The organism is Streptomyces sp. SL06 (genome assembly GCF_058244745.1).
Genome location: NZ_JBSYOT010000002.1, coordinates 4,171,456 through 4,227,635 on the forward strand (window position 1 = coordinate 4,171,456; position 56,180 = coordinate 4,227,635).

48 protein-coding genes, 1 tRNA gene and 7 pseudogenes (2 of these 56 only partly in view) are annotated in these 56,180 nt (G+C 71.0%); 23 read left to right on the top strand and 33 right to left on the bottom strand.

Annotated features, from left to right (window positions below):
• A protein-coding gene (locus tag AC4IHM_RS19115; protein WP_490868226.1) for an ADP-ribosylglycohydrolase family protein crosses the window boundary here: on the top strand, positions 1-200 show its end. 916 nt of this gene lie to the left of the window's left edge; only the last 200 of its 1,116 coding nucleotides appear in the window; its start codon lies beyond the left edge, outside the window; its stop codon occupies positions 198-200.
• A 53-nt stretch (positions 201-253) separates the two neighbouring features.
• Positions 254-664, top strand: a complete 411-nt coding sequence (locus AC4IHM_RS19120; RefSeq protein WP_490868227.1) for a VOC family protein — start codon at positions 254-256, stop codon at positions 662-664.
• Here the strand turns inward: AC4IHM_RS19120 and AC4IHM_RS19125 are convergent.
• The 3 genes from AC4IHM_RS19125 to AC4IHM_RS19135 form a co-directional block, all read right to left on the bottom strand.
• Entirely contained in the window at positions 656-2,221 is a 1,566-nt protein-coding gene (locus AC4IHM_RS19125; RefSeq protein WP_490868228.1) for a sodium:solute symporter family protein, read from the bottom strand. The genes AC4IHM_RS19120 and AC4IHM_RS19125 overlap by 9 nt on opposite strands.
• Before the next feature lie 267 nt (positions 2,222-2,488).
• Positions 2,489-4,399: a DUF8823 domain-containing protein gene (locus AC4IHM_RS19130; protein ID WP_490868229.1), complete on the bottom strand. Its 1,911-nt coding sequence runs from the start codon at positions 4,397-4,399 to the stop codon at positions 2,489-2,491.
• 221 nt (positions 4,400-4,620) lie between these two features.
• Positions 4,621-7,212, bottom strand: a complete 2,592-nt coding sequence (locus tag AC4IHM_RS19135) for a D-alanyl-D-alanine carboxypeptidase (protein ID WP_490868230.1) — start codon at positions 7,210-7,212, stop codon at positions 4,621-4,623.
• A 190-nt stretch (positions 7,213-7,402) separates the two neighbouring features.
• Here AC4IHM_RS19135 and AC4IHM_RS19140 point away from each other — a divergent pair, with 190 nt between their 5' ends.
• The 3 genes and pseudogenes from AC4IHM_RS19140 to AC4IHM_RS19150 all read left to right on the top strand — a co-directional run bounded on the left by AC4IHM_RS19140 (position 7,403) and on the right by AC4IHM_RS19150 (position 9,705).
• The gene (locus AC4IHM_RS19140) at positions 7,403-8,161 is read left to right on the top strand and encodes a GOLPH3/VPS74 family protein (RefSeq protein ID WP_490868231.1); all 759 of its coding nucleotides are present in this window, start codon (positions 7,403-7,405) and stop codon (positions 8,159-8,161) included.
• A 317-nt stretch (positions 8,162-8,478) separates the two neighbouring features.
• Positions 8,479-9,337, top strand: a pseudogene (locus AC4IHM_RS19145) (helix-turn-helix domain-containing protein).
• A 176-nt stretch (positions 9,338-9,513) separates the two neighbouring features.
• Positions 9,514-9,705, top strand: coding sequence for a DUF397 domain-containing protein (locus tag AC4IHM_RS19150; RefSeq protein ID WP_490868232.1), 192 nt, complete (start codon positions 9,514-9,516; stop codon positions 9,703-9,705).
• A gap of 210 nt (positions 9,706-9,915) precedes the next feature.
• Here AC4IHM_RS19150 and AC4IHM_RS19155 read toward each other — a convergent pair whose 3' ends face one another.
• On the bottom strand, positions 9,916-10,446 hold the full coding sequence (locus tag AC4IHM_RS19155; protein WP_490868233.1) for a glutathione peroxidase: 531 nt from the start codon (positions 10,444-10,446) through the stop codon (positions 9,916-9,918).
• A gap of 42 nt (positions 10,447-10,488) precedes the next feature.
• A complete protein-coding gene (locus AC4IHM_RS19160; RefSeq protein ID WP_490868234.1) occupies positions 10,489-11,472 on the bottom strand; it encodes an ArsR/SmtB family transcription factor in 984 nt (327 codons plus the stop codon).
• A gap of 109 nt (positions 11,473-11,581) precedes the next feature.
• Here AC4IHM_RS19160 and AC4IHM_RS19165 point away from each other — a divergent pair, with 109 nt between their 5' ends.
• Positions 11,582-12,850, top strand: coding sequence for an MFS transporter (locus tag AC4IHM_RS19165; protein WP_490868235.1), 1,269 nt, complete (start codon positions 11,582-11,584; stop codon positions 12,848-12,850).
• A gap of 16 nt (positions 12,851-12,866) precedes the next feature.
• Here AC4IHM_RS19165 and AC4IHM_RS19170 read toward each other — a convergent pair whose 3' ends face one another.
• The 6 genes and pseudogenes from AC4IHM_RS19170 to AC4IHM_RS19195 form a co-directional block, all read right to left on the bottom strand.
• Complete coding sequence (locus AC4IHM_RS19170; protein WP_490870871.1) at positions 12,867-13,808, bottom strand: Vgb family protein; 942 nt, start codon at positions 13,806-13,808, stop codon at positions 12,867-12,869.
• Positions 13,803-14,471 (bottom strand): annotated as a pseudogene (locus tag AC4IHM_RS19175) (alpha/beta hydrolase fold domain-containing protein); the annotation flags it as partial. The gene AC4IHM_RS19170 and the pseudogene AC4IHM_RS19175, both read right to left, overlap by 6 nt.
• Before the next feature lie 433 nt (positions 14,472-14,904).
• Positions 14,905-16,077 carry a hypothetical protein gene (locus AC4IHM_RS19180; protein ID WP_490868236.1) on the bottom strand — a complete coding sequence of 391 codons (1,173 nt, stop codon included), beginning with the start codon at positions 16,075-16,077 and terminating at the stop codon, positions 14,905-14,907.
• 196 nt (positions 16,078-16,273) lie between these two features.
• Positions 16,274-16,675 carry a TIGR03618 family F420-dependent PPOX class oxidoreductase gene (locus AC4IHM_RS19185; RefSeq protein WP_490868237.1) on the bottom strand — a complete coding sequence of 134 codons (402 nt, stop codon included), beginning with the start codon at positions 16,673-16,675 and terminating at the stop codon, positions 16,274-16,276.
• Between the two features lie 60 nt (positions 16,676-16,735).
• Positions 16,736-17,893: an epoxide hydrolase family protein gene (locus AC4IHM_RS19190; protein ID WP_490868238.1), complete on the bottom strand. Its 1,158-nt coding sequence runs from the start codon at positions 17,891-17,893 to the stop codon at positions 16,736-16,738.
• A 75-nt stretch (positions 17,894-17,968) separates the two neighbouring features.
• Positions 17,969-18,544, bottom strand: a complete 576-nt coding sequence (locus AC4IHM_RS19195) for a PadR family transcriptional regulator (protein ID WP_490868239.1) — start codon at positions 18,542-18,544, stop codon at positions 17,969-17,971.
• Positions 18,545-18,679: 135 nt separating this feature from the next.
• Here AC4IHM_RS19195 and AC4IHM_RS19200 point away from each other — a divergent pair, with 135 nt between their 5' ends.
• Positions 18,680-18,985: a helix-turn-helix domain-containing protein gene (locus tag AC4IHM_RS19200; protein ID WP_490868240.1), complete on the top strand. Its 306-nt coding sequence runs from the start codon at positions 18,680-18,682 to the stop codon at positions 18,983-18,985.
• 994 nt (positions 18,986-19,979) lie between these two features.
• On the opposite strand, the gene AC4IHM_RS19205 is transcribed toward AC4IHM_RS19200, so the two are convergent.
• Positions 19,980-20,282, bottom strand: coding sequence for a hypothetical protein (locus tag AC4IHM_RS19205; protein WP_490868241.1), 303 nt, complete (start codon positions 20,280-20,282; stop codon positions 19,980-19,982).
• On the opposite strand from AC4IHM_RS19205, the gene AC4IHM_RS19210 reads away from it, so the two are divergent.
• A complete protein-coding gene (locus AC4IHM_RS19210; protein WP_490868242.1) occupies positions 20,274-21,281 on the top strand; it encodes an SNIPE associated domain-containing protein in 1,008 nt (335 codons plus the stop codon). The genes AC4IHM_RS19205 and AC4IHM_RS19210 overlap by 9 nt on opposite strands.
• 407 nt (positions 21,282-21,688) lie before the next feature.
• The gene (locus tag AC4IHM_RS19215; protein ID WP_490870872.1) at positions 21,689-22,582 is read left to right on the top strand and encodes a transposase; all 894 of its coding nucleotides are present in this window, start codon (positions 21,689-21,691) and stop codon (positions 22,580-22,582) included.
• Positions 22,583-22,588: 6 nt separating this feature from the next.
• Here the strand turns inward: AC4IHM_RS19215 and AC4IHM_RS19220 are convergent.
• Positions 22,589-22,978, bottom strand: a pseudogene (locus AC4IHM_RS19220) (transposase); the annotation flags it as partial.
• On the opposite strand from AC4IHM_RS19220, the pseudogene AC4IHM_RS19225 reads away from it, so the two are divergent.
• Both AC4IHM_RS19225 and AC4IHM_RS19230 read left to right on the top strand, forming a co-directional pair.
• A pseudogene (locus AC4IHM_RS19225) lies at positions 22,932-23,183 on the top strand (methyltransferase, FxLD system); the annotation flags it as partial. The pseudogenes AC4IHM_RS19220 and AC4IHM_RS19225 sit on opposite strands and share 47 nt — an antisense overlap.
• 87 nt (positions 23,184-23,270) lie before the next feature.
• Positions 23,271-24,334: pseudogene (locus AC4IHM_RS19230) on the top strand (hypothetical protein).
• Between the two features lie 6 nt (positions 24,335-24,340).
• On the opposite strand, the gene AC4IHM_RS19235 reads toward AC4IHM_RS19230, so the two are convergent.
• The 3 genes and pseudogenes from AC4IHM_RS19235 to AC4IHM_RS19245 form a co-directional block, all read right to left on the bottom strand.
• Positions 24,341-24,793 carry a hypothetical protein gene (locus AC4IHM_RS19235; protein WP_490868243.1) on the bottom strand — a complete coding sequence of 151 codons (453 nt, stop codon included), beginning with the start codon at positions 24,791-24,793 and terminating at the stop codon, positions 24,341-24,343.
• A gap of 76 nt (positions 24,794-24,869) precedes the next feature.
• Positions 24,870-25,090 (bottom strand): annotated as a pseudogene (locus tag AC4IHM_RS19240) (transposase); the annotation flags it as partial.
• Positions 25,091-25,395: 305 nt separating this feature from the next.
• Complete coding sequence (locus tag AC4IHM_RS19245; RefSeq protein ID WP_490868244.1) at positions 25,396-25,830, bottom strand: DUF6228 family protein; 435 nt, start codon at positions 25,828-25,830, stop codon at positions 25,396-25,398.
• A 98-nt stretch (positions 25,831-25,928) separates the two neighbouring features.
• Between AC4IHM_RS19245 and AC4IHM_RS19250 the strand changes: the two are divergent.
• A pseudogene (locus tag AC4IHM_RS19250) lies at positions 25,929-26,744 on the top strand (IS5 family transposase).
• An 8-nt stretch (positions 26,745-26,752) separates the two neighbouring features.
• On the opposite strand, the gene AC4IHM_RS19255 reads toward AC4IHM_RS19250, so the two are convergent.
• The 5 genes from AC4IHM_RS19255 to AC4IHM_RS19275 form a co-directional block, all read right to left on the bottom strand.
• Positions 26,753-28,714 carry a hypothetical protein gene (locus AC4IHM_RS19255; protein ID WP_490868245.1) on the bottom strand — a complete coding sequence of 654 codons (1,962 nt, stop codon included), beginning with the start codon at positions 28,712-28,714 and terminating at the stop codon, positions 26,753-26,755.
• Positions 28,704-29,105 (bottom strand): hypothetical protein, encoded by a 402-nt coding sequence (locus tag AC4IHM_RS19260; protein WP_490868246.1) that lies wholly within the window; start codon positions 29,103-29,105, stop codon positions 28,704-28,706. The genes AC4IHM_RS19255 and AC4IHM_RS19260 overlap by 11 nt, the downstream gene beginning before the upstream one ends.
• Before the next feature lie 643 nt (positions 29,106-29,748).
• Positions 29,749-29,901, bottom strand: a complete 153-nt coding sequence (locus tag AC4IHM_RS19265; RefSeq protein ID WP_490868247.1) for a hypothetical protein — start codon at positions 29,899-29,901, stop codon at positions 29,749-29,751.
• 219 nt (positions 29,902-30,120) lie between these two features.
• Positions 30,121-30,193 (bottom strand) — tRNA-Arg (locus tag AC4IHM_RS19270).
• A gap of 205 nt (positions 30,194-30,398) precedes the next feature.
• Positions 30,399-31,691, bottom strand: a complete 1,293-nt coding sequence (locus AC4IHM_RS19275; RefSeq protein ID WP_490868248.1) for a M6 family metalloprotease domain-containing protein — start codon at positions 31,689-31,691, stop codon at positions 30,399-30,401.
• Positions 31,692-32,002: 311 nt separating this feature from the next.
• Here AC4IHM_RS19275 and AC4IHM_RS19280 point away from each other — a divergent pair, with 311 nt between their 5' ends.
• Complete coding sequence (locus tag AC4IHM_RS19280) at positions 32,003-32,653, top strand: TetR/AcrR family transcriptional regulator (RefSeq protein WP_490868249.1); 651 nt, start codon at positions 32,003-32,005, stop codon at positions 32,651-32,653.
• A 337-nt stretch (positions 32,654-32,990) separates the two neighbouring features.
• On the top strand, positions 32,991-34,535 hold the full coding sequence (locus AC4IHM_RS19285; RefSeq protein ID WP_490868250.1) for an MFS transporter: 1,545 nt from the start codon (positions 32,991-32,993) through the stop codon (positions 34,533-34,535).
• A gap of 106 nt (positions 34,536-34,641) precedes the next feature.
• On the opposite strand, the gene AC4IHM_RS19290 is transcribed toward AC4IHM_RS19285, so the two are convergent.
• Positions 34,642-35,157 carry a MarR family winged helix-turn-helix transcriptional regulator gene (locus tag AC4IHM_RS19290; RefSeq protein ID WP_490868251.1) on the bottom strand — a complete coding sequence of 172 codons (516 nt, stop codon included), beginning with the start codon at positions 35,155-35,157 and terminating at the stop codon, positions 34,642-34,644.
• 106 nt (positions 35,158-35,263) lie between these two features.
• Here AC4IHM_RS19290 and AC4IHM_RS19295 point away from each other — a divergent pair, with 106 nt between their 5' ends.
• Positions 35,264-36,049, top strand: coding sequence for a dioxygenase family protein (locus AC4IHM_RS19295; RefSeq protein WP_490868252.1), 786 nt, complete (start codon positions 35,264-35,266; stop codon positions 36,047-36,049).
• 41 nt (positions 36,050-36,090) lie between these two features.
• Here AC4IHM_RS19295 and AC4IHM_RS19300 read toward each other — a convergent pair whose 3' ends face one another.
• Positions 36,091-36,609, bottom strand: coding sequence for a GNAT family N-acetyltransferase (locus AC4IHM_RS19300; RefSeq protein ID WP_490868253.1), 519 nt, complete (start codon positions 36,607-36,609; stop codon positions 36,091-36,093).
• A gap of 219 nt (positions 36,610-36,828) precedes the next feature.
• Between AC4IHM_RS19300 and AC4IHM_RS19305 the strand changes: the two genes are divergently transcribed.
• Both AC4IHM_RS19305 and AC4IHM_RS19310 read left to right on the top strand, forming a co-directional pair.
• The gene (locus AC4IHM_RS19305) at positions 36,829-37,827 is read left to right on the top strand and encodes a sigma-70 family RNA polymerase sigma factor (protein WP_490868254.1); all 999 of its coding nucleotides are present in this window, start codon (positions 36,829-36,831) and stop codon (positions 37,825-37,827) included.
• Positions 37,828-38,363: 536 nt separating this feature from the next.
• Positions 38,364-39,059: a TetR/AcrR family transcriptional regulator gene (locus AC4IHM_RS19310; RefSeq protein WP_490868255.1), complete on the top strand. Its 696-nt coding sequence runs from the start codon at positions 38,364-38,366 to the stop codon at positions 39,057-39,059.
• Between the two features lie 7 nt (positions 39,060-39,066).
• Here the strand turns inward: AC4IHM_RS19310 and AC4IHM_RS19315 are convergent, their stop codons facing one another.
• A complete protein-coding gene (locus tag AC4IHM_RS19315; protein ID WP_490868256.1) occupies positions 39,067-40,038 on the bottom strand; it encodes a helix-turn-helix transcriptional regulator in 972 nt (323 codons plus the stop codon).
• A gap of 62 nt (positions 40,039-40,100) precedes the next feature.
• Between AC4IHM_RS19315 and AC4IHM_RS19320 the strand changes: the two genes are divergently transcribed.
• From AC4IHM_RS19320 to AC4IHM_RS19335, 4 genes are all read left to right on the top strand, one after another.
• Entirely contained in the window at positions 40,101-41,654 is a 1,554-nt protein-coding gene (locus AC4IHM_RS19320) for an MFS transporter (RefSeq protein WP_490868257.1), read from the top strand.
• Between the two features lie 184 nt (positions 41,655-41,838).
• The gene (locus AC4IHM_RS19325; protein WP_490868258.1) at positions 41,839-42,600 is read left to right on the top strand and encodes a DeoR/GlpR family DNA-binding transcription regulator; all 762 of its coding nucleotides are present in this window, start codon (positions 41,839-41,841) and stop codon (positions 42,598-42,600) included.
• Positions 42,597-43,544: a 1-phosphofructokinase gene (gene pfkB, locus AC4IHM_RS19330; RefSeq protein ID WP_490868259.1), complete on the top strand. Its 948-nt coding sequence runs from the start codon at positions 42,597-42,599 to the stop codon at positions 43,542-43,544. Before AC4IHM_RS19325 ends, pfkB begins: the two co-directional genes overlap by 4 nt.
• Before the next feature lie 136 nt (positions 43,545-43,680).
• Positions 43,681-45,801: a PTS fructose transporter subunit IIABC gene (locus AC4IHM_RS19335; RefSeq protein ID WP_490868260.1), complete on the top strand. Its 2,121-nt coding sequence runs from the start codon at positions 43,681-43,683 to the stop codon at positions 45,799-45,801.
• Positions 45,802-45,957: 156 nt separating this feature from the next.
• Here the strand turns inward: AC4IHM_RS19335 and AC4IHM_RS19340 are convergent, their stop codons facing one another.
• The 3 genes from AC4IHM_RS19340 to AC4IHM_RS19350 form a co-directional block, all read right to left on the bottom strand.
• The gene (locus AC4IHM_RS19340) at positions 45,958-46,707 is read right to left on the bottom strand and encodes a DUF6227 family protein (RefSeq protein ID WP_490868261.1); all 750 of its coding nucleotides are present in this window, start codon (positions 46,705-46,707) and stop codon (positions 45,958-45,960) included.
• 217 nt (positions 46,708-46,924) lie between these two features.
• Positions 46,925-47,977, bottom strand: coding sequence for a P1 family peptidase (locus AC4IHM_RS19345; protein WP_490868262.1), 1,053 nt, complete (start codon positions 47,975-47,977; stop codon positions 46,925-46,927).
• Positions 47,978-48,114: 137 nt separating this feature from the next.
• Positions 48,115-49,344 carry a low temperature requirement protein A gene (locus AC4IHM_RS19350; RefSeq protein WP_490870873.1) on the bottom strand — a complete coding sequence of 410 codons (1,230 nt, stop codon included), beginning with the start codon at positions 49,342-49,344 and terminating at the stop codon, positions 48,115-48,117.
• Between the two features lie 119 nt (positions 49,345-49,463).
• On the opposite strand from AC4IHM_RS19350, the gene AC4IHM_RS19355 reads away from it, so the two are divergent.
• On the top strand, positions 49,464-49,640 hold the full coding sequence (locus tag AC4IHM_RS19355) for a hypothetical protein (RefSeq protein WP_490868263.1): 177 nt from the start codon (positions 49,464-49,466) through the stop codon (positions 49,638-49,640).
• Between the two features lie 37 nt (positions 49,641-49,677).
• Here AC4IHM_RS19355 and mscL read toward each other — a convergent pair whose 3' ends face one another.
• The 6 genes from mscL to AC4IHM_RS19385 all read right to left on the bottom strand — a co-directional run bounded on the left by mscL (position 49,678) and on the right by AC4IHM_RS19385 (position 55,586).
• Positions 49,678-50,148 (bottom strand): large conductance mechanosensitive channel protein MscL, encoded by a 471-nt coding sequence (gene mscL / locus AC4IHM_RS19360; RefSeq protein ID WP_490868264.1) that lies wholly within the window; start codon positions 50,146-50,148, stop codon positions 49,678-49,680.
• 111 nt (positions 50,149-50,259) lie between these two features.
• Positions 50,260-50,733, bottom strand: coding sequence for a hypothetical protein (locus tag AC4IHM_RS19365; RefSeq protein WP_490870874.1), 474 nt, complete (start codon positions 50,731-50,733; stop codon positions 50,260-50,262).
• A gap of 334 nt (positions 50,734-51,067) precedes the next feature.
• Complete coding sequence (locus AC4IHM_RS19370) at positions 51,068-51,910, bottom strand: S-methyl-5'-thioadenosine phosphorylase (RefSeq protein ID WP_490868265.1); 843 nt, start codon at positions 51,908-51,910, stop codon at positions 51,068-51,070.
• A 133-nt stretch (positions 51,911-52,043) separates the two neighbouring features.
• The gene (locus AC4IHM_RS19375; protein ID WP_490868266.1) at positions 52,044-52,370 is read right to left on the bottom strand and encodes an FmdB family zinc ribbon protein; all 327 of its coding nucleotides are present in this window, start codon (positions 52,368-52,370) and stop codon (positions 52,044-52,046) included.
• 68 nt (positions 52,371-52,438) lie between these two features.
• Positions 52,439-53,749 carry an MFS transporter gene (locus AC4IHM_RS19380; protein ID WP_490868267.1) on the bottom strand — a complete coding sequence of 437 codons (1,311 nt, stop codon included), beginning with the start codon at positions 53,747-53,749 and terminating at the stop codon, positions 52,439-52,441.
• A 247-nt stretch (positions 53,750-53,996) separates the two neighbouring features.
• On the bottom strand, positions 53,997-55,586 hold the full coding sequence (locus tag AC4IHM_RS19385; protein WP_490868268.1) for a potassium/proton antiporter: 1,590 nt from the start codon (positions 55,584-55,586) through the stop codon (positions 53,997-53,999).
• A gap of 227 nt (positions 55,587-55,813) precedes the next feature.
• Between AC4IHM_RS19385 and AC4IHM_RS19390 the strand changes: the two genes are divergently transcribed.
• A protein-coding gene (locus AC4IHM_RS19390) for a penicillin acylase family protein (protein WP_490868269.1) crosses the window boundary here: on the top strand, positions 55,814-56,180 show its start. 2,444 nt of this gene lie beyond the right edge of the window; the window shows 367 of its 2,811 coding nt (coding positions 1-367); the start codon lies at positions 55,814-55,816; its stop codon lies off the right edge, out of view.

Here is a 56,180-nt window from a genome sequence, read left to right on the forward strand (position 1 = left end):
CCGGGGCCCTGACGGGCGGCCTGCTCGGCGCCCTGCACGGCGAGACGGCCCTGCCGCCGGCCTGGCTGACCGAGCTGGAGGGCCGCCCGACGATGCTGGAACTGGCCGACGACTTCGCCATGGAGATGACCCAGGGCCCCGCGCTCCACGGCCCGGCGGGCTCCTCCCCGGCCTGGCTGACCCGCTACCCGAGGGCATAGGGGGCGCGGCGCGGGAGGCGACGGGGTCCGGGGGCGCGGCTAGTGTGACCGGTATGCACATCAGCATTCACACCACCGTCCTCCCGCACGACGACCCGGACGCGTCCCTCGCCTTCTACCGCGACGTGCTCGGCTTCGAGGTCCGCCAGGACGTGGGCAACGGCAGGATGCGCTGGATCACGGTCGGGCCCCCGGACCAGCCGGACACCTCGCTGCTCCTCGCGCCGCCCGCCGCCGACCCCGGCATCACCGACGCCGAGCGCCGCACCATCGCCGAGATGATGGCCAAGGGCACCTACGGCTGGCTCCTCCTGGCCACCAAGGACCTCGACGGCACCTTCGAGAAGCTGCGGGCCGGCGACGCCGAGATCGTCCAGGAGCCGACCGAGCAGCCGTACGGCGTGCGCGACTGCGCGTTCCGCGACCCCGCGGGCAACCAGATCCGCATCCAGCAGTCAGGCTGAGCCCACCGCGTCCTCCACCCCGCCCGCGGGCGCCGGGACCGCGGCCGCCGCGCCGCAGGCGTCGTCGTCCGTGTTGACCCGCTCGATGATCGCGAGCCGCTCCGGGGTGTCCTCCGGTTTCAGGAAACCGACCAGGACGTACAGGACCAGCGACACGGCCAGCGGGATGGAGACCTGGTACTCCAGCGGCACCCCGCCCGCCACGTGTCGGCTGATCGGGTAGTTGACCAGCCAGAAGGCGAGCAGGCCCAGCGCCCAGCTGGTGAGCGCGGCCGTCGGGCCCGAGCGGCGGAAGGGCCGCAGCAGACCGAGCATCATCGGGATCGCGATCGGCCCCATCAGACCGGCGACCCACTTGATGACGACGGTGATGATGTCCTTGAACGCCGGCGAGTCGACCTGCGTCGCCACCGCCATCGAGAGCCCGAGGAAGACCACCGTCGTCAGCCGCGCCGCCAGCAGCCCGGACCGCTGCCCCCAGGCCCGCGCCCGCGAGGACAGCACCGGCGCCACGTCACGGGTGAACACCGCCGCGATCGCGTTGGCGTCGGAGGAGCACATGGCCATGGTGTGCGAGAAGAAGCCGACGACGACCAGGCCCAGCAGCCCGTGCGGCAGCAACTGCTCGGTCAGCAGCGCGTAGGAGTCGGACCCGTCCGCCTTCTGCGACTCGACCAGCAGCGGCGACATCCACATCGGGAAGAACAGCACCACCGGCCACACCAGCCACAGCACCGCCGACAGCCGCGCCGACCGCGTGGCCTCACGGGCGTTGCTCGTGGCCATATAGCGCTGGGCCTGGTTGAGCATGCCGCCGTTGTACTCGAAGAGCTTGATGAACAGGAAGGCGAGCAGGAACACCGTCCCGTACGGGCCGACCAGCGGCTTGCCGTGGCCGTGGAGGGCGGGCTCGTCCCAGGCGCCGAGGAAGCCGCCGTGGTCGCCGAGTCGCATGGCCACGGCCACGAACATCGCGACCCCGGCGAGCAACTGGATGACGAACTGGCCCAGTTCGGTCAGCGCGTCCGCCCACAGGCCGCCGATCGTGCAGTAGATGCCGGTGATGACGCCGGTGATCAGGATGCCCTGGTTGAGGCTGATGCCGGTGAAGACCGCCAGGAGCGTGGCGATGGCCGCCCACTTCGCGGCCACGTCCACGATCTTCAGCAGCATGCCGGACCAGGCGAGGGCCTGCTGGGTGGGCAGGTTGTACCGGTTCTTCAGATACTCCAGCGGCGAGGCCACGTGCAGCCGCGAGCGCAGCCGGTTGATGCGCGGCGCGAACAGCCTGGAGCCGATGGCGATGCCGAGTGCGATGGGGAAGGACCAGGTCACGAAGGACGTGACGCCGTAGGTGTAGGCGATGCCCGCGTACCCGGTGAACATCACCGCGCTGTAGCCCGACATGTGGTGCGAGATGCCGGACAGCCACCAGGGCATCCGGCCCCCGGCCGTGAAGAAGTCGCCGACGTTCTCCACGCGCTTGTGCGACCAGACGCCGATCGCCACCATGACGGCGAAGTAGCCGATGAGCACGGACCAGTCGAGACCGTTCATGTGCCCCCCTTCCGGGGTCCGCCTTGTGAACTCCGCTCAACCGGTTGGCACTTCGCACGAGCGGGGTAGGGGCGAGGCAGGCCGCGAAGCGCCCGCTCATCGTGGTTGCGTCGACGTGGGCACGACAAGGAAGAGGGAAGTCAAGAGGGGGTAAAAAGGTTCGACTTGCTGACCTTGGTTCACCTACATGAACGGCAGTTCACCGGGGGAGGAAGGGGGAGGAAGAGGGAGGAAGGAGGAAGAAAGGGGGGAGCCGCCGCGCGCCGGCTACCTCAGCTCCTGCGGGCACGGCGTCCCGCGCTGCAGCCCGTACGGCGCCGCCAGCCGGTACGTACCCTCCACGGGGGCGACCAGCAGCGTCCACTTGTCGCCGTCGGCGGTCTCCTCCGCCTCCGTCACACAGCCGTGGACGTTGTCGTACGTCTTCGGTGTGCCCTCCGGGCTGTTCTTGGAGGTCTCCGTCTCCTGGGGCGGTTGCAGCTTGTTGCCCTCGGCGTCGACGAGGCTCAGCCACGGCGAGTACGGCACCCGGACCAGGATGCGGCCCGGCTGCTTCACGTCGATCGTCCACTCGCCCTGCTCGGCACGCTGGACGACCGCGTCGGGCTCCGCCAGCGGCGTCGGGTTGGTCACCTCGAAGAGCTGCCAGTTGGCGTCGCCCCAGATCTGCTTCAGATACGGCAGACCCCGCTGCACCAGCTCCCGCTCCCGCTCACCGCCGTCGCCGTCCGGCTCGCCCTTGGGCAGCACGACGAAGTGCACGGCCCAGCGGCGCAGCCACTCGTGGTAGTTCGCCGAGTTGAGCGTGTCGTCGTAGAAGAGGGGGTTGCGCTCCATGTCGGCCTGGCGGTTCCAGCCCCGGGCCAGGTTCACGTACGGCGCGAGCGCCGACGCCTCCCGGTGGGAGCGGGCGGGCACGACCTCCACCCGGCCCCGCTCGGCGCCGACCTCCTGGAGTTCGTTGACCAGCGGCGCCAGCTCGCGCGCCCAGGACGCGGCCGGCGTGGTGTGGATGACGTTGTCGGCCGACTTGAAGCCGATCCAGACCACGAAGCCGGCGATCGCGGCCACGAGCGCGTACCACTTGCGCGACCTCGGCACCGTGAACGGCAGCGCGGCCACCAGCGCCACCCCGGCGAAGAGCATCGCGAGGCGCGTGATGTTGGAGCCGATCTGCGAGCTGATCACCCACACCAGCAGCACGGACAGGCCGTAGACCGCCGACGTGATCCGCACGGTCCGCCAGGTGCGCGGCACGAAGACGTACACCAGGCCCGCGTACAGGATCGGCAGGGAGGCCGAGCCGAAGGACATCGGCTGGGTGCCGGAGAACGGGAACAGCCAGGCCGACAGTGCGACCACCACCGCCGGGGCCAGCCCGAGCGACCAGGCGCCCGGACGGCGCTTCTGGAGGAACAGGGCCACCGCCACCAGGCCCACGAACAGACCCGAGACCGGCGAGGCCATGGTGGACAGCGCGGCCAGCGGCGCCGCGCAGAGCCCCTTGGCCCAGCGCTCGTGCCGCCAGCGGTGGGGCCAGCAGAACACCGCGGCGACCGCGCCGAGACCGAACATCATGCCGAGGCCGAACGTCACCCGCCCCGACGCCGCGTTGCCCAGCAGCGCGAACAGGCCCGCGAGCGAGGCCCACAGCGGATTGCGGACCACCCGGCCGCGGATCAGGATCACCGTCAGCAGCCCGGCCGACACCGTGCCCGCGATCATCATCGTCGTCCGCACGCCGAGCACCGACATCAGATACGGCGAGACCACGCTGTACGACACCGGATGCATGCCGCCGTACCAGGCGAGGTTGTACGCCGAGTCCGGGTGCCGGCCGACGAACTCCGCCCACGCGTCCTGCGCGGCGAGGTCGCCGCCACTGTTCGCGAACGTGAAGAACCAGACGACGTGGAGGGCCCCGGCCAGGGCGGTCACGGACAGCACGGGGTGGCGCAGCATGCGCTCGCGCACGGCCAGGAGGACGGCGTTCACCGCGGACGGCGCCTTCCGCCCGGCACCCTCCGGCTCACGGCCGCCGTCCGCCGGATCCCGGCCGGCCCGCCCGCCGTCCGCGCTCTCCCCGTCGTCCCCGCGGGGCGCGGGCACGCGTGGCCGCGGACCGGCTCCCGTCCCCGGATCGGCGTCGTCGGCGCGTGTCGGCTCCGCAGTGGCCACCTGAAGGCACTCCCCGTGTCCCGTCTTCTGCTTCGGGCCGTGTCCCGTTCCCGCGACCGGCGACCTGCCCCGTTTCGTGACGCTAGCACGCAGGCCCGCGCCGGGGCCTTTCCCTTTCGCCGCCCGCCGCGGCCCCCGCGCCTCTCGGGCCGGCCGCCCGGGACGCGAACGCCCCCGCGGCCGGTGGTCGCGGGGGCGCGGGGCGGCGGTCCCGACCGGTGTCACCCCAGGCGGGTCAGCTTGGCCGTGAGGCCCGGCTCGACGAGTTCGTCCCGCAGGGCGACCGGCACCTTCACCGCGCCGCTGGTGCCGCCGTCGCCGACGGTGAGCGCGCCGACCTTGGTACCGGCCTTCGCCGTGTGCGGCACCTCGTCCGCCTCGAACGTCAGCTTCACGGTCAGCCCCGCCCAGCCGACGGCCTTGACGTCCTGCGTGGTGACGACCGGCGTACGGCCGCCGAGGCGGTCGTCGACGTACCCGACGACGCTGCCCTTCTTCAGGATCGTCGACGACTCCAGGGCGTCCTGCGCGGACCGGATCAGCCTGTCGCTGGACTCCAGCGCGGCGGCGAGGATGGTGTTGTCCGAGCCGCCCGCCGGCTGCCGCACCACGGCACCGACGATGGTCCTGGTCTCGCCGTCGACGTCCTTGGTCGCCGCGAAGACGAGGTTGCCGAGGGCGGAGGTGGTGGTGCCGGTCTTGATGCCGACGACGTTGTTGTGACCGACGAGGTGGTTCCAGTTGGAGTGGTTGACGCCCTTGTAGTCGTCGTACGACATCTTCTGGGCGACCTCGCGGAAGGCGACCGACTTCATTGCCGCCTTGGCCAGCTTGACCTGGTCCACGGCCGTGCTCACCGTCGTGTTGTTCAGACCGGACGGGTCGGTGTACGTCGTGTTGGCCATGCCGAGGTCCTCGGCGGCGGCGTTCATCTTCTCCACGAACGCCTTCTCGGACCCCGCGTCCCAGCGGGCCAGCAGCCGCGCCACGTTGTTCGCGGATGCGATCAGGATGGCGTCCAGGGCCTCCCGCTGGCTGATCGAGTCGCCCGCGGTCACCTTGACCGTCGACTCCTGGCCGGCGTCCGACTGGTCCTCCGCCGCCTGGTCGATCTTGATCTTCGGGCCGTCGGCGCCGCTCTTGAGGGGGTGGTCGCGCAGCACGACGTAGGCGGTCATGACCTTGGCGACACTCGCGATCGGCACGGGCTTCTGGTCGCCGGACGAACCGAACGAGCCGATGCCCTGCACGTCGAGCGCGGCCTGTCCGCCGGACGGCCACGGGATCTCGGGCTTGCCGCCCCCGAAGGTGAAGCTGTCCTGCGCCGTGAGGTCGAGTTCCGGCGCGGGCAGCGCGCGCATGGACTGCACGATGCCCAGGACGATCACCAGCAGGACGACCAGCGGCGTCCAGATCTTGACCCGGCGCACCGCCGTGCGCAGCGGGGTCTCCGGGGGAGGCGGGGTGTTGGTCAGCTCCGCCAGCAGGTCCAGCGGCGGCTTCGGCGGCAGCGGTTGCTGCCTGGTCAGCTCGGCCCCGGCCTGCGGCACTTCGGCGACGGCCCCGGTACGCAACGCCTGCGGCGCCCCGGGGGGCGGCGGCGGAGCCTGCGGCGGCTTGCGTGTCGCCGGGTCGTCCGGCTGCCGCAGCGCGACGAACTTGCTGGTCCGCTCGGCGGGGGCCTCGCCGGACCTCGCGGCACCGCCGACCTTCAGCGTGGTCGTCGGCTGATCGACGGGGCGCTCGGCGGGGGGCCGGGGCGCCTTGAAAACGGCGGTGGGCTGATCGACGGACCGCTTCCCACCTTCGGCGGAGCCGTCTTCGTCCGCGTCCGCGTCGGGGCCGTCGTCGGAGGCGGGGCGTGCGTCGCCGTCGGTGTCGGTGTCGGCTCCGTCGCCGGAGGCGCTGGGGTCGTCCGGGCGGGCGTCGGTGTCCGCGTCGGAGTCGTCGCCGGGCCCGCCGCGGTCGTCGGAACCCGTGCCGGACTCGCCGTCCCCGCGCTTCCCAGGGGCCGCCGCAACGGCCGCACGGCCGCCCTCGGGGCCCGCGTCGGTGTCGCCGTCCTCGCCGTCCTCGCCGTCTTCCGGGGACTTGTCCCGCGCGTCGGCCTTCCCGGAGGCCCGCGGAGCGTCACCCGCCGGTTCCTCGGGGCCCGCGTCGGTGGTGCTCCTGCCCTTGGGGGCGTCGGTGCCGGGCTTCCCGGAGGGCCGTGAGGCCTCGTCCGGGGCGTCGGCGTCCGGCTCCGCGGAGTCCGTACCGGCGTCCGTGGCACCGCCGCTCTCCTGCCCGGCCCCCGCGTCCGGCGTGTCCCCGGTGGAGGCGTCGGTCTCGGCTTCCGCGTCGCCGGGCCGCTCGTTCGCGGCGGCCCGCTCGTCCGCGGTGGCCACCCAGGCCGCGACGACTTCCCGCAGCCGCCCGTCGCTCTTGCCGGTGGGCCCGCCCTCGGCCGCGTCCGGGGCGTCGGACGTATCGGATGTCCCGGAGGGACCATCCCCGGTGGAGTCCTCCGCGTCGGCGTCGGCGGCGGCGCCCGTGTCCTCGCCGTCGCCGTCGCCGTCGCCGTCGCCGTCGGCCTCGGCCTCCGCCTCGGGAACCGACAGCACCCGCGTCGCCGTGTCGACGCCCCCGCGGGGCCCGGCGGACGCCGAGGACTTCGCGTCCTCCCGCGCCACCGCCAGCCGCGGATCACGCGGCTCGCTCGCCCCGGCCCTGGCCTCGGGAACCGGACCCGCGCTCCCCGACGTCGGTTCTTCCGACGACTCGCGCTGCTTCGACCTGTCGGGGGACTCGCCCGCCACCGATGCCTCCTCCATGCGCCGCACGTCCTGTGTGCGCCTACCGAACCGCGTATCGAACCATGTACCAGTGTCCTGTGTACGGGTGGAACCCACGCGGTAGACGAGAACGACATACCTACCGGTTCCACTACGAACCGGTCACGCACCCTCGACAGACCAATGTGAGAGGGGTCACCCTGTCTTTCATCCACGCGGGGAGGCATGGATGGGCAGGAGCCGCAGAACACTTCCGGAGGAGCTTCTGCTGCTGGCGTTGGACCCGACCACGGGTACCACCGCGCAGCCGCAGTCGCTCGACCTCGGTCTGGCCGGAGCACAGCTGGTGGAGCTGGCGCTGGCCGGACGGATAGCCCCAGACGGGGATCGTATCGCCGTGGTGGCACCACGGCCGACAGGAGATCCAACACTGGACTGCGCGTTGGAGTTGCTGCGAAGGCGTGGCGCTCCCGTACGGGCGGTCAACTGGATTGGCGGGCCCCGCCTGGGGCTGCGCCAGACCTACCTCTCGCATCTGGAGCGATGCGGCATGGTGCATGCCGTGGAGGGCCAGATGTGCGGGGTGTTGCCGACGACTCGCTATCAGGCGACGGACACGGCGATCAGCAGGGAGATCAAGGCCCGGCTGGACTCGGCGATCCGCACCGGCGTTCCGCCGGACCCGCGGACCGCGGCGCTCGCCGCGCTGGCCCACGCGGTCGGACTCGGCAAGCACCTCTACCCGGGCAACGAAGGACGCTCGTCGCGGTCCCGGCTGCGGGACCTCATCAGGCACGACCCCATGGGCGGACTGGTGGCGCACGCGGTGATGGACGTCCAGAACGGCGCGGCGGCGCAGCCGCGCCGCACTCCGGCCCCGGCCGGCCGCCAGGCCGCGGGACCGGGGGCCAGGCCCGCCCCGGAACCCGCCCGCGGCGTTCCGGCGCAACCGCGCCACGGATCCATGGCGCGCGCGGTGGCCCACTGAGCACCCCGGGCCGCACCGCCGCACCTCGGTGACGCACGCGCAGTACCGCACCGCCGCACCACCAGTCCCCGAGACCCGGTCACGGGAGCCGCGGGTCCGCGCGGGGCGGCGGGGCCGACCGTACGTCCGGCACGCCCGGACGGCGGCCGGTCCCGTCGCCCCGCGCGGCCATGTGTACGGGCGGCACCCCGAACAGGCGGGTGCGCGGCGCATATCGACCGTTTCCCAGCGGTAGAAAGCACCTTGGTGGCAGTCTGCTCAGCAGCAGATACGCAAAGTGGCACAGTGTGAGTCACGCAGCCGGAGGTGCACGTCCCGTGGCGTCCAATGTCAATCCCACCGTCAGGCGACGCCGGCTGGGCCAGGAGCTGCGCAGGCTCCGTGAGCTCAAGGGCATGACGGCCGAGGAGGTGGCGGAGCGGCTGCTGGTCTCGCAGTCGAAGATCAGCCGCCTGGAGAACGGCCGCCGCAGCATCAGCCAGCGCGACGTCCGCGACCTGTGCGGGGTGTACGAGGTCGAGGACCGGCGGATCGTCGACTCGCTGATGCAGATGGCGAAGGACTCGCGCCAGCAGGGCTGGTGGCACGCCTTCGGGGACATCCCGTACAGCGTCTACATCGGCCTGGAGACCGACGCGGAGTCGCTGCGGACCTACGAACCGCAGATCATCACCGGCCTGTTGCAGACCCGGACGTACGCCGAGGCGCTCATCCAGGGCGCGTTGCCCGAGACGTTCGGTCGCCGACATCGAGAAGCGGGTGCAGGTCCGTATAAGGCGTCAGGAGCGCGTCTCCGCCGAGAACAACCCGCTGCGGCTGTGGGTGGTCCTCGACGAGGCCTGTCTGCGCCGGGTGGTGGGCAACAAGCAGGTGATGCGCGAGCAGTTGGAGTACGTCGCCGAGATGTCGCAGCTGCCGCACATCACCGTGCAGGTGCTGCCCTTCGACGTCGGGGCGCACCCCGGCATCATCGGCCAGTACTCGATCCTGGAGTTCGCCGACGCGGCCGACTCCAGCGTGGTGTACATCGAGGGCGTGACCAGTGACCTGTACCTGGAGAAGGCGCCCGACGTGCAGAAGTACACGGTGATGTACGAGCATCTGCGGGCCCAGGCCCTGAACGTGGAGCAGTCGCGGCAGTGCATCGCGGATGTGGCGAAGGAGTACGCACGCTGACGGGCGGCGGGAAGATACACCATCGGCACGCACTACTGGAAGAGTCACCTGGAATATGTCATCCGGTCGGGTGAATGGCTGCTCCGGTCGGTGAGGTCAGCGAGTAGCGTGGATCACGCCAACGATCACAAGACATTGGCGTAAACCGTACTCAGCAACTCGCCATCGGAGCAGACATGGCAATTCTTCAGGGCGCCACGGATTCATGGACCAAGTCCTCCTACTCCGGAGGAAACGGCGCGTGCGTCGAGGTCAGGTCATCGGTCGTGACGGCACTCGCCGTCCGCGACTCCAAGGTGACCGAGGGACCGGTCCTGGCCTTCCCGGCCAAGGCGTGGAACACGTTCGTGACCTCGGTCAAGGGGTAACGCCTCCAGGCGTCATCCCGTGGTACCGCCGACGGAGCCCTCTCGACCAGTTCGCCGACCTTGCCGAGAGGGCTCTGTCCGGTGGGGCTCCCGTCGAATCACGTCAGCGGGAGCGCCACGTCGCACACCGGGTCCCGCGGGCCCACCGTCTCCCCGTCGGCGAAGCACACCTCACGACACGACCCCGGGCGCGTCCGGGGGCCCGTCCGGTCAGCCCGTCAGCCGCTCCTCCACGGCCGCCACGACCTCGGCCGCCTCCGGCTCGGTCTGCGGCGAGAACCGGGCGGCGACCTTGCCGTCCCGCCCGATCAGGAACTTCTCGAAGTTCCAGCGGACGTCGCCGCTGTGCCCCTCGGCGTCCGCGAACCCGGTCAGCCGGTCGTACAGCGGATGCCGTCCCTCCCCGTTGACCTCCACCTTCTCGGTCATCGGGAAGGTCACGCCGTACGTCGCCGAGCAGAATTCCGCGATCTCGTCGGCGCCGCCCGGCTCCTGGCCCATGAACTGATTGCACGGCACGCCGAGCACGGTGAGGCCCTGCTCCGCGTACCGCTCGTGCAGCCGCTCCAGGCCCGAGTACTGCGGGGTGAGCCCGCACTTGGAGGCCACGTTCACCACCAGCACGACCCGGCCCGCGTACTGGGCGAGATCCGCGGACCCGCCCTGGAGGGCGCCGATCCCGACATCGAGGGGGAGGCTGTCGTCGTTCCGCGTGTTCTTCTCGTTCTGTGAGGTCGTCATGGAACGGATGCTAGTCCCGCGCCCCCGCGCCCCCGCGCCCCCTCACGCCCGCCGGTCGCCGCCCGCTTCGCCCGCCTCGACGAGCACCTCCCCGGCCGCCGTCCGTGAGTACAGCACCGACCGCCCCGCCCGCCGCCGTGCCACCAGCCCCGCGTCCAGCAGCACCCGCAGATGCCGCCCGACCGACCCGAGGCCCTGCCCGGTCACGCCGACCAGCTGGCTGGTGCTCATGGGGGAGCCGAGCAGCACCAGCACCCCCGCCCGAGCCGGGCCGAGCAGCGCGCCCAGGGCCGCGGGCACGGCACGGGCCCCGTCGTCCGCGAGGGCGCCCGTGCACGGGTAGACCACCGCGTACCGCTCGGCCTCCTCCCACGACACCCAGCCGTGCCGCTGCGGCGTGACCGGTACGAGGATCAGCTCGGCACCGGCGAGTTCGCGCGGCGGATACTCGTGCAGATTGACCTGGAGCCGGTTGTCGCCGAGCCAGCGCGTACCCGGCCGCAGGGCGTCCAGCACGGCCGCCCAGCCGCCCCGGCTCACCTGCGCGGTCCGCGCGACGACATCGGCCTCCAGGACCCGCCGACGCCGGTCCCAGTCGGGCCGTACGGCCTCGGTCCACACGTACTCCAGGAGCGCGGCGGCGCGTTCGGGCAGGTCGTCGCGGTCCAGGGCGGCGGGGAGCGGGCCCGCCAGGGAGACGGTCAGATGGGCGCGGGCCTCCTCGGGGCGGGCCGACGCGACCCGCGCGAGGCCCTCCTCGAAGGTCTCGTCCGCGCGCGGGGTGGGGGTGAGGAAGTCGGCGATCCACTCCCGTCCGAGCGACGAGCGGACGAGCAGCGCGGTCACCGGATCGTCCGCCAGCCGGCGCCGGTAGCCGGGCAAGTGGGTGTCGAGCCAGGCGCGTTCGCCGGGGTGCGCGGCCGCGCCTGCGTGCAGCAGCTTCAGACAGGCGAAGGTCTCGGCGAGCGGCGAGAGCACGAAACGGCTGCGGGCGAGCGTGTCCGCGTTGATGTGCCACCAGCCCATGCGGTCGCTCCCCTTCCCGACAGCCCTTCCCGCCGGCCCTTCCCGGCAGGCTTTCGCGTGGAAGCGAAAGAATAACGTCCGGCTCCCGGACCGTCCCAGACTCCCCCGCATGCCCGACACCCCAGACGCCCCGGACGCCCCGGACAAGCCAGGCCCGCCGAGCCCACCAGGCACGGGCCGCAAGAGCTACGGGAGCCTCTTCCGCACCCCCGAGTTCAGCCCTCTCTTCCTCTCCTCCTCGGCCAACATCGCCGCCCAGACGGTGAGCGGTCTGGCCCTCGGCACACTGGTGTTCCGGGCGACGGACTCGCCGCTGCTGTCCGCGCTGAGCATGTTCGGCCCGTCGCTGGCCCAGGTGGTGGGCGCCACGTTCTTCCTCTCCGGCGCCGACCGGCTGGCCCCGCGGGCGACGCTGGCGGGCCTCTCGCTCGCCTTCGCCGCCGCCACCGCGGCCCTCGCCCTGCCCGGCCTGCCGGTCTGGGCGATGCTCGCCATCGTCCTCGCCGAGGGCCTGATCGCCTCGCTCGGCGGCGGCGTCCGCTGGGGACTGCTGACCGAGATCCTCTCCAAGGACGGCTATCTGACCGGGCGTTCGCTCTTCAACATGATGAGCGGCCTCATGCAGATCGCCGGCTACGCGACCGGCGGTGTCCTGCTGGCCCTTCTGTCACCGCGCCTGTGCCTGCTGCTCGCGGCGGGCCTGTACGGCACGGCGGCCGGCCTCGCCCTGCGGCTGACCCGCCGCCCGCCGCGCGCCTCCGGCCGCCCCTCGGTGGCCGCCACCCGGCGCGCCAACGCCCTGCTGTGGTCCGCCCGTCCACGCCGCCACGTGTACCTGGTCCTGTGGATCCCCAACGGACTTGTCGTCGGCTGCGAGTCGCTGTACGTCTCCTACGACCCCCGCGCCGCGGGCACGCTGTTCGCCTGCGCCGCGCTGGGCATGCTGGCCGGGGACGTGACGGTCGGCCGACTGCTGCCGGCCCGGCTGCGCCCACGGCTGGGCATCCCGCTGCTGGTGCTGCTGGCCGCGCCGTACCTCGTACTCTTCCTGCGCCCGCCACTGCCGCTGACGGCCGCGCTGGTCGCGCTGGCCTCCGTGGGCTTCGGCGCGAGCCTGGTGCAGCAGGAGCGTCTGGTCGCCCTGACCCCCGACGAACTCTCCGGGCACGCCCTCGGTCTGCACTCCGCCGGGATGCTCACGATGCAGGGCGTCGCAGCAACCCTGGCGGGCACGGTGGCCCAGTTCAGCTCTCCGGCGACGGCCATGACCGTGATGGCGCTCGCCTCGCTCACGGTGACCCTCGCTCTCACGGCGGCGAGCCGACGCGGCACGTCCGACGGAGGGCTGCTGCCGACGCGGGCGGCGGAGGCGGCGTGACGACGACCGGGGGCGGTCAGGGCAGGACCGCGACCCTGGCCAGGGAACCGGTCTCCAGGGCGCACCACAGGGCGCCGCCGTGCTCGGCGATGCCGTGCGGTTCGCTGTCGGGGCGGGAGAGCGCGTACGAGGTGACGCTGCCGTCGACGGTGATCCGGCCGACCCGGCCGCTGCCCCACTCGGTGAACCACAGCGCACCGTCGGGCCCCGCCGTGACCGCGTGCGGCCTGGCCGCGGGGTCGGACAGCGGGTACTCGGTGATGTCGCCGGCCACCGTGATCCGGCCGATCCGGCCGGCCCCGATCTCGGTGAACCACAGGGCGCCGTCGGGTCCCGCGGCGATGCCCACCGGCGCGGCGCCCTCGGTCGGCAGGGGGTACGCGGTGCCGTGTCCGTCGGTGGTGAGCCGCCCGACGGCGTTGTGCTGGTTGAGGGTGCACCACAGGGCCCCGTCCGGACCGGCCGTGACGGCGGAGGGGAAGGCACCGGGCGCCGGATACTCGGTGACGACGCCGTCCATGGTGACGCGGCCGACGCGGTCCACGGCGGAGAGCGTGAACCACATGGCACCGTCCGGCCCGGCGGTGATCCCGTACGGCCCGCCCTCGGCGGAGAGGGGCGCGAAGGAGGAGTAGGAGCCGTCTGGAGTGATCCGGCCGATGCGGTGCGTGCGGTACTCGGTGAACCACAGGGCCCCGTCCGGGCCCTGTGCGATCACGGTCGGTCCGTCCCCGACCGGGTGGACGGTGATCCGCCCGTCGCCCGGGTCCCTGCGGCCGACGGCACCCCGGTGGACGAGGGTGAACCAGAGGGCGCCGTCCGGTCCCTCGACGAGGGCGTAGGGCCCGGCGTCCGGGTCGCTCACGGCGAACTCCCGTACCGGGTCGGCGAGTAGGCGACCGACCTCCTCGAACAGCTCGGCGCCGTCCTCCTCGGAGAGGTGGAAGGCGTGCCGCATGCCCTCGTGGACTCGCAACCGCACACGCACCCCCGCGTCCCGCGCGGCCCGTGCGAGCCGGCGGGCGTCGTCCAGCAGCACCTCGTCGCCGCCCACCGCGACGAACAGCGCGGGCAGCCCGCGCAGATCGCCGTACAGCGGTGACTGCGGCGCCTCGTCGGCCGCCGCGCCCGCGAGGTACTGGGCGCACACGGAGGTGAGGACGGTGGTGCCGAGGACGTCCTTGCCCTCGTTGGCCGTCAGGGAGGCGCCGGTGAGCGCCAGGTCCGTCAGGGGCGAGACGACGACCGCGGCGCCGGGCCGGGGGCCGCCGGTCCGCTCGATCTCCAGCAGGGCGGACAGTACGAGGGTCGCCCCGGCCGACTCCCCGAAGAACGCCACGCGCGCGGCGGGAACGCCCTGTTCCAGCACGCTTGCCCAGGCGGCGAGGACATCCTCCAGGGCCGCCGGGTAGGGGTGGGCGGGCGCCAGCCGGTAGTCCACGCGCAGAACGGGGCGCCCGGTGGCCCGCGACAGCCGGCGGGCGACGGCACGCTCGGCGTCCGGCATGGTGTGGGCGAAGCCGCCGCCGTGCACGTAGATGACGGCGCCGCCCCGACGCTCCCCGGCGCCGGGCGCGCTCACCCAGTCGAGTACGGGATGTTCCTCGGTACGTTTCTTCATCGGTGGGCGACGCTAGGCAGGACGACTCGGCGCCGTCAACGCAAATACGCTGCGGAGACCGAGAAGCGTGAGCCGCGGCAGCGGATCTCCGACCAGGCGACCGGGCGACGCCGCCCGGGTCGCGAAGAAGACGGTGACGAACTGTGGAGCGGTTCGGCCGTGGCCCCGCCGGTGATGAAGGCCGTGGGTGCGGACACGACGCGTTCCTTTGCTGCCGTGCAGCCGAGGGCAAGCAGGAATCCAGGACGGCGACGGACGCACCGGCCACGCTGCGGGCCGGTTGGCTGGAGAAGCGGCCGGGGTACGCGCCCGAGCGCCCCGGAAGGCGGCGCACTGCCGGTTCCGCGGGCGACGACGCGCAGGACCGGGGACCCGGTGTCCCAGGCGGCATCTCGGCGCGTCGACGCCCCTTGCCGCTTCGGGGCCCGCCCCGCTACTGGCCGCCGCCGCCCTCACGCCAGGCGGAGCGACGCGCACGGTCCTTGTCGCGCAGGCACGTTGCCAGTCCGACGAACTCGTTCCTGGCCTCCCGCGGATCACGGCCCTCGAGCAGAAGCTCCGTCAGGGAGGCCACCGGCCAGGTGACGAGGACGCCGTGTCGTACGAAGTACACGGCGAGGGTGCGGATGCGGAAGACGTTGGCGGTGTCCAGCCACGCGCCGGCGAGCATTTTCCAGATACGGCGGCGCCCCCGGCGCGCGACATCGGCGCTGACCACGGCCGCGGTCTCCAACAGGGTCGCCCCGTCCGGGCCGTTGAGCAGGAAGGTCTGGTCGTCCCAGTGGTCGAAGACCACAGGGCAGTTGATGCCCCAGGGCGCGCCGACGGGCGGATCACCGGCCAGGCCGCGCATCTGCTCAAGGGCGCCCGAGGTACTCAACCGCCGTGTGAGGGCCAGGGGATCGGCGATCGCGTCGTCGTCCGCGCTGCGGTGCAACTCCGCGACGCTCGGCACATCGTCGCGGAACACCCGGAAGAGCGGGTGCTCGATGCTGTCGTTGCGGTAGGCGTACTGGAACGCGGCGAGGATCCAGCACAGCCGGGCCAGCCCCCGTTCGGCACCCGGCCCGCCGAGCCGGCCGAGCGTCGCGTGCTCGGCGAAGTACCGGCGCATCCGCTCGAACAGCTCGCTCAGTACCGGTTCGTCCGGCAGACCGGGACGCGAGAAGCGGCGGTGTCGCCGCTCCCCGGGGCTGAACACCATGCCGACCGTCGCCCCCGCGTCGCGCGCCACCTTGAGGTCGACCCAGTCGCCCGGCGTAGGACGCATGTCCAACGCCCGCTCGCGCCGATACTCCGGCAACCGGGCGTGAGTCGGATAACGCGTCGCCTGCTCATCGGCCCAGGAACGCGAGACGAGCCCGGCACCGGCCAGCCCGAGCAACGAGGAGTAGGGCGGGGCGGGTTGGACCAGGGCGGCAAGCCGGAGAGCGAAGGCCCGGCCGGCCTGGCTCCAGTGGTGACGGTCGATCTGTCCCTCCGGCCGAGTGATCTCACTCCCACGCACCCGCACCGCCAAATCCCGCGCCACCTCGGCCGATCCGGTCAACCGTGTCTCGCACCAGTCACTCAACTCACCGTGGTACAGATGCGAGAGGATCGACATGCGGTGATTGTATGGTCACACCCTGGCACGGGGGGAGATCGCCGACCGATGCTTCGCACTCGCGCCCACAGCGCGCTTCCGCGGACGGGACGCACGCTCGGCCCGGTGCCGTTCGCGCCACAACGGACCCAGCTCTGCCACCAGTTCAGCCATCACGTTGGCCGACAGGCCCGTGATCCTCCGGTGCACGCACTCGTCAGTGCGTGGGGGCGTGAATGACGGTGTCGACGGCGATGGTCAGCAGGATCCGAGTCTGTCCCGGGCCGCCGTAGGAGGTGTAGGGCCGACCGGTGTACTTCTGGGAGAGGTGTTCGACGTTCTCGGCGGCACCGTCGGTGGTGGCGGCGATCACGTGCCCCTTCACCCCGAAGTAGCGGGTTGTGTCGTCGGGGTCGGCGATACTCAGAGCGACGCGCGGGTCACGTTGTACGTTCTTCGCCTTGCGGTAGCCCTCGACGGTGTTGACGAGGATGTTCTCGCCGTCGGTGTCCACCCAGGTCTGCGTGAGCTGGGGCGAGCCGTCGGGCATCGTCGTGGCGATGAAGCAGGGACTCGGCCGCCGCAGCAGTTCGAGGAGTTCGGTCGGCAGAGCCGCCATGAGATCGTGCCCTTCCGCAAGGAGGTCGGTGGAGGGAGGCCGCGGCGCAGGCATCCGTGCTCAGCGCACGGATCGGAAAGTGGCCCGGACGTCATCGGCGAAGCGCTTCGGCTGCTCCAGGGCCGCGAAGTGGCCTCCTGCGGCGGGCTCGCTGAAGTGGATCACGTTGCTGTAGCGGCGCTCGATCCAGCGCCTGGACTTTCGCACGTGCTCCTCGGGGAACATGCTGAACCCGGCGGGCACGGTGATGGGTTCGGCGGGGGACGGCGCGGAGGGGCGGGGCGCCTGGGCCATCTCCCAGTACGTTCGGGCGGAGGACGCTCCGGTGCCGGGAAGCCAGTACAGCATGACGGTGTCGAGCAGTTCGTCCAGGGTGAATGACGCTTCCGCGTCTCCTGGTGTGCCGCAGGTGTCCTGGTACATCGCGTAGATCCAGGCGGCCAGGCCGACGGGCGAGTCCGCGAGGGAGTAGCCGATGGTCTGCGGACGGGTCGCCTGTTGTTTGGCGTAGCCCGAAAGGTTCTCCCAGAACCAGCCGGCGCTGTCGAGCATCGCCTGTTCCTGCGCGGTGGCGTCCTCGATCTCCTCGGGCGTGGGCGGGAACATGGCGAAGTTGAGGTGCAGTCCGACGCAGCCGTCCGGGGCCGCGCGACCGATCTCGTCGGTGACCGCGCAGCCGAGATCGCCGCCCTGCGCACCCCACCGCTGGTACCCGAGCCGGTCCATCAGGGTGATCCAGGCGCCGGCGATCCGGGGAAATCCCCAGCCGGGTGCGGTCGGCCGGTCGGAGAATCCGAATCCCGGGAGCGACGGCACCACGAGGTGGAAGGCGTCGCGCGGATCGCCGCCGTGGGCCGCGGGGTCGGTCAGCGGTCCGATGACCTTGTGGAAGTCGAGGACCGAGCTGGGCCATCCGTGGGTCATGATCAAGGGGAGGGCGTCCGGCTCCGGCGAGCGCACGTGGAGGAAGTGGATTCCCAGGCCGTCGATGGTGGTGCGGGACTGGCCGAAACCGTTGAGGGTCTCCTCGCAGCGCCGCCAGTCGTAGGTGTGGAGCCAGTAGTCGTGCAGGGCGCGAACCTTGGCCAGTTGGGGACCCTGGCTCGTGTCGGGCACGGTTTCGGCGTCGGGCCACCGTGTGCGGGAGAGACGTTCAGCCAGATCGGTCAGCTGCTCGTCGGGAATGGACAGCGTGAAGGGCTCGATCAGTTCCGACATGGCGCATGCTCCATATGGTCCGCACGTCGGCCGCGCAGTTCGCGGGGCGGTACGTGCTGGGGTGGTGCCCGGCAATCAGGGGTTGCCGGGCTGGCGGGTCCGCTCGTCGGCGACGATCGCGGGCACCGCGTTCAGGACTTCCTGGAGCCAGGCGACTTCGGCGCGCAGCCGGTGCGCGCCGTGGCTGACCGCGAGGGACTCGCTCACCGTCAGCTGGCCGCTGTCGATGGCCTGCGCGTTCAGCGCCTCGGTGGTGGACAGCATGGAGGAGACTTCGTCCAGCCGCGAGGCGATCACGGCGTGGAGATCGTCCAGCTTCCCGGGGTCCAGGCGAGTGAGGGCCAGGTCGAAGGGGTCCGGCTTCATCCATACGTGGCTGAGCCCCTGCGACTGGAGCTCTCGTAGCCGCCGCCGCCCTTCGTCGGTTATGCCGTACACCTGACGCTCGGGCAGATTCCCCTCCCGCTCGACTCGTATCTCAGCGAGCAGCCCTTCGGACAGCAGCCGTTTGATCGCCTGGTACAGGCTGCCCACCGACACGTCCGTCCACAGGTGCAGATGCTCCCGCTCTGCCTGGAGACGGACCTTGTGCCCGTGCATCTCGCCGTTCCTCGCAAACGTGTCGAGGATGAACAACCTGATCGATGACATACGAGTACTCTTGCATGAGTACCGGCTCGTGACAAATGCCGGCAAGCGAGGCCGGCCTTGCGATTCCTCTGCCTTGAGGCCTGCGGGACCGAGCGGCCACGCCCAGCACGTCTACGAGCGGCGCAGGGAGAGCTGATGAATCACAGCACATGGAGGACGCGCCGGACTCGCCGGCTCGCGGGTGAGGCGGTGGAGTACGACCAGGAGTACGTCGACGCCCGCCTGGCCGGCGACCTCGGGCAGGCGGTCTACGACCGTCGGATCGAGCTGGGCCTGTCCCAGACGGAGCTGGCGGAGCGGGCCGGGATGACCCAGCCCCAGGTCTCCCGGATGGAGGGCGGCGACACCGTGCCGACGCTCCCGCTGCTGCGGCGCCTGGCCAGGGCCCTGGACGGCACACTGAACCTGACCATCGAAGAAGTCGACGCACACGTCACCTGAACCGACGAAGGGCACCCACAAAAAACTGTAGGTGCCCTTTCCTGTGCCCCGGGAAGGATTCGAACCTGCGACACCCGCTCTAGGAGTTTTCTCTGATCAAGGTCGTGACCTGGGGAAACTCCCCCATGACCGCGTTTGACCTGGAGAAACATGTCTCGGTGGTTCTTGCAGGTTCCGAGGGTTTCCCGGCCTCATGTGTGCTGAATCCGTTCCGGGCCGACTGCAGGGGGCGCGACCTCGTGCCACAGGTCGCGGGCGCGGCGCGCGCGGCGTGGCCAGGGGGAGGCACAAGACGCGGAGGAGTACGCGCCCGTGTGGTGGATCATCACCCCGTTCATAGTCGTGCGTTCTTGAGAACGGACAGGAACTTGTCCGCGGACAGAGGGGTGGCCACCTTCGCTTCGCCTTCACCCGGTGCGTCAGGGGCGGTCGGCCGTGCCCGGGGGCGCCGGACCGGTCCCCCGGGGATGAAGGGCACTTCGCTGCCGGCGGAGGGCCCGTCCTGACAGCGGCCGGAGTCCAACGGCTCCCTGCGGCTCACCGACCTCGTCGGATCTGCTGCCAGGAGAGCCAAAAACAGGAGATGGCAGGACGAAGGTCCACAAGGCCGAGTACGTTCGACTCGGCCCGCTGGCTGCCGGACGGCATCGGGGTTACGCCGGCCGTCTCTCGCCCTCGCGACAGGAGTCGTTGCCCCATGACCTACCGGTTCAACCCGCCGCCCACCTGGCCCGCCCCGCCGGAGGGGTGGAGCCCGCCACCGGGCTGGGAACCGGATCCCGCATGGCCCACACCCCCAGGCTGGCAGATCTGGATCCCGGAAGGGGCCGTGCCGCAGTCGAGCGCACCCGTTCCTCAGCAGTCCCCCTACGGTCCCCAGGTGACGGTCCCGGCCACAGGTGGGGGTCTGTTCGGTCGGCGCCGTAAGCAAGCGGAGTCCGAGGCGGCGCGTCTGGCGGGCGAGCTGGCGCTGATGGAAACACAGGTACGCGGACTACAGGACGACAACCGTCACCTGACAGAGCAATTGAGTCGTCTCATCGGGGCCGACAGCGCTCAGATAGCCGCCGAGCAGCAGCGACTGCGCCGCGCGCATGAGGAGAAGCTCCAAGAGATCGGACGGATCGACGCTCTCCTCGACGAGAAGATAGAGCACGCCGCCGAGAGCGCCGCGCAGTCCCTGGTCGACGTGCGCCGGCAAGCCGACGACATGGCTCGCCAGACGGCGGAGGCCGAACAGCGCCTCACGGCCGCGCGCCGGGATCTGGTGCTCACCGATGAGACGCGGATGCTGCAAGAGGCCGGCATCTACGAGTACCGCCATCCACTCGCCGACGCGCTCGCCTACAAGGACCGGCTCGACAGCCTCAAGGCCCGCTACAAGCAGTTGGCGAGGGACGATCGGGCAGTGCTCGGGAACCAGTACTGGATGGTGGACGGCTCAGCTGCCAAGGGCCGCAAGATGGTCCGTGACTTCTCCAAGCTGATGCTGCGCGCGTACAACGCCGAGGCGGACAACGCAGTGCGCGGCATGAAGCCCCACCGGCTCGACTCGCTGATCGACCGGCTCGGCAAGACGCGGGAGTCGATCGCCCGGCTCGGCGCCACCATGCAGATCCGCATCGGCGATGACTACCACCAGCTGCGGGTACAGGAGTTGGAGCTGACGGCGGACTACCTGGTGAGGAAGGAGACCGAGCGGGAGGAGCAGCGAGAGCTACGAGCCCAGCAGCGCGAGGAGGAGCGCCTGCAGCGCGAGATTGAGCGCGAGCGGCAGCGGCTGGAGAAGGAACGCAGCCACTACGAGGGCGCCCTGCGCCGCCTGCGCTCCGGCACCGGTGATGAGGCCGCCATCGCCGAACTTGAAGGAAAACTGGCCGAGTTGGGCGCCGAGCTGGAGACGGTCGAGGCCCGCGAGGCCAACATCCGGGCCGGATACGTCTACGTCATCTCCAACGTCGGAGCGTTCGGCGAACGCATGGTCAAGATCGGTATGACCCGGCGCCTCGATCCCATGGACCGCGTCATCGAACTCGGGGACGCGTCCGTCCCCTTCCGCTTCGACGTACACGCCCTGATCTTCAGTGGGGACGCCGTCGGCCTGGAACGCCGCCTGCACCAGGAGTTCGAGTCCCGCCGCGTCAACCGGGTAAACCTACGACGGGAGTTCTTCTACGTCACACCGGCAGACGTACGCGCCGCCCTGCAGCGGCTCGCCGGACAGCACCTCCTGGAGTTCCAGGACACGCCCGAGGCTCCTGAATGGAGGGCCAGCCAGGCCGCTGCCGGGCGGTGACGGGCTCGACTCAGCCAACCTCGTCGGGTGGTCCAGACGGCAGGCGGCGCCATACAGACTGATCCAGCTGACCTTGGAGGTACTTCCCGCCGCGAGGTGAGCGGTCACTTCTCCGGTTGAGGTGATCGCGAGCCAAACGGACACCTGTACCTAGCTGATGCCCCCAGTTCTAGCAGGAGGCCGCCGACGCCCCCATGGGGTCGGTGGAAACCCCGTAACCAGGACGTCGCCTAGCGTTACATCCCCGCACACGCCGCTGGTCAGCGTGACGGCTGCTGAGTGCTTGATCCGCTTATGACAGCCTGTGCTGGACGGTCCACTCACGCATCGCGCACGCACGAAGCCGGCATCCTGAGGCAACGTCGCAGCACGCGGTCAAGCCAGACCATTCAGAGGAGCACGCGGAGCTGGCACGGTGTTGCGGGGGCGGAACGCTCAGCCGTTCGGGGCCCGACCGCAAGGTGGCGGGACCGCTCCGCGTCCAGCGGGCCGTGTTCACCGCAGTGGTGTACGTGCTGACCAGCGGCTGTGCCTGGCGGCATCTGCCGCCGACGTTCGGCACGTCCTCCGCCACCGCGCATCGCCGCTTCATGGTATGGACCGAGGTCGGCCTGTGGCGTCGGCTGCATCGGGCGGTGCTGGACGAACTCGGGGTCCGGGGCGAGGTGGACTGGACCTCGGCGATCGTCGACGCGGCCTCCGTTCGCGCCAAAGACATCTCAGGGGGCTATGAAGTCAAGCCGGCTTCTCGATTCGGGGGTGACAGGAGCGGTGCGAAGGCGTGCTGTTCGTCAATAGCCAGGGTGGTCGTTGTTCGAGTGTGCCTCGGTAGTGTTATGGACATGCCCGAGGCGTGGATCGGCTTCAACGCTCGTGATCGGCGGCGGTACTGGTGGCGGACGGGCATCCTGACGCTGGCGCTCGCTGGTGTGATGGTGGCGATGAGCCTGACCACACATGAACCGGGCAAATGGTGGTGGTTCGGTGGCCTGGGGGCCTTCTCCATAGTGGTGGTCTTGAGCACGATCAACACGATCTATGGCCAGGTCCTACTGACCATGGCGGGGTTGGAACTCCACACCTTCGTGAGTAGGCGAGTGGTTCCCTGGAGCGAGGTCGCGCGCATCGAGGAGCGGCGGCGGGTGAGACGGAGCGGAACCTGGTCGGACCTTCGTGTCATCAGGACCCATGGACGCTCGCTCACGATTCCGGGGACCCTCACCAATCGCGTGATGGATGCCGAACTCGAGCGGAAGCAGGCCGTCATCCAAGAGCACTGGTCCCGTGCCGTCGGTGGCTGAGGGAACTTATGCTCCGAGAGCCTCGGCTGCGATGGGGAAAGCGACGGCCTCCTCGAAAAGCTGGCCGTGCTGAAGGCGGTGGTGGAGCTGGCCGAGGAAGCGGTTCAGCAAGTGCCTTTGTGCGGCGGCATGCCAGTCACCATGCTCGCGTCGGCGTCGGTAGTGTGCGTTCGCTCCCGGTGAGGCGGTGAGGGCCCGGAGGAAGCCGGCATTGATGAGGCGAGTGTTCTTGACGAACCGGCGGCCGACGAAACGCTTCTTGCCGGAGGCCCGGGTGATGGGGGCGGATCCGGCGTACGACTTGAGCGCCCTGGCGTCGGCGAACCGTGCCCGGTCGTCGCCCAGCTCGGCCCGGCGCGTGAGCAAGGAGAAGACCCCCGAGGGTGGCAAGCTCAGGGAGTTCGGTGTCGTTGGCCACGGTCCCGGCAGCGATGAGCTGGCCGCGAGGGTCGCCGACGCCATCCGCACCTGGGACAGCGACTACCGCGACCGTGAGGCCACGTTCGAAATCCAGCCTCTCGACGCCCCCGAGATCGAGCAGCGCCCGGGTCTCTTCGCCCTTGACACCCCGCTGAACCGCATCGTCGTCGACTGGCGGTGACGCCCCACGTGTAGCGGACGGTGCCTACGGCACGCAGTCGGCGGGCACCGTCGCCCCACCAGCCCTCACTCACACACTGGGGGACACATGGATCCGCACGGTCCCACAGCCCAGCGCTTCCCGCTCGTCGCCCGATTCCGGCCCGCCTGCCTGCCCCTGCCCGAGCGTGCGCGCGGTCTCGCTCATCGCCTCCGACCTCGGCCTTCCCGATCTCGCCCGCGAGATGTGCCACCAGCACGCCGCCGCCTACCTCCACGCCTGCCCCCTCCCCGGCATGAGCGCGATCCGAGGGTTGGAACCGGTCGTCAACCTGGCCCGCCTCCACATCCGCGCCGGCCGTGCAGATGAGGGGCGTCAGCGACTGCTCGACCTGTACAAGGCCGTCAAGGCGGGCACAGCCGCCCGGTTCGACGGCGTCAACGTACCCGCGGACCTCACTACGACCGACGAAGACCGCCAGGAGGTTCGCGCCTGGCTGTGGCGCGTCCTCCTCGCCGACGGCACACGCACCCTCACCACCGAGGGGCAATGGGTCGAGGCCCTGGCGCACATCGAAGCCCACCATGGCATCGGAAAACGGATGCTCGACGGCCGACAGGTCGCCGTACTCGCCGCCCTCACCGCGGGTGACACCACGTGGGCCGATGTCCTCCTTGCCGACACGGTGCCCGGCGATCCGTGGGAGCAAGCCGTCACTGCATGCCTGACCGTTCTAGGCCGCCGCGACGCCGGGCAGCCGATCGACGGTCACCTGGCGGACCTGGTGACGGCCTACCTCGCACGGAAGACCGAACCCGGGACGACTGTCTTCGACACCCGGCTCGGACTTACGATTCTCGACGCGATCGGTTCCGCCGGGGCGCTCGTCGCGCGCCGCATCGTCGAGGACCTCCACCGCAGGACGACGGACGCCGCAGACGGCTACGCGGCCCGCGAGAACTTGGCTCACCCTCATGTTCACCGAGATCGCCACGGACCGGCAAGTGCAGGACTGTCGCGCGCTGGTGCGCGCCTGCGCCCTCGGCGCTGGGATCGTCCCGGACGAGTTGCGAGGAGAGCTGACGGCGGCTCTGCGCGCCAGCGAGGGCGTGATCCGGGAAAGCCTCGTGCGTTCCTCCGATCCCGGAGGAACGCGACCCGTCCGGTTCTGACGATGTCTACCGGCGCTGTCGGTGCTGCTGTTCGGTAGGCGATGGAGGCACCGAGGGGAGCCGACCGTTTCCGGTCTGCTCAGAACCCCCTAACGAAATGCTCTGTGCGGGCTTGAGGGCTTGCTCGGTGTCGTGAACGAGCGTGGTTGTTACCGTCCGGATGTGACCTTGACTGATCTCAGCAACGGCTTTCGTGATGATGAGCAGCGGCGGCGCGTCCAGAGGGTCATTCATGATCGTCTCGCAGACGACCGTGACCCGCAGGAATGCCGCTTCCTCATGCGGTTCTGGTGGCAGTTGGTCGTGTCGTACCAAGAGGTGTCGATGGACGAGCTCAGCCTGAACGTCGGCAAGCCGAAGCTGGAGGTGGTAGCGGCGCTGATCAACGCCATCAGGTCGTTCCACGCCGACATCGATGCCTGGATCACCACCACACAGCAAGTCCTCCCGGTGATCCAAGATCGCGGTTTCAGGGCCCGCCCATGGCGACGAAAGTTAACGCGTTCGGAGCTTCTTCGCCGAGGTCCCACACCAAGCGGCGGTACTTGTCGTGGTCGTAGCCACGGTCGGCCGGCACCATATCCGGGCGGCGACGAGGCCGGTCGTGCTTGCCCCGCACGGGGGGGGGACGGCCTGGAGGAGCGGGATCAGCTGGGTGACGTCGTTGCGGTTGCCGCCGGTCAGGGTCGCGGCGAGCGGGATGCCGGTGGCGTCGGTGATCAAGTGAGGCTTGCTGCCCGTTCTGCCACGGTCGACTCACGCGGCCGGGGCCGATCTGAACACCGCTTCTGAAGCGGCACCCGACCCCGAGGGTGGGGAGGAGCCCGACGCGGAATCCGTGCCGAACGGTGCTGATCCGTTGGGAGATATTTCGTAGTTCAACCTTCCGTCCGCTCACACGCACCGCTCACGCAAACGGCCCCGGACCAGGAGTCCGAGGCCGAGTAGAAGCCCTCCCTGGGGAAGAAACCCCAGTTCAGAACGGTAATGCGTTGTGCCCCCGGCAGGATTCGAACCTGCGACACCCGCTTTAGAGGTTGTCTCACGTGGTGTTGCCCCAGCTACTCGACTGTGCTCGTGAGAAACGTGTGGAGCTCGGCGGCGAGGTTTCGCATCTCCTCGCCGGCCGCGTGCACGGTGGTGGTCTCGAAGTGCCACTCCTCGGACGGAGGCCGATCGTGGATGCCCCACGTCAGGTGTACGTAGCCGCGCGAGTGGTGTTCCGCCGAGATCGTCAGGTCGCGTTCCAGGGAGCGCCAGGCGCGTGCTCCTTCCCAGCCGTGGAAATCCTCGGCCAGTGAGGAGAGGAAGGTGTCGAGGCCGTCGCCGTCCCATGTCCGAACCAGGGTCTCGATACTGACCCATTGCCCGCGAGCTTTCACGACGAAGTCGAGTGTGGGGTCGTTCTCGAACGGTCTTGCCGGCTCGGAGAAGAGCAGGTGGACCGGTCGCGGTCCGGTGTCTCCCACACGTACCGCAGGGCCGTCTTCGGTCATTTGTGCAGGTTAGAAGTCGTGGGGCTCGATCATCAACCTCTATTCCCACACTGCCTGAGGACGGGCGACCGGCCCCGCGTGGGGCATGATCGTCCGCTATGGCTGTGGATCTTGCGCGGGACCTTGTCCCCGATGGGCTGTGGAAGATTGCCGCGCCGCTGATACCACCGTTCCGGCCCAGACAGCAGGGTAGCGGGACGGTACCGGTGGCGGATCGGAAGGTGTTCACGGCGGTGGTGTACGTGCTGACCAGCGGTTGTGCCTGGCGGTACCTTCCGCCGACGTTCGGCACCTCGCCTGCCACCGCGCATCGCCAGTTCGCGGCGTGGACCAGGGCCGGTCTGTGGCGCCGGCTGCACCGGGCGGTCCTGGAGGAACTCGGTGCCAGAGGTGCGCTGGACTGGACCTCAGCAATCATCGACGCCGCGTCCGTCCGTGCGAAAAGGGGGGCTCGCTGACCGGGCCGAACCCGGTCAATCGCGGCAAGAAGGGCAGCAAACTGCACGTTCTGTCCGACGCTCAGGGCATCCCGCTGGCCGTCGCGGTGTCCGGGGCGAACCTGCATGACAGCCAGGCGTTCAAGCCGCTGATCCTGGCGATACCCGCCATCCGCTCCAGACGCGGACCGCGCCGACGGCGACCGGTCAAAATCCGGGCGGACAAGGCGTATTACTCTGCTGACCACCTGGCCTGTCCGCGGCCGCGGCCTGATCCCGCGGATTGTGCGTCCGGGAATCGAGTCCGGCGAGCGGCTCGGCCGCCACCGCTGGAAGATCGAGCGGTCGATCTCCTGGCTGTTCGGCTACCGCCGGCTCACGGTCCGATACGAACGCAAGGGCAGCCACTTCCTCGCCTTCCTTGGCCTGGCCGCAGCCCTGACCTGCTACAAGAAGCTCGCAAAACCCACCACGTGAGACAGCCTCTAAGCGTGTTCCTCGGGCTCTCGAGCGCCGGACTCGTTCAGGTCGTCATACCAGTCGGCCCAATTGGCCAGGGTGCGGTCGATACGGTCGAGCCTCTGGCGAAGGGACGAGACCTGGACTGAATCCCATCCGTCCCGCTCTACGAGGCTGGCCCCGCCCGCGTGGATGGGGACCCTCGTCATGCTGGCAACGGCCTTTTTGAGGGCCTCGACAGTCGTGGTCACGTCGGCCCAGCACAGACTTGCAGCCTTGAACCCGCTCGCGACTTCTGCCAGTGGCTCGCCGTTGTATGTGTGGCGCACTAGCGAGTCGGTCAACTCGCGGGCTTCGCCTCCGACTGTGAGCATCAGCATCTCGGCTTCGTCGACCTCGTACAGCTTCTGGCCAAGTCGGCCTGCTCGCACGATTTCGTATGCCTGGAATACACCCCGACGGCGCGAGAGCATGGCGCGTACCACGACAGGCAGAGTGCGATCGTCCTCGTCACCGGATCCGCCGAAAACTTCGCGCTGCAAAGCCATAGGTTCCGCAATCGCCATGTAGTAAGCCGCTTTGACCGCGAGTTCTGTCTGGGCGACGCCTAGACGCCCGCTGTCGCCTAGGCCATGCTCCACCTCCTCTAGGGCTTCATCACGTAGGTCCTCAAGCGATCGTGGGTCCTCTGCGGTCCCTTCCAGGGGCGAGTCGGAAGGAAGCGCCTCGATCTCGGGCATTCGGTAGGCGCGTTGCAGCACCGCGCGGCGCGGTCGAACGAACTGGAGCGCATCACTCTTCTCGGTGCGAACCGGGCGAAGGATTAGCTCAACTGCAATATCTACACGATCTTCTCGCTTTGGCCGCTGCTTCGCTGTCAACGAGCGAATCCCGTCGTTGACGCGACGGGCTGTGCCGATTCCCCCGCCCAGAACGGCTCGGACGATCTCTGCAGCCCGAACATCACGGTGTCGGCTGAACCCCTCGGTCAAGGCGTCATGCTCAGTGATCACCCCAGCGAACCACTGCTTTTCTGATACAGAGATACGGGCAGGCCGCGTAGTTGTGGGTTGTGCTAGGACGTCGAGAACAGCGTCTGCCTTGGCCTCGTTCTCCACGGCAGGGCCGTACGGCTTGGGCGGGCGGATATGCGTCAAGCCGATGAAGTTGCGTACGGCCGTATGGAAGAGTTGGTTTGATCGAGCATCAGAGCGGAACCCGACGACAACACGCGCGGGGATGGTGAGGGCGCGCGCCTTTGCCTGCTCCTCCTCGCTAAGGCTGTCCCAGCCCTGCTTCCGGACTAGCCGGATCCAACGGTTTACTTCCTGACGAAATTTACGATCGTCTCCACCCCACTCGTATGCAAGTTTCGACGGGGAATATCCGAGTAGATCGTGCACCGCGCTGATGCGGCTGGAGCCATCGGCGGCAATCAAGAGCGAGGCAGCTGGATGACCATTTTGGTGATTTACAGTCAGTGGCACGACAGTAAGCGGTTGGAGTACTCCCTCCACCGCAATGTCCTCGCCTAGGGGGTTCTCCTTCGTCAAACGGCCCTTGGCATCTTCCAGCCGCTGCGCGAGTGCACTCGGATCCTCCACATGAATCTCTAGCTCCGCGCCTTTGCTCGGTGCCGACCTTGGCTCGGGCAATGTTGTACCGGCTCCACCCAGTGCGTAAGTCCGGCGCCCGTACTCCCGCGGGTTAGCCGGATGCGGCACCACGGATGCGGACCACAACCTGGTCTCGACAATCAACAAAGTGGCACCCTGTACACGCAGTTCGACGGACTCGGTCAGTTTCCGGCGCATTTCGTCGGGACGTACTGCAGCGCGTGAGAGAATCCGGACAATTCCATCGGAAAAACCTTGCCCGAACAGCGAGGAGGCAAGCTTGTCGACGGCAGCGCCGCGGGGAAGCGTCCACTGCGTTGGCTGCCAACCTTCGCCCGTGTCGAAGGGCTGGTCGACGGACTCATCGGTCACTGCTTGCTCCCGTAATCCGATCCACAAGGAGGAGTGCTCTGCGCGCCTGCTTTCGATCCTCACGACCTGCTGGCGTGTCTACCGGAGTCAGCGAAAGCCGCGCGGCGCGCTCGCTGAGTGCCGCACGAACCTGGTACCACCCTTCAGAAGACAGGGTGACCATATACAACCGCTCGCCATGCAGATTGACGATGCCGCAGTGCAGTTCTTGCTCTGCGATCCCGGCCCAGTGCGATGCCAGGCGGCCGAGCGTGATTTCGGAGCCCTGATCACTTGGGGATTCGGGAGAGGGGGTGGCGCGGCACTCGTCGGCTGCCTGCTGGAGAACAGCTGCGACGAGGCCAACCTCGCCCTGGTCCAGGGGGATGGAGAACGCGATGATGTCGGACACGGAACAGCTCTCCGTGAAGGTCGGCCGATTGAGGCACCGGCATGTCGGCGTCGTGCTGCCAAGTCGCGGGTGCGCCCGGCAGAGCGAGAGCGCGGACATGTCGACCGCCGACCTCCACCCGTGTCGGTCCGCGGAACAGTTGCCACCGGGACCTCTGGTGCCGTCCGAGCCACGCACCATCCGGCCCGAGGGGGGGGAGGTGGACATGAACCTCATACCCGAGGGAGCACAGTAAGACGGTTCCGCTGCTCGACCCGGTAAAGCACAAGCCAAGGAAGCTGATCCGTCATAGCGCGGAGTCATCGAACAAGTCGCTCGGTGCCAAGGGTAGCGAGGCGGCTACATGGTGTGCAACGAGTTGATGCTGTAACTCATGTGACTCTCTATCAGTCGGACTGCCGTTGAGAGGATGGGCAACTGCGATTCCCGCCGATGGCGGCGAAGGGCTGGCGTTCGTGATGTGATGCGGTGTCGCCTGGTCGTCGATGCGGCCGAGGGTTCATCCTCGGGTTGCGGGTGGGCAGGGACTGTGCCGGTGGCGGGCTGGCAGGGCGGGGCGGCGACGCGAGACAGGCGAACGCGTCTGGTCAGCAGGGGCTGGTTTGGGAAGGGGCTGGTGCTGGCTTCGCCGCGTCGGTAAGCATCACCGCCCTGTCGGGCTCTGCGATGCGGTGCCGCGGCGCTGGCGCACCTGGCCGAGGTCGGCCTGGAAGGCATCGTGGCGGACACCGATACGAGCCTGTTGCCGGAGACTGATCTGGTGATTGCCGAGGCTGCTGCGTGCTTCGTCGCTCATCGCGTCCGGCAAGGGATGCCGAAGGCACCGAAGCCAAATCGGAGCCCGGCGGTGCCCAAGATGCGAGGTTGAGCCTGTGCTAGGTGGTGCTGATCGATCCGGAGAAGGACAGGGAAGTGGCGATCCGTCCGCTCACGCAAACGGCCCCGGACGAGGAGTCCGAGGCCGAGTAGGAGCCCTCTCTGGGGATAAACTCCAGGTCAGAGCGGTAACGCGTTGTGCCCCCGGCAGGATTCGAACCTGCGACACCCGCTTTAGGAGAGCGGTGCTCTATCCCCTGAGCTACGAAGGCCGGTGGTGGCACGGTGGGGTGCCCCGGCGACAGTGTAGCGGGTGGGGTGGTGGGCCGTCAGGTGAGGGGATCTTGCGGAAGCGGTCCTTCACCTGGTGGTCTGCCCTCATGCGGGGCGCCGGCCCGCCGGCACACGCTCCGCACTCCGCGGCCCCCGCACGCACCCCCTCGACCTCGCCCCCCGTACAGCCCCCGCCCCACCCCCTCACCCCCGACGAACCCGCACCCGATACCCCCCCTCCCCATCCATCCCCGACACCGTGATCGCGACCCCCCGCCGTGGGTCCTTGAAGGTCTCGCCCGGAGTGAAGGTCGCGTCCGAGAGTTCTGCGTGGACGTTTGGGCTGCGGGTGCAGCCGCCGCTGTTTCGGCGGGAGTCGAAGACCTTCACCGGGCCCATTCCGGTGTCCACGTCCGCGTCCACCTTGTAGATCAGTACGCCGGGCCGGCACACCGCCTCGTCGTTGCCCTCGCGGGTGCGCAGTTCGACCGCGTAACCGGACTTGCCGTTCAGCGGGACGACCACCAGCTTGTCGCCGCCCTTGCGGGCCAGCGGCGTCAGTGTGTACTCCGTCGTGCCGGACGCCGACGCGCAGTGCACCTGGGACGGGTCCAGCCAGCCCAGCTTCCACTTGTGCCAGCCGAGGAGGTCGTTGTTGGCGCCCCAGTCCTCGCTCATGATGTCCCAGTGTCCGGCCGCGCCCCCGCCCTCCTGGGTGTAGAGGTCGGGCAGGCCGAAGACGTGGCCGTTCTCGTGGGGGAGTACGCGGTAGCCGGTCTTGTCGTAGGAGCCGGAGCCGTCGTCCTGGCGGGAGTAGAGGAAGGACGCGTTGGCCACCGGGACGCCGTCGGCGACCGGGGCATCGGCGTTGCCGGCGAAGGTGACGGACAGGACCGTGTCCAGGGCGGAGGGGCCGGCGTTCGGGGTGACCAGGACGTTCAGGAGGTCGTAGGCGCGGAAGTCGACCTTCGGGTCCGCGGCCGCGACCATGTCCTGGACCAGCTTGCGATAGCCGGGCTCGAAGGGGGCGCCGCGCTCTATGCCGTACTCGGCGAACGGCTTCGGCATGCGCAGCCAGTCGCGGATCGGGGTCTCGGGGCGGTAGTCGAGGCGGCCGTAGGAGCTGGTGCGGAACCAGTCCACGGTCTGCGGGAAGAACTCCCCGTAACGGTCGAGCGCCTTGCCCTCGCCGGGCGCGTCGGAGAAGTCGATCATCAGGTTCAGGGCGCGTACGGTGCCGGTCGAGCGGGCGTAGCCGGCGCTGGTCGGGACGCCCTCGGACATCTGGATCTCGGAGCCGCCGCTGATCATGCAGGGGCCGTGCGCGGAGGAGCGGGACAGGGCCGCCGGGCCGGGGCCCGCCGTCGTGGTGCCCGGGGTGAGCGGGCCGGTGCCCGCCGAGGTGCTGAGCGCCAGGGTCAGTACGGTGACGGCCCCGATCGCGGCCGGCCTGCGCGGGCGTATGCGACGGCTCGGCGGCTGCGCGTGCGGCTGCATGCGGACCTCCCCGGACCACGGCAGCCGCCCGACACCGGCTGCGCCCTTCCGATCACCCTGTGCCGGGGGGTCGGCGGGCGCGCGCTGGAGCGGCCGATCGTGGGTTTCTCGCCGGTAGCCGCCGAACGGGGGGCACGGCACGGGTCACGGGGAGGGGAGTGGAGGTCACGCAGGGGCATGTGACGCGGGTCACTGGAAAACTCTTCGGACTCGGGAAATAACCGGGGATCGTTTCCCCGTTTATCCCTGTGTCCGAGCGAAACGGGGACTTGCTCCCCGCATCGCGAACCCCATCGTCCAAGGAGTACGCCGTGCAGACCGCGACCCTTGAGGAGCGCAAGGTGACCCGGCCCCGCGCCGATGCCCTGCGCAACCGGGAGCGGATCGTCACCGCCGCCCGGGAGATGTTCGTCGAGCACGGCCCCGATGTGCCGTTCGACAACGTCGCCCGCCGGGCCGGTGTCGGCAACGCCACGGTGTACCGCAACTTCCCCGACCGCGACGCCCTCGTCCGCGAGGTCGTCTGCTCGGTCATGGACCGTACGGCGCGGGCGGCCGAGCTGGCCCTCGCTCAGAGCGGCGACGCGTTCGAGGCGCTGGAGCGCTTCGTGCACGTTTCCGCCGACGAGCGGATCAGCGCGCTGTGCCCCATGGTGGCCGGCACGTTCGACCGGCACCACCCCGACCTGGAGGCGGCGCGCCAAAGAGTCGAGCGGCTCGTCGCCGAGATCATGGACCGGGCGAAGGCGGCCGGCCAGCTCCGCGGTGACGTGGGGGTGGGCGATCTGATGGTCGCCGCGGCCCAGCTCAGCCGGCCCCCGGCCGGTACGGGGTGTGTGAGCGCCGACCGTTTCGTCCACCGCCATCTGCAGTTGTTCCTGGACGGGCTGCGGGCTCCCGCCCGGTCCGCCCTGCCGGGCACGGCCGTGACTCTGGAGGATCTGCGCCGACCCTGCGAGTAGTGCCGACCCCGCGAGGAGTTCCGCGAGCGCCGACGACGACGTTCCGCGAGCGACAGCGGCCGACGCTTCCGAGCGGCAACGACGACGCTTCCGTGCGACAAGCGACAAGCGACCAGCAACAAGAGGCAAGCGACCAGCAACAAAGCGTGACACCGGCTGTCCGGCGGGCGGGCCTTCGACCACCGACCGTCCGAGAGTCCCGCGACTCCTGACCGATCGACACTTCCGCAACCTCTGACCGTCCGACCGGCGGACGGCGGCCCCGTGGCCGTCGCCGTAGGCGAGTCGTCCCCTTAATCACCTTTTTCCGTCACGAAGTCCCGAAGTGGGTATCCCCATGTCTCAATCAGCCGTCAAGGCGTCCGACGCCTCGAACGCACCGGACGCCGGACGCTGGAAAGCGCTCGTCTTCATCGCGCTGGCCCAGCTGATGGTCGTCCTCGACGCCACCATCGTGAACATCGCCCTGCCCTCCGCCCAGCAGGACCTCGGTATCTCCGACGGCAACCGGCAATGGGTCGTCACGGCCTACGCCCTCGCCTTCGGCGGTCTGCTGCTGTTCGGCGGGCGGATCGCCGACCTGTGGGGCCGCAAGCGCACCTTCGTCCTCGGCCTGGGCGGCTTCGCCGTCGCCTCGGCGCTCGGCGGCGCGGCCACCAACGAGGCGATGATGTTCGGCTCCCGCGCCCTCCAGGGCGTCTTCGGCGCACTGCTCGCGCCCGCCGCGCTCTCCCTGCTCGCCGTGATGTTCACGGACGCCAAGGAGCGCGCCAAGGCCTTCGGCATCTACGGCGCGATCGCCGGTGGCGGCGGCGCGGTGGGTCTGATCCTCGGCGGTTTCCTCACCGAGTACCTGAACTGGCGCTGGACGTTCTTCGTCAACGTCCCGTTCGCGGTGGTCGCCGCGGCCGGCGCGTACTTCGTCATCCGTGAGCCGAAGGGCAGCCGCAACCGCTCGCCGCTCGACATCCCCGGCGTGATCCTGTCCACCCTGGGCCTGGTCGCGCTCGTCTACGGCTTCACCCGCGCCGAGTCCGAGGGCTGGAGCGACGCGGTGACGATCGGCATGTTCGCCGGTGCCGCCGTGCTGCTCGCCGCCTTCGTGTTCGTCGAGTCGAGGGTCAAGGCCCCGCTGCTGCCGCTGCGCGTGATCACCAACCGCAACCGGGGCGGGATCTACCTCTCGCTCGGCCTCGCGGTCATCGCGATGTTCGGCCTGTTCCTCTTCCTGACCTACTACCTCCAGGCCGTGAAGGGCTACACGCCGGTGAAGACCGGCTTCGCCTTCCTGCCGATGATCGCGGGCATGATCACCGGCTCCACCCAGATCGGCGCCCGTCTGATGACCCGGGTCCCGCCCCGGCTGCTGATGGGCCCCGGCTTCCTGGTCGCCGCGATCGGCATGCTCCAGCTGACCCGGATGGAGATCGACACCTCCTACGCCTCCGTACTGCTGCCCGGCATGCTCCTGCTCGGCCTCGGCATGGGTACGGCGTTCATGCCGGCCATGTCCATGGCCACCATGGGCGTGGAGCCGCGGGACGCCGGTGTCGCCTCGGCGATGGTCAACACCTCGCAGCAGGTGGGCGGTGCGATCGGTACGGCGCTGCTGAACACGATCGCCGCCTCGGCCACCGCGTCCTACATCACCGACCACGTCGGCGGCGCGGCCTCCCGGTCCCAGCAGCAGTTGGTCCAGCTGGAGGCCCAGGTGCACGGGTACACCAGCGCGATCTGGTTCGCCGTCGGCATCCTGGTCGTGGCGGCGGCGATCGCCCTGACCCTCGTCAACGCCGGCCGTCCGGGCCGCCCCGTCGTCACGGGTTCCGGTGCGGGCGACGCGGCCGAGGACGAACTGCCGTTGCCGGTCGTCTCCCACTGACGGGGACCGCGGTGCCGATACCCCCTCGGGCCACCTGATCCACTCGTGCGTACGGGGAGGGGACGCCCCGCACGCACGACTCCCCGGACCTGTCCCGGCCGCGCGCTCAGCGCAGCCAGGGCAGGTCCGCACCCGCTTCGCTCGGCTGAAGTCCCTCGGCGACGATCCGCATGATCTCGCCGAGGGACTTCTGCTGTTCGGGGGTGAGCCGGTCGAAGACGGCCTGGCGTACGGCGTCCACATGGCCCGGCGCGGTCCGGCCCAGCACCTCGTACCCCTCGTCCGTGAGCACGGCGAACTGGCCGCGCTTGTCGGAGGGGCAGTTCTCGCGGCGGACCCAGCCGTTCTTCTCCAGGCGGGCGACCGCGTGCGAGAGACGGGAGCGGGTGATCTTCGCGTACTTGGCCAGCTCCGTCATGCGCAGCCGCCGGCGCGGTGACTCGGCCAGCTTGACCAGCAGGCCGTAGTAGACGTGCGGCATGCCCGCGTCGCGCTGGAGCTGCCGGTCGAGGTGGTCCTCAAGGAGGGTGACGGCCTCGATGTACGAGCGCCAGACGAGCTGCTCCTCGGCGGTGAGCCAGCGGGGCTCGTCGCCGTGGGCGGGAACGGGTGCCGTGTTCATGGGTCCTACTGTACGGAACGACTTCTTGAAGGTTAAACAAGATCGGAGTAGATTTGTACCGAGAAGAGATTGAGACTTCAAGTACTGACGTATCGGAGCCGCTCCCATGACCGCCGCCGCGCCGGAACGCATGCCCGCCCTCTACCTCAGCCACGGCGCCCCGCCGCTCGCCGACGACCCCGTCTGGCCCGGCGAACTCGCCGCCTGGGCGGCCGGACTGCCGCGCCCCAGGGCGATCCTCGTCGTCTCCGCCCACTGGGAGGAGGCCCCGCTCGCCCTCGGCGCCACCCGGACCGTCCCCCTCGTATACGACTTCTGGGGCTTCCCCGAGCACTACTACCGCGTGCGGTACGAGGCACCCGGCGCCCTCGAACTCGCCGAGTCCGTACGCAAGCTGCTGCGCGCCCCCGGCACGCCCGTGCAGGATGTCCCCGACCGCGGCCTCGACCACGGCGCGTACGTCCCGCTGGTCGAGATGTACCCCGGCGCCGACATCCCGGTACTCCAGGTCTCCATGCCGACCCTCGACCCGACCCGGCTCATGGAGATCGGCCGCAGACTCGCGCCGCTGCGCGACGAGGGCGTACTGATCATCGGCTCCGGCTTCTTCACCCACAATCTGGCCGCGCTGCGCCAGATGGGCGTGCCCTCCTGGTCCGCGGAGTTCGACGACTGGGGCCGGCGCGCGCTGGAGGCCGGGGACGTGGACGGGCTGCTCGACTTCGCCGGCAAGTCCCCGGCGGGACGGCTCGCCCACCCGCGCACCGAGCACTTCGCCCCGCTGTTCGTGACGATGGGCGCGGCGGACGCGGCCGGTGAGCTGGATCTGCGGCAGTCCGTGATCGAGGGGTTCTGGATGGGGCTGGCCAAGCGGTCGGTGCAGTTCGGCTGACCGCCAGGACAAGCGCAGTAAGGGGGGAAAGGGCAGAGGGGCTACAGCGGCTTCTCGTACCAGGCCACGTCCCAGTAGCGGCCGAACTTGCGGCCCACCTCGCGATACGTGCCGACGGGCCGGAAGCCGAAGCGCGCGTGCAGCCGGTCGGAGGCCTCGTTGGGCTGTGCGACGCCCGCGTAGGCGCGGTGCAGGTCCTCGCCGGCCAGGGCCTCGAAGAGGGACGTGTAGAGCAGCGTGCCGACGCCGCGGCCGCCGGAGCGCGGGGCGACGTAGACGGTGGTCTCCACCGAGGTGCCGTAGGCGGGCTTCGCGCGGTAGGGGCTGGATGTGGCGTACCCCAGGATCTCCTGTGACTTCGCGTCCGTGGCAACCCTCAGCCGGTACGGACCGTCTTCAGGGTGGGAGAGCAGCCAGGGGCGGCGCTCCTGCGGAGTGAAGGGCTCGGTGTCGAACGTGATGGGTGTCTCACGTACGTAGTGGTTGTAGAGATCGGTGAGGGCCTTGAGATCCTCCTCGAACCCCGGTCTGACCTGGACCTCCGCGCATCCCGACGACATCGTGCCTCCTCATGTGGCGGCACAGGGTACTGCATGATCAGAAAATTCGACGGGCGGGTTGGGAATTCTGTCCGGATTCCAGTCGTTGTTTCCATCGGATGCAGGGCACCCGAGGAGAGTCCCGAGAGAGATCCCCCGAGAGAGATCCGGAGACAACTCCACACGGCGCCCGACCGTCCACCGGACCACCTGCTGAACCACCATCGCAAGGGAGCACGCATGGCAACCCGTGCCGTCGCCCGTCGTAAGTCCGCCACCGGCGAGACCTCCGGCGCGGCAACCAGCGTCCGCGCCAACGGCGGAGAACTCGCCGACCGCGATCTGGTCGGCATGTACCTCGACGAGATCGCACGGACACCGCTGCTCGACGCCGCCAAGGAGGTCGAGCTGTCCCAGACCATCGAGGCGGGTGTCTTCGCGCGGCAGGTCCTCGAAGGATGCGCCGAGACCGAGGCGGACGCCACCCGTGAGGAGTTGCAGGCCCTCATCGACGAGGGCGAGCGGGCCAAGGACGTCTTCATCCGTTCCAACCTCCGGCTGGTCGTCGCGGTCGCCCGCCGCTACCCGCGCAGCGGTCTGCCGCTCCTCGACCTGATCCAGGAGGGCAACGCCGGCCTGGTCCGCGCGGTCGAGAAGTTCGACTACCGCAAGGGCTTCAAGTTCTCGACGTACGCGACCTGGTGGATCCGTCAGGCCATCACCCGGTCCATCGCCGACCAGTCGCGCACCATCCGGCTGCCCGTCCACCTGGTGGAGGAGCTGGGCCGGATCCGGCGCGTGCAGCGCGAGTTCAACCGCGAGCACGGCCGCGAGCCGGAGCCCGCCGAGATCGCGGCGGAGCTGGGCTCGACGCCGGAGCGCGTCACCGACGTGCTCGACTGGGCCCGCGACCCCGTCTCGCTGAACATGGCGGTGGACGACCAGGGCGAGACCCAGTTCGGCGACCTCCTGGAGGACACCTCCGCCGTGTCGCCCGAGCAGTCGGTGCTGACGCTGCTGCGCAGTGAGGAGCTGGACGACCTGATCGGCCGCCTCGACCCGCGCACGGCCTCCATCATCAAGATGCGGTACGGCATCGACGACGGCCGCGAGCGTACGCTGACCGAGGTCGGCAAGGAGCACGGCCTCACGCGCGAGCGCATCCGGCAGATCGAGAAGCACGCGCTGCTGGAGCTGAAGAAGTTGGCCCGCGACACCGGCTTCGAGGCGGCGGCATAAGCGAGGGCGCGGGGCGGTCGGCCGGATCGCCCGGGTCGCCTGCCGCGTGACGCGGGGGCGTGACGTGGCGGGTGGGGCGTACGCCGGTGGCCCGACCCCGCGCGAACATGGCCGTACTACGCTGCTTCAATCCGGCGGAGGCCGGGAACAAGAACCTCGGACCGGCTCTCCGGAGCCGGGACCGGCGGCCACGAAACCCCGGCCCCGACCGTCCGGGGCCGACCGGACCACCGGACCCGGACCTGGATCCAGAGCCGGAACCGGACCCTGAGCCGGAACCCGAATCATCGGGCCCGGGGCCCGAACCGGGCCTCCGCCCCTTTGGACCACGTCCCGACGCACTCCCCCCGGCGCCGGGACTTTCCCGAGCCGGGCTCGGCGCCTCTCCCCCCGGGGCGCCGGGCCCGGCCTCTCCACGGCCCGCGCGCGGACGGCCGATGCGCCTGGGCAGAGCGGGGAGGCGGGGCACCCCGAACCTGAACCCCGGGGTGGCCCGCCGAATGGCAGATTGTGCCACAGCGGCATAGCCTGCCGAAGTGAGCAGCACCATTCCAGCATCCCCCGATCCGGGGCCGGGACCGGTCTCCCTGACCGAGCGGCGCAAGGCCGAGACCCGGATGGAGATCGCCCGAGCGGCGGCCCGCCTCTTCGTCGGCCAGGGCCTGCGGGCCACCCGTGCCGAGGACATCGCCCGTGCCGCCGGCATCGCCCCGCGCACCTTCTACCGCTACTTCGCGGCCAAGGAGGAAGCCGTCGCCCCGCTCTACGCCCTGGGCGCCGAGCGCTGGGTGCGGGCGGTGCGCGAGGCCCCCGCCGGACTGTCCCCGCCCGAGGCCCTGGAACACGCCGTGCGGTACACGCTGACGCCGGGCGTCGGGGTCTCGGCGTCCTCCTGGGAGTGGGCCCGCACCCTCATCCGCCTGAGCGACAGCAGTCCGGCGCTGCGCAAGGTGTGGGCCGAGGTGTGCCACACCACGGAACGCGGGCTCCTGGAGGCGCTGGCCGCCCGGATGTCCGGCGGTGACGACAACGCCGCCGCACGACTGGCGGCCACTCCCCGACTGCACTTCGCGTCCGCCGTGGCGAGTGCGGCCGTACGCGTCGCCGCGGAGTACTGGGCGGCCTCCTCCGAGGGAACCCGGAGCCCCCTGGAGCCGGCCCTGCGGAACCTTGAGGTGCTGCGAAGCTTCTCCTGGGACCGGGAGGAGAACGTTCCGGCGGGGCCGGGGTGAGAAGCGGTCAGCCGGCCTCCGTCGCCCGTCCCAGGCGCGCCCCCAACTCCCTCACCCGCTCCACGAGTTCCGCGGGCTCCTGGACCCGGAACTCCACTCCGGTCATCGCGAGCCGCACCGCGATCCACTCCACCGGGTCGGACACGGTCGCCCGCAGGACGCACGACGCGCCGTCCTCCGCCGCCACCGGCGTTCCCAGCCAGTGCGGCCACCGTGTCGCGAGGGACTCGGCCGGCGTGTGGAAGACGACCGCGATCTCGTAGGAGTCGCTGTGCCGCCGCATCGAGCGCCGCAGGTACTCGGCCGCGCTTCCGGTCGGCAGCTCACGCGGTGCGAACCGGGCACCCGTGGCGAAGGGCTCGCTCACCCGGTCGACCCGGAAGGTCCGCCAGTCGTCCCGGTCGAGGTCGTAGGCGACCAGGTACCAGCGGCGCCCCGTCGACATCAGCCGGTACGGCTCCGTCAGGCGCCGCGACCCGGTGCCGTCGGCCGCGCGGTAGGCGAACCGCAGCCGCTCGTGCCCGGCGACCGTCGAGGCCATGACGGTCAGCGTCCCGGGTTCGATGCTCGGCCCGTCCCCGCTGGTCAGCGGGGTCGTCGCGGCCTGGAGCGTGGCGACGCGGTGCCGCAGCCGCGACGGCAGCACCTGCTCCAGCTTGGCCAGCGCCCGCACCGAGGCCTCGTCCAGGCCCGCGACCGCGTGTCCGGCCCCGGCGCGCAGCCCGACCGCGATGGCCACCGCCTCCTCGTCGTCGAGGACGAGCGGCGGCATCGCCTTGCCGGCCACCAGCCGGTAGCCGCCGTCGGAGCCCCTCGTCGCCCGCACCGGGTAGCCCAGCTCGCGCAGCCGGTCGATGTCGCGCCGGACCGTGCGGCGGGAGACCCCGAGCCGGCCGGCCAGCTCCCCGCCGGGCCATTCGCGGGGCGTCTGGAGCAGGGAGAGGAGCGTCAGCAGCCGGGCCGGAGTGTCCGTCGTCATGGATCCGAGGATGCCGCAAATCTAGGACATGAACTGTCCTACCGGCCGCATAGCTTCCTCTCATGACCTTCACGCACACCCCGGACCCGTCCCCGGACCCGTCCCCGGACCCGTCCCCGGCCCGGCCCGACGCGGTCGACCGGCGTCGCTGGTTCGCCCTCGCGATCGTGATGACCGCGGCGTTCATGGACCTGGTCGACGTCACCATCGTCAACATCGCCGTCCCGTCGATCCGCCGGGACGAGGGGGCCTCCTTCAGCCAGATCCAGTGGATCACCGCCGGTTACGCCCTCGCCTTCGCCGCCGGTCTGATCACCGGCGGGCGGCTCGGCGACATCCACGGCCGCAAGCGGGTGTTCCTCGTCGGCATCGGCGGCTTCACCGCGGCGTCCGCGCTGTGCGGCCTGGCCGCGAACCCGGAGATGCTGGTCGCCTCCCGCGTCCTCCAGGGCGGGATGGCGGCGCTGATGGTGCCGCAGGTGCTGTCGATCGTGCACGCCACCTTCCCGGCGCACGAACGCGGCAAGGTGTTCGGGCTGTTCGGCGCGATCGTCGGACTGGGCGCCGTCTCCGGCCCGCTGCTGGGCGCCCTGCTCACCGAGTGGAATCTCCTCGGACTCGAATGGCGGCCCATCTTCCTCATCAACCTGCCGGTCGGCATCGCGGGACTGGTCCTCGGCAGCCGCTTCATCACCGAGTCCAGGGCGCCGCGCGCCCTCCGGCTCGACCTGGTCGGGGTCGCGCTGGTCACCCTCGGCCTGCTGATGCTGATCTACCCGCTCACCCGGGGCCGCGAGCTGGGCTGGCCGCTGTGGGGGTACGTCTCGATGGCCGGCTCGCTGGTGGTCCTCGCGGTGCTGGTGGCCCACCAGCGGCGCAAGAGCGCGCGGGACGGGTCGCCGCTGGTCGAGCTGTCGCTGTTCAGGGTGAAGAGCTTCGCGGCGGGCATCGCCGTGCAGACCGTCTTCGGGGTCGGACTCGGCATCTTCTTCCTGGTGTGGACGCTGTACATGCAGGAGGGGCTGGGCTGGAGCCCGCTGCGGACGGGTCTGACCGGCCTGCCGTTCTCGGTCTCCGTCTCGGTGGCGGCCGGGATCTCGGTGCAGAAGCTGGTCCCGCGCTTCGGACGCAAGGTGCTCCAGGCGGGCGCGCTGGTGATGGCGGCCGGAGTGCTGCTCTACAGCGCGGAGTCCGGTCACTACGGGCCCGGCATCACGTCCTGGCAGATGGCGCCGCCGCTGGCCGTGATGGGCCTCGGCATGGGCCTGATCGTCGCCCCGCTGACCGACGCGGTGCTCTCCCAGGTGCCGCGCGAGCACGCCGGGGCGGCGTCCGGGCTCATCAACACCGTGCGGCAGATGGGCAACGCGCTCGGGCTCGGGCTGGTGTCGGTGGTCTTCTTCGGCACGATGAGCGACCGCCTCACCCCCGCCCGCGTCGGCCCCGCCTACACCGACGCCTTCCAGAACGCGCTGGGCTGGGTGGCCGGGGTACTGGTCGTCATCTTCCTCCTGATGTTCGCGCTGCCCCGGCGGCCGGCCCAGCACGTGGAGGGGGCCCGGGACGGCGCCCGGGAAGCGGGCCCGGCCGGGGAGAAGGAGCCCGCGCTGATCTGACCGGTGGGGCGGGGCAAATGGGGTGGGTCCGGCACTTCGGCGCCGGACCCACCCCTTCCCGCTCTATGTCCGTTCATGCCCGGTTGGATCCGTGTGCTTCCGGTTTCCGGTTTACATTCCGGTAAACCGGGCGTAGCCTCCGAATGAAACCACAGGTTCGGGCACTGGTCGGAGGTGAACGGTCATGTACGCACCGGAGCGGCAACAGGAGATCCTCCGGCTCGCCCGGGACGGTGGCCGGGTGGACGTGGTGTCGCTGGCCGAGGAGTTCCAGGTGACGGCGGAGACCATCCGCCGCGACCTCAAGGCACTCGACCGCGCCGGTCTGATCCGCCGGGTGCACGGCGGCGCCATCCCCGCCGGGCGGCTCGACTTCGAGCCGGACCTCGCCGAGCGCGAGTCCACGGCGGCCGACGAGAAGGACCGGATCGCCAAGGCGGCCCTCGCGGAACTGCCCACCGAGGGCACGATGATCCTCGACGCCGGTTCGACGGTGGCCCGCATGGCCGCGGCGATCCCGCCGGAGGCCCCGCTGACCGTCGTCACCCACAGCCTGCCCATCGCGGCCCGCCTCGCCGACCACCCCGGCATCCAGCTCCACCTGGTCGGAGGGCGCGTGCGACACCGTACGCGCGCCGCCGTGGACGCCTGGGCGCTGCGCGCGTACGGCGAGATCCGCGCCGACCTGGCCGTGGTGGCGGCCAACGGCTTCTCCGCGGAGCACGGTCTGACCACTCCCGACCTCGCCGAGGCCGCGGTCAAGCGGGCCGCCGTGTCCGCCGCCCGCCGCGTGGTGCTGCTCGCCGACTCCTCCAAGCACGGCCAGGAGCACTTCGCCCGCTTCGGCGGCCTGAGCGACGTGGACCTGCTGATCACCGACAGCGGGCTGAGCCCCGAAGACGCCACCGCCATCGAGCGCGCCGGCACGGAAGTAGTACGCGCATGATCCTCACCGTCACCCCCAACCCCTCCCTGGACCGCACCTACGAGGTCCCCTCCCTGGACCGCGGCGAGGTCGTCCGTGCCACCGGCGAGCGCGTGGACCCGGGCGGCAAGGGCGTGAACGTCTCGCGCGCGGTGACCGCGGCCGGACAGCGCACCGTCGCGGTGCTGCCGCTCGGCGGCGCCCCGGGCGCCCTCGTCGCCGACCTGCTCGACGCGCAGGGCATCCGGGTCGCGCCGGTGCCGATCGCCGGGGCCACCCGCTCCAACATCGCGCTCGCCGAGTCCGACGGCGTACTGACGAAGATCAACGCACCGGGCCCCGAACTGTCGCCGGCCGAACGGGACCTGCTCCTGGAGACCGTACGGCGCCAGTCGCCCGGCGCGGACTGGATCGCCTGCTGCGGCAGCCTGCCCCGCGGACTGGCCCCCTCCTGGTACGCGGCGCTGGTCGCCGGGGCCCACGCCGCGGGCGTCCGTATCGCCCTGGACACCTCCGGCCCCGCCCTGCTCGAAGGGCTGCGCGAGGGACCCGACGTGGTCAAGCCGAACGCCGAGGAGCTGGCCGAGGCCGTCGGGCGCTCCCTGACCACGGTCGGCGACGCCGTGAAGGCCGCCGAGGAACTGCGGGAGCTGGGCGCCCGGTCCGTGCTCGCCAGCCTGGGCGCCGACGGGCAGTTGCTCGTGGCCGACGCGGGCACCTGGTTCGGCAGCGCCCGCGTGGACGCCGTACGCAGCAACGTCGGCGCCGGTGACTCCTCCCTCGCCGGTTTCCTCGTCGCCGGCGGCGCGGGGCCGGGCGCCCTCGCCTCCGCCGTCGCGCACGGCGCCGCCGCCGTCCAACTGCCCGGCAGCGTGATGCCGACGCCGTCCGACCTGGACCCGGCCGCGGTGACGGTCACGGCGGAGGTGCCGGTTGACCGCGTACTGAAGGAGCCGGCGTCATGAACCCCGACCGCGCCCCCGGCCGCCTCGGCCCCCTTCCCGGGGCCGACCCCAGACCCCACCGCATTGCCCCCGTCCCCCTCCCCGCCCCCGCCCACCACCCCACGTTCCGGGCGATACGCGAGCTAAGGAGCCCGCGATGAGCGACATGATCACCGCGGACCTGGTCGACCTCGACCTGTCCGCCGACACCAAGCAAGCGGCGACGCGCGCCCTTGCCGAACGGATGGTGGCCCAGGGCCGGGTGACCGACCTGGAGGGCTTCCTCGCCGACGTGGCCGCCCGTGAGGAGCAGATGCCGACCGGCCTCGACGGCGGCATCGGCATCCCGCACTGCCGCAGCGAACACGTCACCGAGCCGACCCTCGCGTTCGGCCGCAGCGCGGCCGGCGTCGACTTCGGGGCGGCGGACGGTCCGGCCGACCTGATCTTCCTGATCGCCGCGCCGGCCGGCGCCGACGACGCCCATCTGACGATCCTCTCCGCGCTGGCCAGACAGCTGATGAACGCCGAGTTCACCGGCGCGCTGCGCTCCGTGGCCGACCCGGCCGCCGCCGCCGCGCTGATCCGCGGTCAGGAACCGGCGGCCGGTCCCGAGGACTCCTCGGAATCTTCGGAATCTTCGGGATCCTCGGACTCTGAGGACTCTGAGGACTCCGGGGACTCCGGGGACTCCGTGGCGGCCTCGGCGGCGGCCTCCGCCGAGGCCGCCACGGTCGGCGACGGCGAGGCGGAGTCGGGCGAACCCGAGCGCCCCTTCCGTGTCGTTGCCGTCACCTCCTGCCCCACCGGCATCGCGCACACCTACATGGCGGCCGAGTCGCTGGAGAACGCGGGCCGCGCGGAGGGCGTCGAGGTCGTCGTCGAGACCCAGGGCTCGGCCGGCTTCACCCGGCTCGACCCGGCGGTCATCGCGGCGGCGGACGGCGTGATCTTCGCCCATGACCTGCCGGTGCGCGAGAAGGAGCGCTTCGCCGGAAAGCCCACCGTCGACACCGGCGTCAAGGCCGGCATCAACCGGCCGGGCGAGCTGATCGCCGAGGTCCGTGAGAAGGCGGCCCGCGGCGAGGCCACGGCGGCCTCTCCCGGCGGGACGACACCCGTCGAGCGCGACGGCGAGTCCGGCGAGGGCTACGGCACCAAGCTCCGCAAGTGGCTGATGTCCGGCGTCAGTTACATGGTCCCGTTCGTCGCCGCGGGCGGTCTGCTGATCGCCCTGGGCTTCGCGATCGGCGGCTACGAGATCAACGAAGCACCGTCGGTGATGGACCACTTCGTGTGGACCCAGGCGGACAGCTGGGGCGCGTTGCTGTTCCAGATCGGCGGCGTGGCCTTCGCCTTCCTCGTCCCGGTGCTGGCCGGCTACATCGCCTACGGCATGGCCGACCGGCCGGGCCTGGTCCCCGGCTTCGTCGGCGGCTCGATCGCGCTGACCATCAACGCCGGCTTCCTCGGCGGTCTGGCCGCCGGTCTGATCTCCGGTGCCGTGGTGATGGCGATCCAACGGGTGCACATCCCGGCGGCGTTGCGCGGCATCATGCCGGTGGTGGTGATCCCGCTGATCTCCGCCGCGATCGTCGGGTTCCTGATGTTCGTGGTGATCGGCAAGCCCATCGCGTCCGCGCAGTCGGCGATGACCGACTGGCTGAACGGGCTCTCCGGCGCCAACGCGGTCCTGCTCGGCGCGCTGCTCGGCCTGATGATGTGCTTCGACCTCGGCGGCCCGGTCAACAAGGTCGCCTACACCTTCGCCACCGCCGGTATCGCCGTCACCAGTCCCAGCGACTCGGCGATGAAGATCATGGCGGCGGTCATGGCGGCCGGTATGGTCCCGCCGCTGGCGATGGCCCTGGCCACCACCGTGCGCGGCAGGCTCTTCAACGCCGCCGAGCGCGAGAACGGCAAGGCCGCCTGGGTACTGGGCGCCTCCTTCATCTCCGAGGGCGCGATCCCGTTCGCCGCGGCCGACCCGCTGCGCGTCATCCCGTCCTCGATGGTCGGCGGCGCGGTCACCGGCGCCCTGTCGATGACCTTCGGCGCCACGCTGCGCGCCCCGCACGGCGGCATCTTCGTGGTCCCGCTGATCGGCAACCCGCTGCTCTACCTGGTCGCCATCGCGGCCGGGGTCTGCGTCACCACCGCCCTCGTGATCGTCCTCAAGGGGCTGCGCAAGCCGGCGCGGGGAGCCGCGGCCCAGGGGCCCGACGGCGCCGACCCGTCGGCCTCGACGCCGGGCACGAAGCAGCCGGTCGCCGCGTAGCGCGCGGGAGGCGGTGAGCACCGCGCGGTCGGCACCGCACAGTCCGGGCCGGGTTCCTTCGGGGACCCGGCCCGGCCGCGTCCCGGCGACGCTCCACGGGGTGCCTCTTGGCGTGCTTGGCGTGCCTCTTGGCGCCCCTCTTGGCGTGCCGGTCGGTTACCGGGAGACCCGCGCCGCGCGGCGGTCCATCGCCCGGCGGGCGGTGTCCTCGCTGTCGTAGACCTCGCACATGTGCCGTCCGTCGGGCGTGGCCGTGTGCTCGACCTCCCAGAGGGAGACCTCCACGCCGTCCCGCAGCAGGAAGGCGTGCTCGTAGAGCGAGAAGCCGATCCGGCCGCGGCCCGCGCGGCCGGGGCCGCCGAAGGCCTGGGTGATCTGGTGCGCGGCCGCCGTCGTCAGCAGGGCGGCGAGGTCGGCGCCCGGCCGGTCCGTGTTCTCCGCGCGGCGCAGCAGCCTGCGGGCGTGGTCCGCCGAGGCGTCGGGGACGTAGGAGTGCCGCGGGGTGGGGACCGGGGACAGCGGCACCTGCACCGGCAGTTCGAAGTCGGGAGTGACCAGCGGCAGCGCCAGCCGGGCCGTGGCGGTGCGCAACTCCTCCTCGTCCACATACACCTCGTGCTGCGGCTCACTGCCCGGGGCGGTGTTGTGGACCAGCTCCCAGAGGGTGAGCGCCGAACCGTCGGCGAGCAGCCAGGTGTGGCGGTACGTCTCGCGGTGCAGCCCCGCGCTGTGGTGCGCGGAGTGCAGTGAGCCGTCGTGCGCCAGCGCGCACTCCAGGTGCCGTATCGTCTCGTCGGGCAGCTCGAACGAGTTCAGGGCGCGACCCAGCAGTCGCATGAGGTGCTCCTCCGGAGACTCGGGCGACTCGGGTGGTTCGTACGCTGCGGTCTCGTACGGAACGCTCAAGGTTTCTCCCGGCGTTGCTGCATGTCACCTTGTGGATGCATACCGTAGCCTCTCGGCCGGGCATCATGTCCGAGAACCGAGAAAACGTACGCACGGAAAACCCCCGGGCCGCGTGAAAAGTTCCCGCGCGAGCCGACGAACCGTCAAAATCCGCTGCTCAGAGCCCGGTGGCGCGCCACATCCCGCAAGGCGGCAGACCGGCGGGGCGGCAAACTCCTCACTCCGCCCGGACGTTCCCGCTCCGGCCGCCGTACAGCTCCCCGTACGACGGCCACGCCCCGCCCGGACCTTCCACCGGCGCGGCGGCCCGGACCGCGCGCACGATCGCGCGGGTCACCACGTCCGCGCCGGCCGCCAGCACCTCGTTCAGCGCGAGTGGCTGCCCCGCGTCGAGCGGACGCTCCCCGGTCGCCAGGGTGAACACCGTGTCCCCGTCGCTGAGCAGGTGCACCGGCCGTACGGCGCGCGCGATGCCGTCGTGCGCCGTGCCGGCCAGCTTCTGCGCCTGGGCCTTGGACAGGTCCGCGTCGGTGGCGACCACGGCGAGCGTCGTGTTCAACGGGGGCGTCGCGTTCCGCGCCGCGACCTCGGCCAGCCGCCGCCCCGCGGCCTCGTGGACTTCCGGCGCCGGGTACCGGACCCGCCCGCCCCGGAACAGCTCCCCGTACAGCACCCCCGTCTCCGGGTCCGCCACCGACCCCGCGGCGTTGGCCACCACCAGCGCCGCCACCGTGATCCCCGAGTCCAGCACGGTGCTCGCGGTGCCGACCCCGCCCTTCATCGTGCCGACCACGGCTCCCGTGCCCGCGCCGACGGAGCCCTCGGCCACCTCCGCGCCCGGCGCGCTCGCGTGGGCCGCCTCGACCGCCGCCCGTCCGGTGGCCGCGTCCGGCCTGGCCCGGAAGTCGCCGCCGCGCCCCAGGTCGAAGACGCAGGCCGCGGGCACCACCGGCACCACGTGCGCCGGGTCCGGGCCGACGCGCACCCCGCGGCCCCGCTCCTCCAGCCAGGCCATCACCCCCGACGCCGCGTCCAGCCCGTACGCGCTGCCGCCGGTCAGCACCACCGCCTGGACCCCCCGCACCAGGTTGCGCGGGTCGAGCGCGTCGGTCTCCTTGGTGCCGGGACCGCCGCCACGCACGTCCACCGCCGCGACCGCCCCGCCCTCCGGCGCGAGGACCACCGTCGTCCCCGTGAGCCATCCGCCGCCGATGCGCGTCGCATGCCCCACCAACAGGCCGCCGACGTCCGTCAATGCGTCAACCGTCATGCCGCCAGTGTCGTCCAGGAGCCGCCGGACGGGCGGGACCGGCACCGGTGGCGGTGGCGGCAGCGATGGCGGTGGCGCGGGGCGCGCGGCGGGACGTGGGGCGCGGGGCCTGGGCGTGGGCCTGGGGCGCGGCGGCGTCAGGTGGCGGGCGTCGCCGGGTCCCGCTCCCGCGCGCCGCGCCGCGCGGTCAGTGCCACCCCGGCCGCCACGGCCAGCGTCAGGACGATGCCGGCCACGAGCACGGCCCGGTCACCGAGGAAGGTGCAGCAGATCACCAGCAGCGCGGCCGTCGGCAGTACGAGCTGCTCGGCGATGCCCACCTTGAAGTGCCGCGCGTGCAGCGCCCACACCGTGAGCAGGAAGAGCGCCGTCGGCAGGGTCACCGCGGCGGACGCCGCGAGCGTCGAGATGTGCGCCTTGCCCACGGCCTGCTCCACCGCCACCTCCATCCCCGCCCCGATCGCCGCGGCCGAGGCGAACACCAGGTAGTGGCCGTAACCCCACAGGAACGCCTGCCTGTTGGACCGCAGATGGCTGTGGGCGGGGATCACGAAGTAGATCCACCAGGCGGCGAAGACGATCAGCAGCCCGCCGATCGCGATCGGCAGCACCTCGCCCAGCGCGTCGTGCTCCTCGATTCCCGACTTCACCGCGACCGTGGCCCCCGCGATGCTCTCGCCGAGCACGATGATGGTGAGCAGGCCGTACCGCTCGGAGATGTGGTGCGGATGCCAGGACGACGGGTGCTCGCGCTCGGCGAAGGCCGGTACGCACAGCTCCAGCACCACCATCGCCAGGAACAGCCAGCCGCGGCCGCCCTGCGGCAAGAACAGCAGCCCCAGCCAGCCGATCTGGCAGAGCAGCACACCACCGGCGTATCTCAGCGCCATGATGCGCTCCGCCGCCCCGGCCGAACGCGCCGCCCTGAGCCACTGCGCCGCCATGGCGGCCCGCATGATCACGTAGCCGAGTACGACGGCCAGGTAGTCGTGGTCCTGGAAGGCCCGGGAGATCCCGGCCGCGAGCACCAGCACACCGGCGATCTGCACCAGGGTGACGACCCGGTAGAGCACGTCGTCGTTGTCGTACGCCGAGGCGAACCAGGTGAAGTTCATCCACGCCCACCAGATGGCGAAGAAGACCATTGCGTAGTTGAGGATGCCCTCGCCGACATGGCCCTCGGTGAGGGAGTGCACGAGCTGGACGCCCGCCTGGGCGATGGCGACGACGAAACACAGGTCGAAGAGGAGTTCCAGCGGAGTGGCCACGCGGTGCGGCTCGTGCCGGGCGCGGGCCTTCAGCCTGCGCATCGGCGGCTGGATTTCGGACGGGCCGGAGGGCGCGTCCGCGGAGGACGGACTGGACATCATGACTCCCAGGACAGCAGAGACGATGCGGATGTGCTTGCGGACGGAGGCCCCGCCGGCCGTCGGGACGCACCGGGCGGGCGGAACGCGGTTCGCGGAGGGGGCCGTACTCTGGAGCCATGAGCGGCATCCCCGACCCCGAGCCCCGTGTGCCCAGGCCGGCGCTGGTCTTCGACGACCCGCTGGACCAGCAGACCTCGGACGACACCGACCGCGGCTGGGGCGAGCGGCCCGAGGGCGACAGCGCGGCCGACCTGAAGCGCTTCCTCGACGAGAAGCCGCCCCACCACCTGTGAGCCGCGCGGGCCCCGGCCCGCCTCCCGGCCGCCTCCGCTACGTGCGGTCGTGACCGGAACCGCGCTGCGCGATCAGCGCGTCGCGGATCTCCTTGAGCACCTCCAGCTCGGAGACCTCCATGACCTCCTCCGCGCCCTCCTTCGCCTTGCGGCGGGCCTCCTGCCGGGCGAGGTACTTCGACATGGGCAGGACCATGAGGAAGTAGACGACGCCCGCGGTGATCAGGAAGGTGAGGGTGGCGCCCAGCACCGAGCCCCAGAGGATCCGCACACCCGTGGCGTTGTCCCCGGTGCCGGTGCACGGGCCCTTCAGGCAGGAGCTGTAGCTGTCCAGACTCTGCGTGCCGAACGCCCCGACCAGCGGGTTGATGACCCCCTGCACCACCGAGTTGACGATGCTGGTGAAGGCGGCTCCGATGACCACCGCCACCGCCAGGTCGACGACGTTTCCGCGCATCAGGAAGGCCTTGAAGCCCTGCCAGAGGCTCGGTTCGTTCTTCTCGCTCACCTTGGGGGCTCTCCTCGCTGGAACAGGTGGGGGAACAAAACGCTCCGTAACCTACGTCAGCGTTGGGCCATCCTGTCCAGTCGGGTCCCTCTAACGAGCGACTTGACAGGGTCAGCACAGGGTCACCGCCAACCGCGCCGTCGCTCCCGCGCCGACCAGGCGGTGCGCGGTGGCGCGCGGCACCGAGACCACGACCAGGGCGCCGCCCGCCGCCGTCCCGTCCAGAGGCTCCGGCACCTTCGCGACCCGCACGCCGCGCGCGAGCACGGAGGCCTCGCCCGCGCCGCCGTCCGCCGCCGCGACAACGTCGACCAGGTCGCCCGGCCTGAGCAGCCGCACCGTCTCCGCGTCGGCGATCCGCACCGGGGCCGCCACCCGCCGGGTGTCCGGCCGCTCGCGCGCGGGCTCGGCCACCGGGTGCCCGCGTGCCCGCCGCGTGTCCTGCCCGCTCGTCCCCGGGCCCGCGGCCACCAGCGCGGCGGCGGTGACGGCGAGTCCGACGGCCAGGGCGCGCCGCCGGTGGCCTGCGAGCCGGTGCAGCGGATGGCGTCCGCCACGCACCCGCACCGGGGCGAAGTGCGGCACCTCGCAGGTGGGCGGGGCGTCGCCGCCGAGGGGGAGCGGGGAGGGAGAAGGAGCGGGAGCGGGGGAGCGGAGGGCGGAGCGGGACACGGTGACCACCACCTGCGACGAGGGATCGGCTTGCGCGTCCACGATGACGTTTTTCGCCGCCCCCCGCCGGAGCCCGTGGACCCCCGGCCGCTTGTGGACAACTCAGCCACCCGAACGAGCCGTTCCGCCCCCTCGCCGCCGCCCCGCAGCGTCTCCGGTACGCCCCGCTGCACGCCCGCACGCCCGCACGCCCGCACGCCCGCACGCCCGCCCCCGCAGCCGGCCCGGCGGCCCCGCCAGGGCCCCGTTAAGGCAGCGCAATCCCCGGAGGCATCCCGCCCAGTGCCGCCCCGCACGGGCAGTCCCGGGCAGTGGTCGCCGGCAGCGCGGCGATCGCGTCGAACAGGACGCCCCGCAGCCGGTCCACGTTCGCCGCGAACACCCGCAGCACCTCCTCGTGCGAGACCCCCTCGCCGCTCTCCGCGCCGGCGTCGAGGTCGGTGACGAGGGTCAGTGAGGTGTAGCAGAGTTCCAGTTCGCGGGCGAGTGCCGCCTCCGGGTGGCCGGTCATGCCCACCACCGACCAGCCCTGCGCACGGTGCCACAGGGACTCCGCCCGGGTTCCGAAGCGCGGCCCCTCGACCACGACCAGGGTGCCGCCGTCCACCGCCTCCCACTCCCGGCCCCGGGCCGCCTCCAGCGCGGCGGCCCGTCCGGTGGGGCAGTACGGGTCGGCCAGCGAGACGTGCACCACGTTGGGCACGGAGCCGTCGGGCGTCGGCAGTCCGTCGAAGTACGTGGACGGCCGGGACCGCGTACGGTCCACGAACTGGTCGGGCACCAGCAGCGTGCCCGGCCCGTACTCGGGACGCAGTCCGCCCACCGCGCAGGGGCCGAGGACCTGGCGCACGCCGAGCGAGCGCAGCGCCCACAGGTTGGCCCGGTAGTTGATGCGGTGCGGCGGCAGATGGTGGCCGCGGCCGTGCCGGGGGAGGAAGGCGACCCGCCGGCCGGCGACCTCGCCGAGGAAGAGGGAGTCGCTGGGCGGCCCGTACGGGGTGTCCACCTCGACCTCGGTCACGTCGTCGAGGAATGAGTAGAAACCGGAGCCGCCGATCACGCCGATCTCGGCATTCACCTTGTTCGCCATGACCGCACCCTAGGCGTGTTGTCACGGGGCCGCGAAAGGCGCCGTGCGCAAACGCGAGGACCCCGCCGTCGGAGGACGGCAGGGTCTCGTGGCGGCTCCACGCGGCCGGGAAACTCTGCCCGGCCGGGAAGTCCTAGGCGGCGGTGCTGCTGCTGGAGGAGCTGCCGGAGTCCGACGACGAACCCGAGCCCGACGACGAGCCCGAATCCGAGGAGGACGAGGACGTCGAGGAGGACGGAGTCGAGGCCGGCTTCGAGGTCGACGGAGAGCTGGTCGAGGAGCTGCCGCGACTGTCGTTGCGGTAGAAACCGGAGCCCTTGAAGACGATGCCGACCGCCGAGAACACCTTCTTCAGGCGGCCCTGGCAGTTCGGGCACTCGGTCAGGGCGTCGTCGGTGAACTTCTGCACCGCCTCAAGGCCCTCGCCGCACTCGGTGCACTGGTACTGGTACGTCGGCACTTGTCTTCCTCCTGGCACTCTCACTCGATGAGTGCTAACGACGGTCCATAGTGACGCATTCCTCGGGATCAGTCCACTGCGGCGGGCGCGCGGTGACCGACGCCACGTGCCACCGTACGGCCGCGGGGCCGGGCCGCCAGCCGTGACCGCAGCGCCACCAGGACCGCCAGCGCGAGCACCGTGCCGCCCATCGGCACCAGGAATCCGGCGCCGTCGCGGAACCGGTCCTCCAGTTGCCCGGCGACGGTCACGGCCGCCGCCTGGCCCAGTGCCACGGCGCCGGTCAGCCAGGTGAACGCCTCGGTGCGGGCGCCCGCCGGGACCAGTGCGTCGACCAGCGTGTAGCCGGTGACGATGGCGGGCGCCACGCACATGCCGACGAGCAGGCCGAGACCGGCCAGCACCGGCACCGACGCGGCGGCCCACAGGCCGGAGGCGGTCAGCGCGAGGGCGGCGTAGCCGACCAGGAGGCGCCGCTGCGGTGCGGCCCTCCAGGCGATGGCGCCGCAGGCCAGGCCGGAGATCATGTTGCCCGCGGCGAAGACGCCGTACAGGACGCCGTTCAGGCCGGGCTCGCCGATCGACTCGGTGTACGCGGCCAGCGAGACCTGCATGCCGCCGAAGACGGAACCGATGCCCAGGAAGGCCACGATCAGGACGCGCACCCCGGGGACGCGCAGCGCGGAAACGTGCTCCACGCGCGCGTGGCCGTCGCCGCCGTCCCCGCCGACCGGCGGCTGGGTGCTCTTGCGCGCGGCGAACAGCAGACCGCCCACCAGGGTGAGCGCGGCCTCCGTGACCAGGCCCGCGGCCGGGTCGACGGCCGTGCACAGGGCGGTCGCCACCAGCGGGCCGAGGACGAAGGTCAGCTCGTCCGTGACGGACTCGAAGGCGGCGGCCGTGCTCATCAGGGGCGAGTCCTTGAGCTTCACGCCCCAGCGGGCCCGCACCATGGGCCCGACCTGCGGCACCGAGGCCCCGGTGGGCACCGCTGCCGCGAACAGCGCCCACAGCGGCGCGTGCGCGAGGGCGAGCGCGGTCAGCGTCAGACCGGACAGGGCGTGCACGAGCACGCCGGGCAGCAGGACGGCCCGCTGCCCGTAGCGGTCGGCGAGCCGGCCGCCGAAGGGGGCGAACAGGGCCATGGAGACGCCGGTGACGGCCGCGGCGGCGCCCGCGACGCCGTAGGAGCCGGTGGTGTGCTGCACGAGCAGCACGATGGAGAGCGTCAGCATGGCGAACGGCTGACGTGCCGCGAAGCCGGGAAGCAGGAACGTCCAGGCGCCGCGGGTGCGCAGCAGTTGTCCGTATCCCGGGCGGGCGGACGCGGTGCGGCGCGCCCCCCGCGGCGACTTCGACGGGGTGACCGTGGATGCCACGGCCCGTGCCTTTCTGCCGCCTGGTGGCGCGGTCCGGCGCACGGCTGTCGCCGTGCGGGAGCGCCGAGAGCTGTCCTCTTGCGCGGACTGCGGTAGATGCCGGAGCCCGTGCGGATGAGGGGGTGTTCCGGCCGCCATACGGTCGCGCCAGCTCTGCGTCAGGCAGAGTTGGTTCGATCAGGTGCCGCCTTCATCGTACAGGGATCAAGAGGGTCACCACCTGTGAAAGGGAGCACCCTCCAGGCGTTCACCTGCGATTGGCGCCGGTGTCTCCCGTGCCCAGCCAGCCGGCCAGCTTGCCGCCGTGGCCGACCGCGCGCAGCCGCGCCTCGGCGGCGTCCCGCACCGGGTCCGTGGCGACCACGAGGAGTTCGTCGCCGCGCCGCAGGCCCGTCGTCGGCAGCGGCACGAACGACGTCCCGCCGCGGACGACCAGCGTGACGGCGGCCCCGGTCGGCAGCCGCAGCTCGCCGACCTCGACGCCGTGCATCCTGGAGCCCTCGGGGATCGTCACGGACAGCAGATGCCCGCGCAGCCGCTCCAGGGGCGCCGACTCGATGCCGAGGTCGTCGGCCTCGTCGCCCTTGCCGAGGCGCAGCTTGCCGGCCAGCCAGGGCAGGGTCGGTCCCTGGATCAGGGTGTAGACGACGACCAGCACGAAGACGATGTTGAAGATCCGGCGGCTGCCGTCGACCGCCTGCACCATGGGGATCGTCGCCAGGATGATGGGCACCGCGCCGCGCAGCCCGGCCCAGGACATCAGGACCTGTTCCTGCCACGGCACCCGGAAGGGCGCCAGGCACAGCACGACGCTCAGCGGGCGCGCCACCATGGTGAGCACCAGTCCGATGACCAGGGCGGGCAGGATGTCCGCGCCCAGTTCGTGCGGGGTGACGAGCAGGCCGAGCAGGACGAACATGCCGATCTGGGCGAGCCAGCCGAGCCCGTCGGCGAACCCGCGGGTGGCGGGCCAGTGGGGCAGCCGGGCGTTGCCCATGACCATCGAGGCGAGGTAGACGGCCAGGAAGCCGCTGCCGTGGGCCATGGCGCCGGCCGCGTAGGCGGTGACGGCGATCGACAGGACGGCGATGGGGTAGAGGCCGGAGGCGGGCAGCGCCACGTGCCGCAGTCCCCACGAGCCCAGCCAGCCCACCGCGAGCCCGATGGCCGCGCCGATGGTCAGCTCCAGGGCGATCTCGCCCAGCAGCACGTACCAGTGGTCGATCGGCCCGGCCGTGGAGAAGGCCACCACGAGGATCACCACGGGGGCGTCGTTGAAGCCGGACTCGGCTTCGAGCATGCCCGTTATGCGCTTGGGCAGCGGGATCCGGCGCAGCACGGAGAAGACGGCCGCGGCGTCCGTGGAGGACACCACCGCCCCGACGATCAGTGCCTGCCGCCACTCCAGCCCGGTCAGGTAGTGCGCGCCCGCCGCGGTCACGCCCACGCTCACCGCGACTCCGGCCAGGGCCATCGCGGAGGCGGCCGGCAGGACCGGTCTCGCCTCTTTCCACTTCGTGCCGAGGCCGCCCTCGGTCAGGATCACGACCAGGGCCGCGTAGCCGATGACCTGGACCAGTTCGGCGTTGTCGAACTTGATGTCGCCGATGCCGTCCTGGCCCATCGCGACGCCGATGGCAAGGTAGACGAGCAGGCTGGGGAGCCCGCTGCGCGAGGAGATGCGGACCGCCGCCACGGCGACGAGCAGGACGAGCGAGCAGACGAGCAGGAGCTGGTTGAGGTGGTGGACAGTCAGCGGCCGTTTCCTTCCCTGGCGCACAGCACGGATCACGGCGCGGGCGGGTGCGCCCGCTCGGAGTGCGGAGCGCACCCCCATGGCACACGAAGCCGCAGTGCTCTGCGGACAACTACTTCGTTACCTTACCTAACTCTTGACGTTTTCTTGACGGTCGTCTTGGCAAGACCGAACGCTCGTACGTGCCTGTACCCGACTCCGCGTCAAGGGCGGGCGAGGGCTGCGCCTACAGTTGCTCCAGCGTTTCAAGCGTTCAGCGCAAAGCACAGCCCGCCCCTGCCGCTCGTGTTAGGACAGCAAGGACAGCGATGCCCCCCACCATTACCGCCTCCACGGGTCAGCAGCCCGGCACGACCGGCAGGAAGAAGGGGCGCAAGGCGCGCCTGTTCGTCCTCGTGCTGGTCCTGGCCATCATCGGTGGCCTCGCCTACGGGGCGTACTGGTCCATCAGCACCGTCCGCGCCTCCTTCCCGCAGACCAAGGGCTCGATCACGCTGGAGGGCCTGTCGGGTCCCGTCAACGTCAAGCGCGACGGCTACGGCATCCCGCAGGTCTACGCCTCCAGCGAGGCGGACCTGTTCATGGCGCAGGGCTACGTCCAGGCGCAGGACCGGTTCTACGAGATGGACGTGCGCCGGCACATGACCGCCGGGCGCCTGTCGGAGATGTTCGGCA

Coding starts and splice junctions, on each gene's coding strand:
- AC4IHM_RS19355 (WP_490868263.1), top strand. CDS start 49,464: ATGAGCGGCATCCCCGACCCCGAGCCCCGTGTGCCCAGGCCGGCGCTG.
- AC4IHM_RS19350 (WP_490870873.1), bottom strand. CDS start 49,344: ATGTCCAGTCCGTCCTCCGCGGACGCGCCCTCCGGCCCGTCCGAAATC.
- AC4IHM_RS19245 (WP_490868244.1), bottom strand. CDS start 25,830: ATGACCGAAGACGGCCCTGCGGTACGTGTGGGAGACACCGGACCGCGA.
- AC4IHM_RS19210 (WP_490868242.1), top strand. CDS start 20,274: ATGCTGCAAGAGGCCGGCATCTACGAGTACCGCCATCCACTCGCCGAC.
- AC4IHM_RS19290 (WP_490868251.1), bottom strand. CDS start 35,157: ATGAACACGGCACCCGTTCCCGCCCACGGCGACGAGCCCCGCTGGCTC.
- AC4IHM_RS19285 (WP_490868250.1), top strand. CDS start 32,991: ATGTCTCAATCAGCCGTCAAGGCGTCCGACGCCTCGAACGCACCGGAC.
- AC4IHM_RS19370 (WP_490868265.1), bottom strand. CDS start 51,910: ATGGCGAACAAGGTGAATGCCGAGATCGGCGTGATCGGCGGCTCCGGT.
- AC4IHM_RS19180 (WP_490868236.1), bottom strand. CDS start 16,077: ATGTCGATCCTCTCGCATCTGTACCACGGTGAGTTGAGTGACTGGTGC.
- AC4IHM_RS19275 (WP_490868248.1), bottom strand. CDS start 31,691: ATGCAGCCGCACGCGCAGCCGCCGAGCCGTCGCATACGCCCGCGCAGG.
- AC4IHM_RS19320 (WP_490868257.1), top strand. CDS start 40,101: ATGACCTTCACGCACACCCCGGACCCGTCCCCGGACCCGTCCCCGGAC.
- pfkB (WP_490868259.1), top strand. CDS start 42,597: ATGATCCTCACCGTCACCCCCAACCCCTCCCTGGACCGCACCTACGAG.
- AC4IHM_RS19295 (WP_490868252.1), top strand. CDS start 35,264: ATGACCGCCGCCGCGCCGGAACGCATGCCCGCCCTCTACCTCAGCCAC.
- AC4IHM_RS19265 (WP_490868247.1), bottom strand. CDS start 29,901: ATGAGCGACGAAGCACGCAGCAGCCTCGGCAATCACCAGATCAGTCTC.
- AC4IHM_RS19155 (WP_490868233.1), bottom strand. CDS start 10,446: ATGACGACCTCACAGAACGAGAAGAACACGCGGAACGACGACAGCCTC.
- AC4IHM_RS19135 (WP_490868230.1), bottom strand. CDS start 7,212: ATGGAGGAGGCATCGGTGGCGGGCGAGTCCCCCGACAGGTCGAAGCAG.
- AC4IHM_RS19165 (WP_490868235.1), top strand. CDS start 11,582: ATGCCCGACACCCCAGACGCCCCGGACGCCCCGGACAAGCCAGGCCCG.
- AC4IHM_RS19140 (WP_490868231.1), top strand. CDS start 7,403: ATGGGCAGGAGCCGCAGAACACTTCCGGAGGAGCTTCTGCTGCTGGCG.
- AC4IHM_RS19385 (WP_490868268.1), bottom strand. CDS start 55,586: ATGGGGGTGCGCTCCGCACTCCGAGCGGGCGCACCCGCCCGCGCCGTG.
- AC4IHM_RS19325 (WP_490868258.1), top strand. CDS start 41,839: ATGTACGCACCGGAGCGGCAACAGGAGATCCTCCGGCTCGCCCGGGAC.
- AC4IHM_RS19160 (WP_490868234.1), bottom strand. CDS start 11,472: ATGGGCTGGTGGCACATCAACGCGGACACGCTCGCCCGCAGCCGTTTC.
- AC4IHM_RS19190 (WP_490868238.1), bottom strand. CDS start 17,893: ATGTCGGAACTGATCGAGCCCTTCACGCTGTCCATTCCCGACGAGCAG.
- AC4IHM_RS19170 (WP_490870871.1), bottom strand. CDS start 13,808: ATGCGGCACGCCTTCCACCTCTCCGAGGAGGACGGCGCCGAGCTGTTC.
- AC4IHM_RS19125 (WP_490868228.1), bottom strand. CDS start 2,221: ATGAACGGTCTCGACTGGTCCGTGCTCATCGGCTACTTCGCCGTCATG.
- AC4IHM_RS19185 (WP_490868237.1), bottom strand. CDS start 16,675: ATGGCGGCTCTGCCGACCGAACTCCTCGAACTGCTGCGGCGGCCGAGT.
- AC4IHM_RS19195 (WP_490868239.1), bottom strand. CDS start 18,544: ATGTCATCGATCAGGTTGTTCATCCTCGACACGTTTGCGAGGAACGGC.
- AC4IHM_RS19305 (WP_490868254.1), top strand. CDS start 36,829: ATGGCAACCCGTGCCGTCGCCCGTCGTAAGTCCGCCACCGGCGAGACC.
- AC4IHM_RS19300 (WP_490868253.1), bottom strand. CDS start 36,609: ATGTCGTCGGGATGCGCGGAGGTCCAGGTCAGACCGGGGTTCGAGGAG.
- AC4IHM_RS19200 (WP_490868240.1), top strand. CDS start 18,680: ATGAATCACAGCACATGGAGGACGCGCCGGACTCGCCGGCTCGCGGGT.
- AC4IHM_RS19150 (WP_490868232.1), top strand. CDS start 9,514: ATGGCAATTCTTCAGGGCGCCACGGATTCATGGACCAAGTCCTCCTAC.
- AC4IHM_RS19315 (WP_490868256.1), bottom strand. CDS start 40,038: ATGACGACGGACACTCCGGCCCGGCTGCTGACGCTCCTCTCCCTGCTC.
- AC4IHM_RS19120 (WP_490868227.1), top strand. CDS start 254: ATGCACATCAGCATTCACACCACCGTCCTCCCGCACGACGACCCGGAC.
- AC4IHM_RS19345 (WP_490868262.1), bottom strand. CDS start 47,977: ATGACGGTTGACGCATTGACGGACGTCGGCGGCCTGTTGGTGGGGCAT.
- AC4IHM_RS19335 (WP_490868260.1), top strand. CDS start 43,681: ATGAGCGACATGATCACCGCGGACCTGGTCGACCTCGACCTGTCCGCC.